Origin of the sequence: Photorhabdus viridis (genome assembly GCF_040256935.1) — a bacterium.
Lineage (GTDB): Bacteria > Pseudomonadota > Gammaproteobacteria > Enterobacterales > Enterobacteriaceae > Photorhabdus > Photorhabdus viridis.
The window spans coordinates 1-57,671 of sequence record NZ_JBEJZY010000028.1 but is presented as its reverse complement, the minus strand read 5'-3'; the positions used below and the strand labels follow the sequence as shown (position 1 = coordinate 57,671).

At 43.2% G+C, this 57,671-nt stretch carries 50 protein-coding genes and 2 pseudogenes (1 of these 52 running past the window's edge); 10 read left to right on the top strand and 42 right to left on the bottom strand.

Annotated elements, in window-relative coordinates; all coding sequences use genetic code 11:
- The 4 genes from cysK to crr all read left to right on the top strand — a co-directional run.
- Positions 1–912, top strand: the 3' portion of a protein-coding gene (cysK, locus tag ABR397_RS13525; RefSeq protein ID WP_350306199.1) for a cysteine synthase A. The gene continues 42 nt to the left of window position 1, outside the view; only the last 912 of its 954 coding nucleotides appear in the window; its start codon lies beyond the left edge, outside the window; the stop codon is at positions 910–912.
- 614 nt (positions 913–1,526) lie between these two features.
- A complete protein-coding gene (gene ptsH, locus ABR397_RS13520) occupies positions 1,527–1,784 on the top strand; it encodes a phosphocarrier protein Hpr (RefSeq protein ID WP_350306198.1) in 258 nt (85 codons plus the stop codon).
- Positions 1,785–1,971: 187 nt separating this feature from the next.
- Positions 1,972–3,699, top strand: a complete 1,728-nt coding sequence (gene ptsI, locus ABR397_RS13515; RefSeq protein WP_350306197.1) for a phosphoenolpyruvate-protein phosphotransferase PtsI — start codon at positions 1,972–1,974, stop codon at positions 3,697–3,699.
- Positions 3,700–3,747: 48 nt separating this feature from the next.
- Entirely contained in the window at positions 3,748–4,257 is a 510-nt protein-coding gene (crr, locus tag ABR397_RS13510) for a PTS glucose transporter subunit IIA (RefSeq protein ID WP_350306196.1), read from the top strand.
- Positions 4,258–4,492: 235 nt separating this feature from the next.
- On the opposite strand, the gene cysM is transcribed toward crr, so the two are convergent.
- The 6 genes from cysM to ABR397_RS13480 form a co-directional block, all read right to left on the bottom strand.
- On the bottom strand, positions 4,493–5,374 hold the full coding sequence (gene cysM, locus ABR397_RS13505) for a cysteine synthase CysM (RefSeq protein WP_350306195.1): 882 nt from the start codon (positions 5,372–5,374) through the stop codon (positions 4,493–4,495).
- 153 nt (positions 5,375–5,527) lie between these two features.
- Positions 5,528–6,613 (bottom strand): sulfate/thiosulfate ABC transporter ATP-binding protein CysA, encoded by a 1,086-nt coding sequence (gene cysA / locus ABR397_RS13500; RefSeq protein ID WP_350306194.1) that lies wholly within the window; start codon positions 6,611–6,613, stop codon positions 5,528–5,530.
- Positions 6,614–6,627: 14 nt separating this feature from the next.
- Positions 6,628–7,473: a sulfate/thiosulfate ABC transporter permease CysW gene (gene cysW / locus ABR397_RS13495; protein WP_350306193.1), complete on the bottom strand. Its 846-nt coding sequence runs from the start codon at positions 7,471–7,473 to the stop codon at positions 6,628–6,630.
- The gene (cysT, locus tag ABR397_RS13490) at positions 7,473–8,306 is read right to left on the bottom strand and encodes a sulfate/thiosulfate ABC transporter permease CysT (RefSeq protein WP_350306192.1); all 834 of its coding nucleotides are present in this window, start codon (positions 8,304–8,306) and stop codon (positions 7,473–7,475) included. The genes cysW and cysT overlap by 1 nt, the downstream gene beginning before the upstream one ends.
- Positions 8,306–9,328 carry a sulfate ABC transporter substrate-binding protein gene (locus tag ABR397_RS13485; RefSeq protein WP_350306191.1) on the bottom strand — a complete coding sequence of 341 codons (1,023 nt, stop codon included), beginning with the start codon at positions 9,326–9,328 and terminating at the stop codon, positions 8,306–8,308. Before ABR397_RS13485 ends, cysT begins: the two co-directional genes overlap by 1 nt.
- 247 nt (positions 9,329–9,575) lie before the next feature.
- Positions 9,576–10,184 carry an RpoE-regulated lipoprotein gene (locus ABR397_RS13480; protein WP_350306190.1) on the bottom strand — a complete coding sequence of 203 codons (609 nt, stop codon included), beginning with the start codon at positions 10,182–10,184 and terminating at the stop codon, positions 9,576–9,578.
- Positions 10,185–10,356: 172 nt separating this feature from the next.
- Between ABR397_RS13480 and ABR397_RS13475 the strand changes: the two genes are divergently transcribed.
- Positions 10,357–10,773 carry a YgiW/YdeI family stress tolerance OB fold protein gene (locus tag ABR397_RS13475; RefSeq protein ID WP_350306189.1) on the top strand — a complete coding sequence of 139 codons (417 nt, stop codon included), beginning with the start codon at positions 10,357–10,359 and terminating at the stop codon, positions 10,771–10,773.
- Between the two features lie 41 nt (positions 10,774–10,814).
- Here the strand turns inward: ABR397_RS13475 and ABR397_RS13470 are convergent, their stop codons facing one another.
- Positions 10,815–11,246 (bottom strand): GNAT family acetyltransferase, encoded by a 432-nt coding sequence (locus ABR397_RS13470; RefSeq protein WP_350306206.1) that lies wholly within the window; start codon positions 11,244–11,246, stop codon positions 10,815–10,817.
- Positions 11,247–11,383: 137 nt separating this feature from the next.
- Here ABR397_RS13470 and hemF point away from each other — a divergent pair, with 137 nt between their 5' ends.
- The 3 genes from hemF to ABR397_RS13455 all read left to right on the top strand — a co-directional run bounded on the left by hemF (position 11,384) and on the right by ABR397_RS13455 (position 14,138).
- Positions 11,384–12,292, top strand: coding sequence for an oxygen-dependent coproporphyrinogen oxidase (gene hemF, locus ABR397_RS13465; RefSeq protein WP_350306188.1), 909 nt, complete (start codon positions 11,384–11,386; stop codon positions 12,290–12,292).
- A 232-nt stretch (positions 12,293–12,524) separates the two neighbouring features.
- Positions 12,525–13,631, top strand: a complete 1,107-nt coding sequence (prtS, locus tag ABR397_RS13460) for a metalloprotease PrtS (protein WP_350306187.1) — start codon at positions 12,525–12,527, stop codon at positions 13,629–13,631.
- 189 nt (positions 13,632–13,820) lie between these two features.
- The gene (locus tag ABR397_RS13455) at positions 13,821–14,138 is read left to right on the top strand and encodes a protealysin inhibitor emfourin (RefSeq protein WP_350306186.1); all 318 of its coding nucleotides are present in this window, start codon (positions 13,821–13,823) and stop codon (positions 14,136–14,138) included.
- A 27-nt stretch (positions 14,139–14,165) separates the two neighbouring features.
- On the opposite strand, the gene der is transcribed toward ABR397_RS13455, so the two are convergent.
- The 27 genes and pseudogenes from der to trmJ all read right to left on the bottom strand — a co-directional run bounded on the left by der (position 14,166) and on the right by trmJ (position 46,500).
- On the bottom strand, positions 14,166–15,650 hold the full coding sequence (gene der / locus ABR397_RS13450; RefSeq protein ID WP_350306185.1) for a ribosome biogenesis GTPase Der: 1,485 nt from the start codon (positions 15,648–15,650) through the stop codon (positions 14,166–14,168).
- Between the two features lie 162 nt (positions 15,651–15,812).
- Positions 15,813–16,985, bottom strand: coding sequence for an outer membrane protein assembly factor BamB (bamB, locus tag ABR397_RS13445; RefSeq protein ID WP_350306184.1), 1,173 nt, complete (start codon positions 16,983–16,985; stop codon positions 15,813–15,815).
- Between the two features lie 13 nt (positions 16,986–16,998).
- A complete protein-coding gene (locus ABR397_RS13440) occupies positions 16,999–17,619 on the bottom strand; it encodes a YfgM family protein (protein ID WP_350306183.1) in 621 nt (206 codons plus the stop codon).
- An 11-nt stretch (positions 17,620–17,630) separates the two neighbouring features.
- On the bottom strand, positions 17,631–18,908 hold the full coding sequence (gene hisS / locus ABR397_RS13435) for a histidine--tRNA ligase (protein WP_350306182.1): 1,278 nt from the start codon (positions 18,906–18,908) through the stop codon (positions 17,631–17,633).
- Between the two features lie 120 nt (positions 18,909–19,028).
- Positions 19,029–20,150, bottom strand: coding sequence for a flavodoxin-dependent (E)-4-hydroxy-3-methylbut-2-enyl-diphosphate synthase (gene ispG, locus ABR397_RS13430; RefSeq protein WP_350306181.1), 1,122 nt, complete (start codon positions 20,148–20,150; stop codon positions 19,029–19,031).
- A gap of 71 nt (positions 20,151–20,221) precedes the next feature.
- Complete coding sequence (gene rodZ, locus ABR397_RS13425; RefSeq protein ID WP_350306180.1) at positions 20,222–21,226, bottom strand: cytoskeleton protein RodZ; 1,005 nt, start codon at positions 21,224–21,226, stop codon at positions 20,222–20,224.
- Between the two features lie 121 nt (positions 21,227–21,347).
- Positions 21,348–21,761 carry a tetratricopeptide repeat protein gene (locus ABR397_RS13420; RefSeq protein ID WP_350306179.1) on the bottom strand — a complete coding sequence of 138 codons (414 nt, stop codon included), beginning with the start codon at positions 21,759–21,761 and terminating at the stop codon, positions 21,348–21,350.
- A gap of 75 nt (positions 21,762–21,836) precedes the next feature.
- Complete coding sequence (locus ABR397_RS13415; protein ID WP_350306178.1) at positions 21,837–23,015, bottom strand: bifunctional tRNA (adenosine(37)-C2)-methyltransferase TrmG/ribosomal RNA large subunit methyltransferase RlmN; 1,179 nt, start codon at positions 23,013–23,015, stop codon at positions 21,837–21,839.
- Positions 23,016–23,196: 181 nt separating this feature from the next.
- Positions 23,197–23,625, bottom strand: coding sequence for a nucleoside-diphosphate kinase (gene ndk / locus ABR397_RS13410; RefSeq protein ID WP_046973573.1), 429 nt, complete (start codon positions 23,623–23,625; stop codon positions 23,197–23,199).
- A 221-nt stretch (positions 23,626–23,846) separates the two neighbouring features.
- A complete protein-coding gene (gene pbpC / locus ABR397_RS13405; protein ID WP_350306177.1) occupies positions 23,847–26,168 on the bottom strand; it encodes a peptidoglycan glycosyltransferase PbpC in 2,322 nt (773 codons plus the stop codon).
- A 57-nt stretch (positions 26,169–26,225) separates the two neighbouring features.
- Positions 26,226–31,256, bottom strand: a complete 5,031-nt coding sequence (locus ABR397_RS13400) for an alpha-2-macroglobulin family protein (protein WP_350306176.1) — start codon at positions 31,254–31,256, stop codon at positions 26,226–26,228.
- A gap of 957 nt (positions 31,257–32,213) precedes the next feature.
- Positions 32,214–33,014: an MBL fold metallo-hydrolase gene (locus ABR397_RS13395; RefSeq protein WP_350306175.1), complete on the bottom strand. Its 801-nt coding sequence runs from the start codon at positions 33,012–33,014 to the stop codon at positions 32,214–32,216.
- Between the two features lie 389 nt (positions 33,015–33,403).
- Entirely contained in the window at positions 33,404–34,030 is a 627-nt protein-coding gene (locus ABR397_RS13390) for a LysE family translocator (RefSeq protein WP_350306174.1), read from the bottom strand.
- Between the two features lies 1 nt (position 34,031).
- A complete protein-coding gene (locus tag ABR397_RS13385) occupies positions 34,032–35,279 on the bottom strand; it encodes a hypothetical protein (RefSeq protein ID WP_350306173.1) in 1,248 nt (415 codons plus the stop codon).
- Positions 35,257–36,537, bottom strand: a complete 1,281-nt coding sequence (locus ABR397_RS13380; RefSeq protein WP_350306172.1) for an FAD/NAD(P)-binding protein — start codon at positions 36,535–36,537, stop codon at positions 35,257–35,259. Before ABR397_RS13380 ends, ABR397_RS13385 begins: the two co-directional genes overlap by 23 nt.
- A gap of 17 nt (positions 36,538–36,554) precedes the next feature.
- A complete protein-coding gene (locus ABR397_RS13375) occupies positions 36,555–37,466 on the bottom strand; it encodes a PLP-dependent cysteine synthase family protein (RefSeq protein ID WP_350306171.1) in 912 nt (303 codons plus the stop codon).
- A 708-nt stretch (positions 37,467–38,174) separates the two neighbouring features.
- Positions 38,175–38,567: pseudogene (locus ABR397_RS13370) on the bottom strand (enhanced serine sensitivity protein SseB C-terminal domain-containing protein); the annotation flags it as partial.
- 66 nt (positions 38,568–38,633) lie between these two features.
- Complete coding sequence (gene pepB, locus ABR397_RS13365) at positions 38,634–39,929, bottom strand: aminopeptidase PepB (protein ID WP_350306170.1); 1,296 nt, start codon at positions 39,927–39,929, stop codon at positions 38,634–38,636.
- 183 nt (positions 39,930–40,112) lie between these two features.
- The gene (gene iscX / locus ABR397_RS13360; RefSeq protein ID WP_350306169.1) at positions 40,113–40,313 is read right to left on the bottom strand and encodes a Fe-S cluster assembly protein IscX; all 201 of its coding nucleotides are present in this window, start codon (positions 40,311–40,313) and stop codon (positions 40,113–40,115) included.
- Positions 40,314–40,330: 17 nt separating this feature from the next.
- The gene (fdx, locus tag ABR397_RS13355) at positions 40,331–40,666 is read right to left on the bottom strand and encodes an ISC system 2Fe-2S type ferredoxin (RefSeq protein WP_350306168.1); all 336 of its coding nucleotides are present in this window, start codon (positions 40,664–40,666) and stop codon (positions 40,331–40,333) included.
- Positions 40,667–40,668: 2 nt separating this feature from the next.
- Positions 40,669–42,519: a Fe-S protein assembly chaperone HscA gene (gene hscA, locus ABR397_RS13350; protein WP_350306167.1), complete on the bottom strand. Its 1,851-nt coding sequence runs from the start codon at positions 42,517–42,519 to the stop codon at positions 40,669–40,671.
- Between the two features lie 11 nt (positions 42,520–42,530).
- Positions 42,531–43,052 carry a co-chaperone HscB gene (hscB, locus tag ABR397_RS13345; RefSeq protein WP_350306166.1) on the bottom strand — a complete coding sequence of 174 codons (522 nt, stop codon included), beginning with the start codon at positions 43,050–43,052 and terminating at the stop codon, positions 42,531–42,533.
- A gap of 37 nt (positions 43,053–43,089) precedes the next feature.
- Positions 43,090–43,413, bottom strand: a complete 324-nt coding sequence (gene iscA, locus ABR397_RS13340) for an iron-sulfur cluster assembly protein IscA (protein ID WP_350306165.1) — start codon at positions 43,411–43,413, stop codon at positions 43,090–43,092.
- A 103-nt stretch (positions 43,414–43,516) separates the two neighbouring features.
- Complete coding sequence (iscU, locus tag ABR397_RS13335; RefSeq protein ID WP_350306164.1) at positions 43,517–43,903, bottom strand: Fe-S cluster assembly scaffold IscU; 387 nt, start codon at positions 43,901–43,903, stop codon at positions 43,517–43,519.
- Positions 43,904–43,930: 27 nt separating this feature from the next.
- Entirely contained in the window at positions 43,931–45,145 is a 1,215-nt protein-coding gene (locus ABR397_RS13330; protein WP_350306163.1) for an IscS subfamily cysteine desulfurase, read from the bottom strand.
- A 49-nt stretch (positions 45,146–45,194) separates the two neighbouring features.
- The gene (iscR, locus tag ABR397_RS13325) at positions 45,195–45,689 is read right to left on the bottom strand and encodes a Fe-S cluster assembly transcriptional regulator IscR (protein ID WP_021323908.1); all 495 of its coding nucleotides are present in this window, start codon (positions 45,687–45,689) and stop codon (positions 45,195–45,197) included.
- An 85-nt stretch (positions 45,690–45,774) separates the two neighbouring features.
- On the bottom strand, positions 45,775–46,500 hold the full coding sequence (trmJ, locus tag ABR397_RS13320; protein ID WP_350306162.1) for a tRNA (cytosine(32)/uridine(32)-2'-O)-methyltransferase TrmJ: 726 nt from the start codon (positions 46,498–46,500) through the stop codon (positions 45,775–45,777).
- Between the two features lie 125 nt (positions 46,501–46,625).
- Between trmJ and suhB the strand changes: the two genes are divergently transcribed.
- On the top strand, positions 46,626–47,429 hold the full coding sequence (suhB, locus tag ABR397_RS13315) for an inositol-1-monophosphatase (RefSeq protein ID WP_350306161.1): 804 nt from the start codon (positions 46,626–46,628) through the stop codon (positions 47,427–47,429).
- A 138-nt stretch (positions 47,430–47,567) separates the two neighbouring features.
- On the opposite strand, the gene treC is transcribed toward suhB, so the two are convergent.
- The 5 genes from treC to glyA form a co-directional block, all read right to left on the bottom strand.
- A complete protein-coding gene (gene treC, locus ABR397_RS13310; RefSeq protein ID WP_350306160.1) occupies positions 47,568–49,229 on the bottom strand; it encodes an alpha,alpha-phosphotrehalase in 1,662 nt (553 codons plus the stop codon).
- Between the two features lie 86 nt (positions 49,230–49,315).
- A complete protein-coding gene (treB, locus tag ABR397_RS13305) occupies positions 49,316–50,737 on the bottom strand; it encodes a PTS trehalose transporter subunit IIBC (protein WP_350306159.1) in 1,422 nt (473 codons plus the stop codon).
- Between the two features lie 145 nt (positions 50,738–50,882).
- Positions 50,883–51,830 (bottom strand): trehalose operon repressor TreR, encoded by a 948-nt coding sequence (treR, locus tag ABR397_RS13300; protein ID WP_350306158.1) that lies wholly within the window; start codon positions 51,828–51,830, stop codon positions 50,883–50,885.
- A 76-nt stretch (positions 51,831–51,906) separates the two neighbouring features.
- Positions 51,907–53,052: a 3-phenylpropionate MFS transporter gene (locus tag ABR397_RS13295; RefSeq protein ID WP_350306157.1), complete on the bottom strand. Its 1,146-nt coding sequence runs from the start codon at positions 53,050–53,052 to the stop codon at positions 51,907–51,909.
- Positions 53,053–53,204: 152 nt separating this feature from the next.
- A complete protein-coding gene (glyA, locus tag ABR397_RS13290) occupies positions 53,205–54,458 on the bottom strand; it encodes a serine hydroxymethyltransferase (RefSeq protein WP_350306156.1) in 1,254 nt (417 codons plus the stop codon).
- Positions 54,459–54,820: 362 nt separating this feature from the next.
- Here glyA and hmpA point away from each other — a divergent pair.
- Positions 54,821–56,014 (top strand): annotated as a pseudogene (gene hmpA, locus ABR397_RS13285) (NO-inducible flavohemoprotein); the annotation flags it as partial.
- A gap of 66 nt (positions 56,015–56,080) precedes the next feature.
- Here the strand turns inward: hmpA and ABR397_RS13280 are convergent.
- The 3 genes from ABR397_RS13280 to ABR397_RS13270 all read right to left on the bottom strand — a co-directional run.
- Complete coding sequence (locus tag ABR397_RS13280; RefSeq protein ID WP_350306155.1) at positions 56,081–56,347, bottom strand: PAAR domain-containing protein; 267 nt, start codon at positions 56,345–56,347, stop codon at positions 56,081–56,083.
- Between the two features lie 45 nt (positions 56,348–56,392).
- Positions 56,393–57,115: a hypothetical protein gene (locus ABR397_RS13275; RefSeq protein WP_350306154.1), complete on the bottom strand. Its 723-nt coding sequence runs from the start codon at positions 57,113–57,115 to the stop codon at positions 56,393–56,395.
- Between the two features lie 12 nt (positions 57,116–57,127).
- On the bottom strand, positions 57,128–57,671 hold a 544-nt coding region (locus ABR397_RS13270), incomplete at its 5' end, for a Tox-REase-5 domain-containing protein (protein WP_350306153.1).

The window sequence follows — 57,671 nt, the reverse complement described above, 5'->3', positions numbered from 1 at the left end:
ACCCCGTTAATTCGCTTAAAACACTTTGGCAATGGACGTATTCTAGCAAAAGTAGAGTCTCGTAACCCAAGCTTTAGTGTAAAATGCCGCATTGGTTCTAACATGATTTGGGATGCTGAAAAACGCGGTATCCTACAGCCAGGAAAAGAGTTGGTAGAGCCAACCAGTGGTAATACCGGGATTGCGCTTGCTTACGTTGCCGCATCCCGTGGCTATAAATTAACGCTGACTATGCCAGAAACGATGAGTATTGAGCGTCGCAAACTACTGAAAGCGCTGGGGGCAAATCTCGTGCTAACTGAAGGCGCTAAAGGTATGAAAGGAGCCATTGAGAAAGCCAATGAAATTCAGGCCAGTGACCCCGATCGCTATATTATCCTGCAACAGTTCAGCAATCCGGCAAACCCGGAAATCCACGAAAAAACCACTGGTCCGGAAATCTGGGAAGATACCGATGGTGAAGTAGACGCATTTGTTACCGGCGTAGGTACTGGCGGTACACTAACAGGCGTTGCCCGTTACCTGAAAAATACCAAAGGTAAAAACATCACTGTGGTTGCAGTAGAGCCCGAAGACTCACCGGTAATCAGCCAGACTCTGGCCGGTGAAGAAGTGAAGCCCGGCCCACACAAGATTCAAGGCATTGGCGCTGGTTTTATTCCAAATAACCTTGATCTGCAACTGGTTGATCGCGTATTCAAAATCAGTAATGACGAGGCAATTAAAACCGCTCGTGAAATCATGATGAAAGAAGGCATTTTAGCGGGTATCTCCTCCGGCGCTGCCGTTGCAGCCGCAGTGAAACTTTCTCAGGAACCGGAGTATAAAGATAAAAATATTGTCGTCATTCTGGCTTCATCAGGTGAACGCTATCTGAGCAGCGCATTGTTTACTGACTTATCTGATGAATAAAAGTATTTAAGTAAGTTACCTAGTTTTATTGATAAAAAAGCACCTAAATGGTGCTTTTTCTGTGTAGTAGATCAAACTTTTACACTTTACCAGATGATTTCTTACAACGGGTTTAGTATTTAACCAATAATAATTATTTCGATGCTCGAAATTAATTAACAGAAGTAGTAGTTTCAGTTAAGTAGTCCTGTAATCTACCTTTACTTCAAACTATCAATCAGAAGCATCGGAAGGAATAATTTTTTTGATAATCGATAAAATATTTTATTACATTATCAATCTTATAGCCTATCCCAGTAGGCTCAATTGGTACGGGCCGTTCTTGTGAATGACGTTCTTGTGAAAGAATGGTGAACACGAGCAGCACGTATAGCCCGGAGCGTACGCATAGTAACGTATAGTACGTAAGGAGTGATTTGTTTCTCTCCTCTTTCGGGCAAAACTAAAGGGCGCTCAAAAGCTATTTATCGCTTTTGTCGAAATATTGCCGGGCTCGCACTTTAGGCATAAAATCGCTCTACTGGGATAGGCAATTAATGAATACTCAAGTTAAGATTTGTTTATTACAATTTTTTAACTTACATAGCAAAAATCTAAGTTATTGAGGAAACGTCATGTTCCAGCAAGAAGTCACTATTACTGCGCCAAATGGCCTACACACCCGTCCCGCTGCACAGTTTGTTAAAGAAGCAAAAAGTTTCTCTTCCGACATTACACTGACTTCCGGTGGCAAAACGGCCAGTGCGAAGAGCTTGTTTAAGCTACAAACTTTAGGGCTAACTCAAGGCACTGTTGTGACCATCTCTGCTGAAGGCGAAGATGAGCAAAAAGCGATTGAGCGTCTGGTTAAATTGATAGCAGAACTGGAATAACCTTCCGTTGACCACAACGCCAGTCAAGATTCAGAGACTGTGAATAATAAACTGATATTCACTTAGCCGTTTCTTATCCCTGGATAAAGTCTTATCCGGGGATGTCAGTTTAAATGCATTCCCTAAAACAGCAAACCATCTGTAGGCTGGCTCTTTAAAGAATACTTATTAGTAGTTAGGTAACATCATGATTTCAGGCATATTAGTATCACCAGGCATCGCTTTCGGTAAGGCATTATTACTGAAAGAAGACCCAATTATTATCAATCAAAAAAAAATCAGTCAAGAACAAGTTGAACAAGAAATTTCCCATTTCAAGCAAGGTCGTGAAAAAGCCTCATCTCAGTTAGAAATAATCAAAAATATAGCGGCAAAAAACCTCGGCGAAGAAAAAGCGGAAATCTTCGAAGGGCATATCATGCTGTTGGAAGATGAAGAACTTGAACAAGAAATTATTTCGTTAATTAAAAACGATTTCAAAGCTGCGGATGCCGCAGTTTATTCCGTGATTGAGACTCAGGCCCAAGCCCTCGAAGAATTGGATGATGAATACCTGAAAGAGCGTGCTACAGACGTGCGTGATATCGGTAAACGCTTGCTGAAAAACATTCTGGGTATGTCCATTATCGATCTGGGTTCAATTTCAGAAGAGGTTATTCTGATCGCCAACGATTTGACCCCATCTGAAACTGCGCAACTCAATCTGGACAAAGTTCTTGGTTTCATTACTGATTTAGGCGGCCGTACTTCCCATACCTCAATCATGGCCCGTTCTCTTGAACTTCCAGCGATAGTCGGTACCACCAATTCGACAGCAGCAATCCAAAACGGTGATTACCTGATCTTGGACGCGGTAAATAACCATATTCATATCAATCCATCTGATACAAAAATTGAACAGCTAAAAAAAACCAAAAACGAATATCTGGCAGAAAAAGCTGAACTTGCGAAACTAAAAGATCTGCCTGCAATGACTCTTGATGGTCACCAGGTTGAAGTCTGTGCCAACATCGGTACCGTCCGTGATGTTACTGGTGCTGAACGCAATGGTGCCGAGGGTATCGGTTTATACCGTACAGAATTTCTATTTATGGATCGTGATACACTGCCAACAGAGGAAGAGCAATTCCAAGCTTATAAAGCCGTTGCCGAAGCAATGGGTAGCCAAGCGGTTATTATACGTACTATGGATATCGGCGGTGATAAAAATCTGCCCTATATGAATCTACCGAAAGAAGAGAATCCATTCCTTGGTTGGCGTGCAATTCGTATTTGCCTTGATCGAAAAGAGATCTTACATTCTCAGTTACGTGCTATTTTACGTGCATCTGCTTTCGGTAAATTACGTATTATGTTTCCAATGATTATTTCTGTAGAGGAAGTACTACAACTGAAAGCAGAACTTGAATTGCTGAAAGAACAACTTCGTGAAGAAGGTAAAAAATTCGATGAAGCAATTGAAGTAGGTGTGATGATAGAAACACCAGCTTCAGCAGTCATTGCTCGTCACCTGGCAAAAGAAGTTGATTTTTTCAGTATTGGGACAAACGATCTAACTCAGTATACTCTTGCTGTAGACCGTGGTAACGAATTGATTTCTCATCTTTATAACCCGATGCTACCAGCAGTGTTGAGCCTGATTAAGCAAACCATTGACGCTTCACACGCTGAAGGTAAATGGACGGGGATGTGTGGCGAGCTTGCAGGTGATGAACGTGCTACACTGTTGCTATTAGGTATGGGGCTGGATGAGTTTAGTATGAGTGCGATTTCTATTCCCGGCATCAAGAAAATCATTCGTAATACGCGTTATGAAGATGCAAAAGCGCTGGCTGAGCAAGCCCTTTCTCAGTCTACCGCTCAGGGAGTGATGGAGTTGGTTGATACATTTATCAAAGAAAAAACACTTTGCTAACAATATCGGTTAAAACGCGGTCCAGTATAAACAATTAGGAGAAGATTCATGGGTCTGTTTGATAAACTGAAATCCCTGGTTTCAGATGATAAAAAAAACAGCGGCACTATTGAAATTATCGCACCCTTATCTGGTGAGATTGTCAATATTGAAGATGTTCCAGATGTTGTTTTCGCCGAAAAAATTGTTGGCGATGGTATCGCTATAAAACCTACCGGCAGTAAGATAGTTGCACCAGTTGATGGGACGATCGGTAAAATATTTGAAACCAACCATGCGTTTTCTATCGAATCGGACAGCGGTATTGAGCTATTTGTCCACTTTGGTATTGATACGGTTGAGCTTAAAGGAGAAGGCTTTAAGCGCATTGCTGAAGAAGGTCAGCGTGTACAGAAAGGTGATTTAGTTTTGGAGTTTGATCTTCAATTCCTTGAAGAAAGAGCGAAATCAATACTGACGCCTGTTGTTATTTCCAACATGGATGAAATTAAAGAATTGTCCAAACTGAATGGCTCTGTCATTGTTGGTGAAACGCCTATTATGCGTATTAAAAAGTAGCAATATTTTAACTACCACAATACCTTTTTGTATTAAAAAACAGCCGACAACAACGGCTGTTTTTTATTTTATTCCGGTATTCGATTTACATCACCTTTACATTCAGAAACTGGATCGTGTGAGCAGAACTTACCGCTACTTAGCTCTACTCAATCTAAATGACTGCTTTTGATATCTGCCAACACGACATAACCAAGTCTCTCTTAACGATACTGGCAAGCATTTGATAATCAGATTAATTAAATACTCCAGTAGAAAGATATCTGTCACCCCGATCACAGATAATTGCAACAATGACAGAACCCGGATTCTGTGCCGCAACTCTTAATGCACCGGCAACAGCGCCACCGGAACTAACCCCACAAAAAATCCCCTCTTTGTGAGCTAACAAACGCATAGTCTCTTCAGCTTCTTCCTGCTTGATATCCAACACTTGATCCACCAGTTCCTTGCGAAAAATGCCGGGCAGATAAGCTGGCGACCAACGTCGAATACCTGGGATATGGCTGTTCTCAGCTGGCTGTAAACCAACAACCTGAACACTGTTATCCTGGCTTTTTAAATAGCGGCTAACACCAGTAATTGTCCCCGTGGTTCCCATACTGGAAACAAAATGCGTAATGCGTCCTCGTGTTTGCTGCCAAATTTCCGGCCCGGTAGTAGTAAAGTGAGCTAAGGGGTTATCCGGGTTATTGAATTGATCAAGAACTTTACCTTCACCATTACGCTCCATTTGCTGAGCTAAATCACGCGCGCCTTCCATGCCCACATTTCTACTCACCAAAATAAGCTCCGCACCATAAGCGCGCATAGAAGCCTGACGTTCAAGGCTCATATTATCAGGCATTAGTAATTTAAGGTGATAACCTTTTACTGCTGCAATCATTGCCAATGCAATACCTGTATTTCCGCTGGTGGCTTCAATCAATACGTCACCCGGAAAAATTTCACCCCGCAATTCAGCCTGCTGAATCATTGACAGCGCTGTCCTGTCTTTTATTGAACCAGCCGGATTATTACCTTCAAGTTTTACCCATATTTCCACACCCAGCTTATCGGTCATTCGTTGTAGTTTTACCAGCGGGGTGTTGCCTATAAAATGTTCCAAGCTTGCCACAGCTATTACCTATTTTTATTTAATAGAACAGCGAAATAACCATATTCAGAAATATATCGCAAGACTTTAAATAAAAAATGCCCATCTCCAGACGGTAAGAAGATGAGCAAATGGTACCAACCAAAATTTTAAATCATTGTCAGGCGGTCTGAGCTAAACTAAGGGTTTGCAAAGGGTTTGCAGTTGTTTATCACCCGCATATAAACGGGCTTCAGTACCACCAATAAAATAACAGCTGCCTCTTACTGGTACTGACGTTTCATCGAACCAAACAATAGCAACCGGCTCCTGATGCCAGCCCAGAGGCTGGACGGAAAGCTGCCAGAAATGCCCACGAGGACTAACCTCAGTCACCTGTACAGGCAGTGGACTCGATGGTGTAGGTTGCGAATTAATCATGACTTCCCACGGTCGCAGGAATACATCAACATTCCCCTGATGAATTGGTGTCACCTTAAGAGGCAGATGTTGCCCGCCAATCAAAAGCTGAGATCCTTTAATCTCACCACGAAGATGGTTAACCTCACCAAGGAATTCCATCACAAAACGGCTGGCCGGATAACGCCATACCTCTTGTGGCGTGCCTACCTGTTCAATACTCCCCTGGCTCATAACAACAACCCGATCAGCCACTTCCATCGCTTCTTCCTGATCATGAGTCACAAAGACACTAGTAAATTTCAATTCTTCATGAAGTCTGCGTAACCAACGGCGTAGTTCCATCCTTACCTGAGCATCCAGTGCACCAAATGGCTCATCCAGTAACAGAATTTGTGGTTCAACAGCCAATGCCCTCGCCAGCGCTACCCGCTGTTTTTGTCCACCCGAAAGCTGTGACGGATAGCGTTCAGCAAGATGAGTCAATTGCACCATTTCCAGTAATTCCATAACCTTACGACGGATAGCCGCCGTATCAGGACGCTTACGCCGTGGCAATACGGTCAATCCGAAAGCAACGTTATCGAATACGGTCATATGCCGGAATAATGCATAATGCTGAAAGACAAATCCAACCTGACGATCTTTGGCATGCATACGACTCACATCCTGACCGTGGAAGCTCAGCTTCCCCGCAGTCTGTTGTTCCAGACCAGCAATAATCCTTAACAAGGTTGTTTTACCGGAGCCTGACGGGCCAAGCAAAGCGACCATTTCTCCAGAAAAAATATTCAGAGTGATATCGCTCAGAACCTGAGTCCGACCAAAATATTTACTGATATTATTAACTTCAATACTCATATTGTGCTCCTACCTTAACTATGCTGGCGACTTAACCGCCACTGCAAAGCACTTTTAACAACCAATGTGATCATTGCCATCAACGCCAGTAATGCGGCCGCAGTAAATGCTCCTACGGTATTGTAATCTTGATGCAATAATTCAACCTGCAACGGCAATGTATAAGTTTCACCACGAATCGCACCGGATACCACCGACACAGCGCCAAATTCACCAATTGCCCGGGCATTGGTCAAAACCACACCATATAATAACGCCCAACGGATATTGGGTAATGTCACCCGCCAAAACATTTTCCAACCAGATGCCCCCAACAATATTGCCGCTTCATCTTCCTGGCTTCCCTGACTAAGCATCATCGGCACCAACTCCCGGACAACAAACGGGCAAGTCACAAACACCGTGACCAACACCATGCCCGGCCAGGAAAACATTAATTGAATGTCATAAGGTTCCAGCAAACTTCCTGCCCAGCCATTCGAACCATAAAACAGCAGATAGAGCAAACCCGCCACTACCGGCGACACAGCAAACGGGATATCGATTAACGTCAGCAAACATTGCCGTCCCGGAAACTGAAAACGTGTCACCAACCAGGCAATCATCACGCCAAAAATCAGGTTTACCGGAACGGTGATCAACGCAATCAATACCGTTAACCAGATAGCATGCAGCATGTCAGTATCTAAAAGATTCTGAGCAACCACCCCAATTCCTTTAGAAAAGGCGGTCATAAATATCCATACAATTGGGATCACTAACAACAAGACTGAAAACAGGACTCCTGTTGTGATAAGCCCCCATTTCCCCCAATTGACAGGCGGTCGTTGTGCAATAGAAAATTGAGACAGTTCAGCCATTAATGCCCTCCAATCCGCTTACCAAAGCGGCTTTGCAGAGTATTAATGCTAAACAGTAATATCAGGGATACCGCTAATATGACCGATGCAATGGCACTGGCAGCTGGGTAATCAAACTCTTGCAAGCGAATGAAAATCATCAGTGATACCACTTCTGTCTGCCATGCGATGTTACCTGCAATAAAAATCACGGCGCCAAATTCTCCCAGGCTGCGGGTAAAAGAGAGTGCAGCACCAGCAATTAAAGCCGGGGATAATTCAGGCATGATTACACGCCAGAAAGTTTGCCAACGGCTAGCGCCTAATGTCTGAGCCGCTTCTTCATACTCCGGCCCCAACTCTTCAAGTACCGGCTGAATAGTTCTCACCACAAATGGCAGACTGGTAAACGCCATTGCCACCGCAATGCCCAGCCAGGTATTCACCACTTTCACATCAAAGTGCCCAAGAAGTGAACCATACCAACCTGTAGCAGAGAACAGCGTCGCCAGTGTCAACCCGGCTACCGCAGTAGGCAACGCAAAAGGGAGATCCATCAAGCCATCCAGTAAGCTACGGCCAGGGAAACGATAGCGGGTTAAGACCCATGCCATCAGCATACCAAACACCGCATTGAACAAACTGGCAACCGCTGCCGCCAGTAATGTCACTTTGTAAGCCGCCACTACCTGAGGATTAGCAATAACCCGCCAATACTGTTCCCAGGTCATACTGGAAAGCTGCACAACCAATGCGCTCAGGGGCAATAATAAAATCAAGCAGGTATAGAACAAGCTGCTACCTAAACTCAGCCCAAAACCAGGCAATACTCGCTTACTGGATCCCGCAAACATTACTTATGCCCTTCCGCCAGTAATTGATCCAGTGTGCCATCTGTATTGAAGTGGGTTTTCATCACTTGTGACCAACCACCAAACTGATCTTCCAGTCGGAACAATTTAGTCTCTGGGAAACGTGCTTTCTGCTGATCCATCACTTTTTTATCGCTAACGCGATAATTAAAGCCAGTGATGATCTGCTGTGCCTGTGGGCTATAGAGATAATTCAGATAAGCTTTCGCCGCCTCCTCAGTGCCGTTTCTCACAATATTCTTATCAACCCAAGCAACAGGGAATTCCGCCAGAATATTTATTGGTGGGACAATTACTTCATATTTGTCGTTACCATATTGTTTACGGATATTGTTTACTTCAGATTCGAAACTTATCAGCACATCACCCAAACCACGTTCAATAAATGAAGTCGTTGCACCGCGACCGCCGGTATCAAACACGGCGACATTTTTCAGGAAACGTTTTATCCATTCGCGGGTTTTACCCTGATCTCCGCCATTTTCCTGTTGAATAGCTCCCCACGCAGCCAGATAAGTGTAACGGCCATTACCGGAAGTTTTAGGGTTTGGGAAGACTGATTTGACATCTTTACGTACTAAGTCATGCCAGTTACGGATATTTTTGGGATTACCTTTACGTACCAGAAATGCCATTGTGGAATAGTAAGGTGAACTGCTATTTGGCAGACGGCTCTGCCAATCAGTGGCTATCAGATCACCACGATCATGCAAAATTTGCACATCTGTCACCTGATTGTAAGTCACTACATCAGCCCGCAATCCCTGAAGAATGGCCAGTGCTTGTTTGGATGAGCCAGCGTGGGATTGTTTGATTATCAATTTGTCCTGTGGATGCTGCTCATTCCACTGTTTTTCAAATTCAGGATTAAGGGTAGAAAATAGCTCACGCGCAACGTCATAAGAGCTGTTTAACAACTCTACAGCAAAGGCATTACTGCTGCCCAATAAAGTTACTGCTACTAGTCCGTTTAGTATTTTATTGTTTACTGAATACTTTTTCATTTCTCACCTTATTCCGTTATTTCATCAAATAACGCTCCGGTGACTAATGTATCCAGTTTATTTATAACAGGGTAGATAACTATCACTGTTTAATATACCAAATTGCAATTAGAAAGTATGAAACGCAATAAGCTAACAGGAATAGTAAGGCTTTTACTTGAAAAATGCGGACCTGCTACGGCTCCGCAAAAAACACATCAAATTCACTAAACTGACTCAGTTTGTACTTTCACTCAGAAACGGCTTTTCACCGCTTCCAAACGATACGTTCCACTTTCCAGTTTTTCAAAGCATCATCAGAAGGCATCAAACCTTCCGGACCATTCCAGTTGCCTGTAAACAGATAACTGACATTCTTGCTCTGCGGAGATACGCAGATAATTGACCTCTTTTCTGATTCACTCACCGTATTTCGGCAAGCATCAAATGCCCGGTTATAAAGCGCCGAGAATGGTATACCGATCTTTGTCCCCCAGACGGTTTCAATATCTTTATCCAACACATCAATACGGCTGACTTTTCCACCTGCCTGACCAAAAAGTTCTATTTTCAGTTGATCACCCTCCATCGCTTGAAATACCGTCACCAACTGACCATTTTTCGTTTCCATGCCGCTGCGTAAGTGGTACTTCCCATCTAACCCTTTATCTATCGCGTCCTTATTCATTGCTGTCAGACTATTTATTTCCCCAACTCCTTGAGCTGAGATTTTTAACGAGCCGCCAAACCAGCTGAAAGGCGACAAACTCGACCATGAAAAACCAGATGAGCCCGCACAACCAACCAGTAACAACGAACAACCTATTGTGGCAAAACGTAATCCTGACAAGATGTTAGCTAAAGAAAACTCCTGCATAACTGGCTCCTTTTGATTAAATACAGAAATGAATACTGAGACATCACACCACGATTGTTAGTTTCAAAGAACAGTTTAAATTATTAACAATGAGTGAATATCACATTGATTAAATATCGCTTGCCGGTATACTGCTTTTCTAAAAATGAGTCACCATAATAAGGTCAATATGATGAAAAAAACATTTGCAACCGTCGCCCTGATTGCTTTATTCAGTGCACCATTAACAGCTCAAACCTCACATATGCAATCTGGTGGTTTTTCTGGTCCAAATTCTACCCAACCCCAAACCCAGACAGCACCACAAGGTGGTTTTATCGATAACAATGTAAGAATTTCGACCACTGCACAAGTTAAAAGTATGTGGGATGACAGTTGGGTCGTGCTGGAGGGAAATATCGAATCCCGTATCCGTGGTGATCACTTCATATTCCGTGATAATACAGGAGTTATTGAAGTCGAAATTGATTATAAATACTGGAATGGTCAAACAATAACACCTCAGGATAAAGTCCGCATTGAGGGTGAAGTCGATAAAGAGTGGAGTTCTGTGACAGTTGATGTGAAAAAAGTCACTAAATTGAATTAATGATTTGTGGCTGAATGGAGTTCATTCAGCCACATCTCTACTCAATATTCCTGATCGATAATCAGACGCTTACTGAAAATAACGCTCTCTTGATAGCAATCTTCGTATTCCAACTTTTCGCACATATAAAGAGTGGCATCGTTATCCTCAGGCACAATAAAAATTATTTTTGGACAGCCTCGAGCAATCAGCTTCTTTTCCAATCGGGAAATTAATGCATTCGCAATTCCCCGTCCCCGGAATTCAGGGTGAACACCCAAATAATAAGCCGAACCACAGTGACCGTCATAACCCCCCATAACAGTCCCAACCACTTCACCCGCCACTTCCGCGACTAAAAACAGGTCAGGTTCATGGGTAAGCTTACGCTCAATATCCATTTCAGGATCAACACCAGGATTAAGTAAATCGCAGCGTTCCCATAAGGTGATCACTGCTTCAAAATCATCTTGTCGAAATACCCGAATTTCCATTCCTAACCAACCTGTTTTTATTGAAATAACCATTTCACATTATCTTCGCTTTAGCACCGGAATCAATACGAAAATGTGTTCTCTATCACCAATAGGTATAATATGGCAATCACTACATTATTAATGAGCAAAGAGTCATGAACACACCAAACATCAATCAAATTAAATCTTTTTTCCTTTCATTACAGAATGAAATTTGCCAGCAACTGGAACAGGCAGATGGCAAAGGGAAATTTATTGAGCAATGCTGGCAACGGGAAGATGGCGGTGGTGGTCGCAGCCGAATTATGAAAGAAGGCGCTATATTCGAACAAGCCGGCGCTAATTTTTCCCATGTATCAGGAACCATGCTTCCCTCATCAGCAACAGCCCATCGTCCTGAATTGGCCGGCCGTAATTATCAGGCCATGGGTGTCTCTCTGGTTATTCATCCTTTAAATCCCTATATCCCAACCAGCCATGCTAACGTCCGATTTTTTATTGCGGAAAAAGAAGGTGAAGCGCCAGTATGGTGGTTCGGTGGAGGTTTTGATTTAACACCTTATTATGGTTTTGAGGAAGATGCTATTCACTGGCACACTACCGCCAAAAATATATGTCAACCATATGGAGAAGATATCTATCCAAAATACAAAAAATGGTGTGATGAGTATTTTTATATTAAACATCGTAATGAAGCTCGTGGAATTGGTGGCTTATTTTTTGATGATTTAAATACGCCTGATTTTGAACATTGTTTTCACTTTACTCAGGATATAGGTAAAGGTTTTATTTCTGCTTATCTACCTATTGTGGAAAAAAGGAAGAACATATTATGGAGTGAACATGAACGACAATTTCAATTATATCGTCGTGGTCGTTATGTTGAATTTAACCTAGTTTGGGACAGGGGAACCCTATTTGGATTACAAAGTGGCGGACGAACAGAATCTATCTTAATGTCCATGCCACCATTAGTACGTTGGGAATATGACTATCACCCTGAACCAGGATCTGCGGAAGCTGCTTTATATATTGACTTTCTACCAGTAAAAAACTGGATATGATTTTTTATCATGTTAGGAATATTATAAACAATTATTCCTAACTATTTATATTTTTAATACGGCCAATACAGAAATCCCTCACATAAAATATATAACAATTTATTAACAATCCTTTAACATAAAAGAAGCAGGTTGGCCCTGATGACTATCAGATGGAAACGTGTTTAATATGAAAATGTACTTAAAGAGTACCTCTAATTAATAACTAATAATTTATTCCAGGAGATATTTTATGCAAATGCAAAACAATAACTACAAAGGTTTAATACCACCATACATTCTTCAAAATATTTACAAGAATAACAGTGAAAGTGAAAAAGATAACGTATTAATGACATTAAATCATACCCAGAGTTTAATGTTGGACAGTGTTATTAAAACATCAGACTCTATTGATAATACTGATAATGAAGTTGTCAGCGACACTCTACATCGTAGTATTTATGATGCAAAAAATGAAACTAGATTACCCGGAACTTTAGTACGAGATGAAGGTGATCCAGATAATGGCGACGTAGCCGTTGATAATGCATATAAATATCTGGAAGCAACTTACAATTTCTACAAAGAAGTTTTTAACCGCAATTCATTAGATGATAAAGGAATGAAATTGATTGCCACCGTGCATTACGGCAAAGAATACATGAATGCGTATTGGGGCAGAGGACAAATGGTGTTTGGTGACGGTGACGGTAAGGTTTTCAATAACTTCACCACATCTATCGATGTAATCGGCCATGAATTATCTCATGGTGTTATCGAAAAAACAGCAGATTTGATCTATTTCTTCCAGTCCGGCGCATTAAATGAATCAATTGCCGATGTCTTTGGCTCTCTGGTAAGGCAACATTATCTAAAACAGAAAGCTGATGAAGCAAGCTGGATTGTAGGGGAAGAATTACTGGCCAAAGGTATTAAAGGCGTAGGGATTCGTTCAATGAAAGAACCCGGCAAGGCATATGATGATCCGCTTCTTGGTAAAGATCCTCAGCCTGGTCATATGGATGATTTTAAAGACTATCCTATTTATAGAGATAATGGTGGTGTTCATGTTAACTCAGGTATTCCTAATAAAGCCTTTTATAATCTCGCGATAAAATTAGGCGGATATGCTTGGGAAAAAGCAGGAAAGATATGGTACAACACACTGCTGGATAAAGATCTTGCACGCGATACTAATTTCTTATCCTTTGCCAAGTTAACAGTTAAACATGCTCTTGCTTTATTTGATGAGGATGTTGAAAAAGCCACTATAGACAGCTGGAAAGAAGTGGGCATTAAAGTGGATGAAGAAGATAAAGGCAAAGATAAAGGCAAAGACGAAGGAAAAGATAAGTGAGAAACTAAAGTCTAATCTGTAAATATATCGCTGGTTTAATACCAGCGATATTCTATTATTTGTAACACCTAACCTGACAGCTCCTATTAATAAAGAAAGATAGCTAATTAAAGGTACTAAAATTGTTAACGCCTAATTTTACGCTATACTGTAGAAACGTAAAAAATAACTGTGCAAAACTGGTATATCATGAATAATAAAATCATCGAACTCACAACTGATAGTAAAATCACGATCTCCCTGCAAGGAGGATTTGCTGCTACACCGGGTCTTAGCCAAGATAAGACAGTGAATTTAAAATCATTGTCTCCCCACCAGAAACAACTATTTGTTCAGGCTATAGAACAGAATTTTTCTGATTCTATGCCGCTATCACCATATCCTGATCAACATTATTATCTGCTCTGTATCATCACGGGAAATGAAGAATATCACTTCATATTTCCAGAATTAGATGCGCCAGAAATAATTACTCAAATATGGGATACCAGCAAAAAGGGTGGTTAATCACCACCCCCTTTCTTTGATTAGAAACTAACGCTTTTTCAGATGAGCCATCAGACGCTTACGTTTACGCATCTGATTCGGCGTCAAAGTATTACGTTTATCAGCAAAGGGGTTTGCCCCTTCTTTAAACTGAATCCGAATGGGTGTCCCCATCACTTTCAAGGACCGACGGAAATAGTTCATCAGATAACGCTTATAAGCATCAGGCAAATTAGCTACCTGATTACCGTGGATCACAACGATTGGTGGATTATAGCCACCAGCATGGGCATATTTCATTTTTACCCTGCGCCCACGGATCATCGGCGGTTGGTGATCTTCTTCAGCCATACGCATGATACGGGTTAACAGTGCAGTATTCACCCGGCGAGTCGCGCAGTCATAAGCCTCAAGAATCGAGTCAAACAAATTACCCACACCACTGCCATGTAAAGCGGAGATAAAATGCACTCTGGCAAAGTCAACAAAGCCAAGACGATAATCAAGCATTTCTTTCACTTGCTCTTTATCTTCCTGCGACATGCCATCCCATTTATTGACCGCAATAACCAATGAGCGCCCGCTATTAAGAATAAAACCCAACAACGACAAATCCTGATCGGAAATGCCTTCACGGGCATCGATCACCAGTAATACAACGTTAGCATCTTCAATCGCCTGAAGGGTTTTGATGACTGAGAATTTTTCAACCGTCTCAGTAACCTTACCTCGCTTACGCACACCCGCGGTATCAATCAGGATATATTCGCGACCATCACGCTCCATAGGAATATAAATACTGTCACGGGTAGTACCCGGCATATCATAAACCACAACCCTTTCTTCACCTAAGATACGGTTCGTCAAGGTAGATTTACCGACGTTTGGCCGGCCGACAATGGCTAATTTTAATGGCAGAGTTAATGGATCAAAATCATCTTCTTCCTCTTCCGACATTTCCACTTCATTCTGTTCCAGCTCGGCCCAATAGGCTGCGTTGGCTTCTTCCTCTGTCAGCTCAACCTCTTCTTCCTCTCCTTTACCGGAAAAAGGCAGCAATGCCCGTTCGATAAGTTGGGTGACACCACGACCATGAGAAGCGGCGATGGAGTATATATCACCCAATCCAAGCGAATAAAATTCAGCTACAGATGTATCAATATCAATACCATCAGTTTTATTCGCCACCAAAAAAGTGGCTTTTTCACGGCTGCGCAGGTGTTTTGCTATAGCGTGGTCTGCCGGCATCAACCCGGCACGGGCATCTACCATAAACAGAACAATATCGGCTTCTTCAATTGCCATCAAAGATTGTGCCGCCATATGGGTTTCAACACCATCTTCGGTACCATCAATACCACCAGTATCAATGATGATAAATTCCTGTCCTTCGACTTCGGCCCGACCATATTTGCGATCGCGGGTCAGACCTGGAAAATCCGCTACTAGCGCATCTCTTGTACGGGTTAAACGGTTAAATAACGTGGACTTACCCACATTTGGGCGCCCTACCAGAGCGACGACAGGTGTCATTTGTTGATGCCTCATGACTAAATTTTAAATCAGTATTTTGCTGCTCATCGTTAGCCGCAACAAAACACTAAAAAGACGAAACGGCCCCTGTTCTTTTCAGGAGCCGTGGGATTATAACAACTCTTTATTCTCTATTTCCGATAAACAGACAGTAAGAAATACTCAACGGGTAAACAGATAAACCGTACCGTCTTTCGCCTGTACCATCAGCTTATCACTGGCAACCACTGGACGGCTCATTAAGCCGGAGCTATCAACTTTATGTTGAGCGACAAACTTACCATCATCCATATTCAGCCAGTGCAAATAGCCTTCGCTATCACCAACAACCAGATAGCCATTATACATTTCAGGCGCCGTCAAGTTGCGGTGTTGTAATTTTGTCTGAGTCCACAACGTCACACCATCACTTTGACGCAGGCTCATAACCCGATCGTTTTGATCAACAATGTAAATACGATCACCGGAAACAACCATCTCGTTCACTGAACCCAAATCACGTTTCCAGAGAATCTGACCTGAACGCATATCAAGCGCCACCAGATTACCGTTATAGGCTATCGCATATATCACGCCTTCAGAAATAACCGGCGTTGTATCAACATCACTAAGACGACCGATTTCTGTCGAGCTAGTTACCTGAGAAATACGTTGTTGCCAAATCAGTTGCCCCTGAGAAATCAGCACTGCGTTGACACGACCATTATCCCCCCCCACGATCGCGGCGCCGTAAGCCACAGCCGGAGCTGATTCACCACGCAACGATAATGATGGGGTATCCATATTAACGGACCACTGTACTTTGCCATCTGACTCATTCAATGCCTGCAACATGCCGTTGCTGGTATGAATCAACACCAAGCCATCACTCACCACCGGACGCGACAACGCTTCTCCGGCAACTTCAGATTCCCAAGTAATCTGGCCGTCTTCGGTATTCAGCGCGATGACTTTGGCACGTTCAGTGCCAACATATAAATGATTCCCAGCAACGGTCAAACCGCCAGAAAGCAACGCAGGGATACGGGAAGAGAGAAAACCCGCTTTTTCAGCCAAATTTACCGACCACGCCTCTTTGCCGCTATCAATGTCCAGCGCCTTAACGATGCCATGACGATCAGCAACATAGACAACAGAACCCTGCCAGGTTGGTGTCAAATGAGAGTAATAACGACCAACACCATCACCTACAGATTTATCCCACACAACACTTGGGCTAAATTGATTCTCAACCTGTGGCAACGGTGACATAGTTACTGTGTCCTGCTCACTTGAACAACCTACTAACAGAACAGAAGCAACCAGACCAACCAAGAGTGTTTTACGCAGCTGCATTGAAAGGATCCCCTTAGCTGGATAAATTATTCAATTTAAGATTTAACATCGATTTAATCGCCTGCGGTGAATCTGATCCCAGACCTTTGGTATAAGCTGCACGGGCACCCGCAATATCACCTTTTTTCAACAGCGCATCGCCGCGGATATCCTCTGCTACGGCAACCCAGCCGGAACCTTTCACCTGTTCCAGTGTTTTCAATGCGGCATCCGCTTTATCTTCCGCCAATTGAACCCTGGCTAAACGAATATTAGACAGAGCCTGCAAATCTTCATTTTTTGTCTGACTGGCCGCCGCAGATAAAAATTGATCCGCTTTAGCTAGCTCATTCTTTTCAACAGCCAATTGAGCCAAATGCATATGAGCCATCACGCCATAACTATTGTTAGTTTCAGCAGCAAACTTCTCAGCGGTGGCATGACTCTCTTTTGCACCGGAAATTAATCCACGATTTACCTGTTCAAAAGCTTCCGCACTGCCCTGCAATTGATTTGTCTGATGAGATTGCCAATAACGCCAACCAATCAGCGCGCCAGCGCCCAGCACCAGCCCGAAAACCAACGCTTTGCCATTATTGGCAAAAAAGCGGCGGATCGCGTCAACTTGTTCGTTTTCATTGGTATAGACTTCCACGGAGTCTCTCCTTAACCTAACAATTCAGCCAAACGAGCTGCAATTTCGCTTTGCGGCAACGTTTGTTGTTCGCCTGTACGTAAATCTTTAATCGCTGCCTGACCAGAACGGACTTCATCTTCACCCAAAATCAGCGCAATTTTAGCGCCTTGTTTATCCGCACGCCCCAATTGCTTCTTAAAGTTCCCTCCCCCGTGGTTAGTCACCAGACGCAATTGCGGCAAGACATCACGTATCTGTTCAGCCAGAATCAACGCTGCCTGCTGACTGCCTTCGCCGAAAGAAGCAAGATAAACCTCCGCCACTGATAGCTCCGCCACAAATGCTGGGTTCATTTCCTGCACCAACAGAACCAGACGTTCCATTCCCATAGCAAAACCCACAGCAGGAGCAGGACGACCACCCAGTTGTTCAACCAGCCCATCGTACCGACCACCGGCACAGACAGTCCCCTGAGCCCCCAAAGCCGTTGTCACCCATTCAAATACCGTGCGGTTATAGTAATCCAGACCACGAACCAGACGCTGGTTAATCCGGTATTTGATACCAGCCGCATCAAGAAGCGCACGCAAACCGTCAAAATGTTCCTTTGATTCGGCATCAAGATAATCAAACAGTTCCGGCGCATCATTAAGAAGTTGCTGAACTTCCGGGTTTTTTGAATCCAGAACACGCAATGGATTGCTGTACATACGACGTTTGCAATCTTCATCCAGCTTATCTTTATGCTGCTCAAGGAAAGCAACCAGCGCTTCGCGGTAACTGGCCCGCGCTGCCAATGAACCAATCGAGTTCAGTTCAAGCGTCACATGTTCAGAAATACCGAGCTCGCGCCACCAGCGGGCAGTCAATAAAATAAGTTCAGCATCAACATCAGGCCCTTGAAGACCAAAGACTTCAGCCCCTAACTGGTAGAATTGACGATAGCGGCCTTTTTGTGGACGCTCATAACGGAACATAGGCCCGAAATACCATACGCGCTGTTCCTGATTGTACAGCAGACCATGTTCAATACCTGCACGCACACAGCCTGCGGTATTTTCAGGACGCAGGGTCAAACTTTCACCATTGCGATCATCAAAGGTGTACATTTCCTTTTCGACCACATCAGTCACTTCCCCAATAGCCCGTTTGAATAACGGGGTCTGCTCTACAATCGGCGTGCGGATCTCGCTATAACCATAACCCGCCAACACGCGTTTCAAAGTGCTTTCAATATGCTGCCAAATAGCAGTATCTGCCGGCAAGTAGTCGTTCATGCCACGAATAGCTTGGATATTTTTTGCCACGTCTTATCTCTGTTAATAATTCAAAAATGATGTTGATTATAGAAGCGAATACGGACGAGCTTCAATTAGCAAACTAAAACAACACTAGCTCATCACAACGGTGAACCAGTGTCAGGTATATTATTTATCCAGTTGACTTATGTCGATGCGCTTATTTTCATCCAACATTGATGCCTTAGCGCGGATCTTAGCCTCAAGCTGATCAATCATATCAGCATTATCGAGACGCTCTTTCTGACGCACTCCATCCTCATAAAAACCACTTTTTGTTCTGGCGCCAGTGACACCCAAAGTGGAAACTTCCGCCTCACCCGGTCCGTTAACCACACAACCAATGATTGAAACATCCATCGGAGTGAGTAAATCTTCCAAGCGTTGTTCCAACGCATTAACGGTGCCGATAACATCAAATTCCTGACGAGAACAGGTTGGACAGGCGATAAAGTTAATACCTCGGGAGCGAATGCGTAATGATTTCAGAATATCAAAACCCACTTTAACTTCTTCAACCGGATCGGCAGCCAAAGAAATACGCAGGGTATCACCGATACCTTCCGACAAAAGAATACCCAAGCCAATCGCTGATTTTACCGAACCTGCACGAGCGCCGCCGGCTTCTGTGATACCAAGATGTAATGGCTGATCAATCTCCCGGGCCAATAAACGGTAAGCACCAACCGCCAGAAAGACATCTGACGCTTTTACGCTGATTTTAAACTGGTCGAAATTAAGTCTTTCAAGAATATTCACATGGCGCATAGCAGACTCCAACAGTGCTTCTGGAGTTGGCTCACCATATTTTTCCTGAATGTCCTTTTCCAGTGATCCGCCATTCACACCAATACGGATTGGAATATTTTTGTCGCGGGCAGCCGCCACAACCTCACCGATACGCGCCTCATTACCGATATTACCAGGATTAATACGCAGACAATCGACACCATACTCTGCAACTTTAAGTGCGATACGGTAATCAAAATGAATATCTGCAACCAAAGGAACATTAGCCTGTTGCTTAATCAATTTAAACGCTTCTGCCGCATCCATCGTTGGTATTGATACACGGACAATATCAACCCCGACACGCTCAAGCGATTTAATTTGTTGAACAGTGGCTTCCACATCTGTAGTACGTGTGTTTGTCATTGACTGCACCGAAATTGGCGCACCATCCCCGACTGGCACATTCCCTACATAAATACGCGTAGATTTGCGTCTTTTTATCGGCGATTCATTATGCATACTGGTATTTCTCCCATACTTCCATGTGCTTACTTATAACATGACAACGATGCCATAACTGCTAAAGGCATTTATTGTGTTCCTGGTACTTTAAGACGCGCAATACGATGCTCTTTAATAAAGCGGCTTAAATCGACAACTTGCCCCCGGAACTGTACATCCACTACAGCAGGGGCGCCGATAGTTAACTTATAAGGCAATGAACCGGAGAGATTCAGACTGTCACCCTTCTTTTTAGTTCCACTAAACAACATCTTTCCATTCGCATCAACAACCTGTAACCAACAGGATGCTTTGAAATTCATCACCAGTTTATTACTGTCAGCCACTGCTGTTGAGCCATTTTCAGACACATCCGGTAGTGGAGCTGTACTCGGGTTAACGGGTAACGGAACAGTCTGTGGATGAATTTCAGGTGCTTCCACAGCCGGATGTTGAGCTGATGCTCCAGGCAGAACAGTTTCCCCACTATTATTCACATTATCTGTATTCGCCTTATTCGCCTTCGCCGAATTTTCGGTTGAAGCAGCAGATAATGGCTGTTCACTGGCCGGCAACTGTGTCGCCTGATCGTTGCTCCCGGTGGCTAGATCCATCACATGGGCTTTCTTCTGCGCAACCTGCGTCGCAGACTGATCAGCCATCGAAATCAATTCTTTCTGTTGAGCTGTGTGGTTTTGCCACCACCATGCTCCCGTCAGACTAATCACGACCAGAATAATTAGCCATGTAATCCACATCAACCAACTTTCACGTTTTCTACGTTTCTTACCCAATGAAAAACTCTGCATTGGTGAAACCTTCGCGGTTTTTGCCGGAGTATGCTTATCCAGAATCGCCAGAATTTCCGCCTCTGGAATTTGTACCAATTTAGCATAAGAACGAACATAACCACGCAGGAAAGTGGGCACCATACTGGCCGGTATATTGTCCTCTTCAATATCACGGATAGTGGAAAGTTTCAGACACAGACGATCAGCCACCGTCTGTTGAGTTAGCCCGTGCTGTTCACGAGCCTGACGCAGGAGCTGACCTGCTGTCAAATGAGCTTGTTCTGGAGTCGTTTCAGTATTCATTAGCAAGAAGACGCGGTACTGTCCAAGTTGTGAAAAACTTCGCGCTGGCTCTTTGCTATAATCCTTACATTATACAACGGCCTGCGCGGCGAAATAGATTTGCTATTTTACTAGCGGCAAATCACTGATAACAAATACGCCTGTCAGCATTATTCCCGGTTAACAGAATTTTGGCTTCTTCATACTGCCCCTGCTCACAGAGAAAAACACTGTAATGATACAATACCGTATCATTTCCTGGCGCATACTGCATCGCCATTTTGTAACGCTGACGGGCAGCTTCCGGCTGGCCGGAATATTGCTCATACAGCGCCATACCTAATTGAGCCTGATAATGGTCTGGCTGCGCCAGTAATACCTTATCAAAGTGGTATCTGGCGGCCGGTAAATAACCTTCAGCCAGATAGGCCATTCCCAGTTGAATCCGGGTTTCTACCGCAACTTTTCGCTGTTTATTTCCGTTTGCCGGTTGATTGGAACACCCTGCCAATAATACGGCAGTAATAACCATTCCCGATAACGATTTCCTTATCATTCCATCCCCACTTAATTTAAGGATACGCAATTGTCGCAATAATTTCAGTTACTGTATGATAAGACATAGCAACATTCAGACTGTTCTTACCTGAATAGGTTCACCTGCCTGACGTTTTTTCAGTGTCCGTTTTGTACGATCAATCACATCGCCCGCAAGCTGACCACATGCGGCATCAATATCATCACCGCGGGTCTTACGGACAATAGTTGTGAAACCATATCCCATCAGCACCTTGGAAAAACGGTCGATCCGACTGTTGGAACTGCGGCCATATGGCGCGCCCGGAAACGGATTCCACGGGATCAGGTTGATCTTACTGGGTGTGTCTTTCAGGCATTCAGCCAATTGATGCGCCTGCTCCACACTGTCGTTAATATGATCAAGCATGACATATTCTACGGTCACACGCCCTTGGTTCGCATTAGATTTAGTCAAATAGCGGCGCACCCCCGCAAGGAACTGCTCAATATTATATTTGCGGTTGATAGGAACGATATCATCACGCACATCATCTGTCGGCGCATGCAGGGAAATCGCCAAAGCGACATCAATCATATCACCAAGTTTATCCAGCGCAGGCACCACACCGGATGTGGATAGCGTCACACGGCGCTTAGACAAACCGAAACCAAAATCATCCATCATGATTTCCATTGCAGGAACCACGTTATTCAGGTTGAGCAGAGGTTCACCCATTCCCATCATAACCACGTTGGTAATCGGGCGGCGACCACTGGATTTCAGTGAGCCAATAATTTTCGCCGCACGCCAAACCTGACCAATAATTTCAGAAACCCGTAAATTACGGTTAAACCCTTGTTGAGCGGTAGAACAGAATTTACATTCCAGTGCACAGCCTACCTGAGAAGAGACGCACAACGTAGCACGATCATCTTCCGGAATATAAACCGTTTCAACTTGCTGATCGCCAACAGTGATAGCCCATTTAATCGTGCCATCAGCTGAACGTTGTTCCTCTGCTACCTCGGGCGCGCGGATCTCAGCAACTTGCTGCAATTTCGCCCGCAGGGTTTTGTTAATATCCGTCATCTGCTCAAAATCGTCATAGCAGTAATGATACATCCATTTCATCACCTGATCGGCACGGAAGGGTTTTTCCCCCATATCGGTGAAGAATTGACGCATTTGTTTGCGATTCAGATCAAGCAGGTTAATTTTCCCGCCTTTTTTTTCTGGGGTTTCAGACACGACAGAAGCAGCAAATTGTGCCGCAGTATTTGGTTGGGACATTTTTTATATCGCCTCGTTGTTACACTTTCGGCTCTGCGTTGATGAATTCAACGCACGAAGTTTCAATTCGGGTATCACTATCAGTTTAGCCTAGTGACAAATAATAAGCGCCCCGTTGAGTTAACAACGGGGCGCGGCATTGTACAAACTTTAATGCGATGATGCTACGGGTAACGACAAATCAATTACGTGGGCAAATTTCATCTTCTGTGAAGAAATACGCAATTTCACGGTTTGCAGATTCAACAGCATCAGAGCCGTGAACCGCGTTTTCAGTAAAACTGTCTGCGTAATCAGCACGCAAAGTACCCGCTAATGCGTTATCAGGATTGGTTGCACCCATCAAGTCACGGTGACGTTGTACTGCATTCTCGCCTTCCAATACCTGAACCACGATTGGACCAGAAGTCATAAATTCCACCAGACCATCAAAGAAAGGGCGGCCTTTGTGCTCTGCATAAAAGCCTTCAGCCTGTTCACGGGTCAGGTGAAGCATTTTGGCGGCAATAATTTTAAACCCGGCGCTTTCAAAACGGGCATAAATAGACCCGATGGCATTTTTCTTCACTGCGTTAGGTTTAATAATCGAAAAAGTACGTTCAACCGTCATGGATAACCTCTTGGTTCTTTTTTCAGCAACTGATGATTTTAATTTTTTATCCCGATAAGTTAACCGGTTAATACTTATCCCGCAACCCTAGCGGGGATAAAAGAGGCGTTGATTATAGGGGCCCAAATAGCGGTTGCCTACAGAAAACATAACATTCCATTAAATTTTTCTTAGCGAAAATTACCATTTTTTCGTACAAATCACACTTTTATCTGAATCATTTACTTCAAGGTAAAATTGACAGAATCTACCTGTCCCCCCAAATCCAAAACACTCAGCTGATATTTCCCCGGTTGAGTCAATGTTTGTACAAGCCCTTGATTATTTTCTGTGGTCAGAATCTGTTCTCCATTGAGAAACCACCATTGTCGCCCACCACTACCGCCTTGTGTTGTAATACGTAAATCAAGGCTGCCAAGACCAGGAAGTCGTTTCAATACATCTCCGTTATGAATGCCGACGATCAACAGCGGCGCTTCATCTGATTTCAGCGGTGGACACTGAGGGTTAACTGATGGCAAACGCTGCGCCCGCCGCTCTTCCGCCGGTAACCATGATTCCAGGCTAATCGGCCATAAAGCAATATTTTTTGATTGCGCATCAGGGCAATCAGGCGCAACACGCAAACCCTGTTTATCCAGCCATACCTGTTCATTGATGCCAGAAATACCTTCTTGCCCCACAGAAGGCAACGTAGGCGGAATGGTGTTATCCAGAATCCAGCTCAGACGACGCTGGCGGCAATTACTGTCTCCCTTTGGCAGACTCTGACCTCCCGGCCAACAAATGATTGCCTGACTCACACTTGCCGGACGTGGATCAGAGGGGATTCGTTGAGCGCCATTTCGCATATTTGCCAGCAACAGGTTATTGACCTGATTCATTATCGGAACCGCCGTGGCATAACCGAACTGTCCGGTAACCGGCGTTCCATCCGGCCTGCCAACCCAGACACCGATGGTATAGCGGGCATTTAAGCCGATAGCCCAAGCATCGCGGTAGCCATAACTAGTACCCGTTTTCCAAGCCAGCGGCACTTGCGCCGGCAATATATCATCAGGTTGCGGGAGACCTTCTCCAGCCATAATTCGTCTGATTATCCACGCGGCGCCAGGGGAAAACAGTTGTCTGTCACGCAATTTCTGTTGCGGTGTAAATCTCAGGGGGGAAACCTTCCCCTGACGGGCAAACGCGGAGTAAGCCGCCACCAACTGATCCATCCGGGTTGCCGTTCCACCAAGAATCAATGATAAATTAGGCTCACTGCCGGGAGGAAAACGCAATACTGTTCCCACATTACGCATATTGGCGGTAAACCGCTTGGCGCCATATGCTTCGAGCAGTTGCACTGCGGGTAAATTCAAGGAACGAACCAATGCCTCACTGACACTAACCGGCCCATTAAAGCCACTATCAAAATTTCCCGGACGGTAATAATCAAAACGGCGAGGCACATCCTGTAACAATGATTCCCCATGAATCAACCCATCATCTAATGCCATTGCGTACAAAAAAGGCTTCAACGTTGATCCTGGCGAACGCCACGAATTTATCATGTCCACATGACCAAAACGGCTGTTATCCTGAAAATCCAGCGAGCCAATATAAGCTTTCACCGCCATATCGGTATGATCAACCACCAACACCCCAACAGAAGTTTTCTCCGGTAACTGGTACTTCCAATTCACCGCCATATCCTCAAGCTGGCGCTGTAATCCTGCATCAATGGTTGTTTTAATGATTTCCTGGCGATGACCTTTAGCCACTCTTCTGGCAAGAAGCGGGGCAAGTTGTGGCGCCTGTCGGGGAGCCAGCCATAGCATCTCTTGCCGAATATCAGCCACTTTATCTTCTGACCAAATTTTATACTGCGCCAACCGTTGCATAACCTTGTCACGGGCGGCTTGTGCCCGTTCAGGGTAACGATCCGGTCTCAAACGGCTGGGCGCCTGCGGCAAAATAGCTAGCAAAGCAGCTTCGCCCGCAGAGAGTTCAGATGGCGGTTTGCCCAGATAAGCCCAACTCGCCGCGCCAACACCTTGTAATGTGCCGCCAAACGGCGCACGATTGAGATACATTTCAAGAATTTCATCTTTGGAATAGTGCCATTCAAGCTGTAAAGTACGCCAAATCTGTTTCAACTTCCCGCCCAAAGTACGTGAATGCGGATCAATCAACCGCGCCACCTGCATTGAAAGCGTACTGCCGCCGGATAGAATTTTACCCGCCCGAATATCCTGCCATGCAGCCCTGACGAGCGAAAACGGGTTAATCCCCGGATGCTTATAGAACCAGCGATCTTCATACGTCAGCAATGCCTGAATATATTCCGGCGACACTTGTTCCAACCTCACCGGGTAGCGCCAAACCCCTTCATCATCGGCAAAACGCCAAAGCGGAGTCCCATCTTCACCTACGACAATACGCGCCATTTTGACTTCACGCAGTGGCAAAGGCCAAATTTTATCTGCCAGCCATAAACCAGCCGGGATCAGAAACAGCAACAGTACAATCAGCCAAATAAGGTGATGCCTTTTTTTCATGCAAGAATACCTGACGAGCAATCAGCCCTTACGCCGGAGCATAAGGGCTGACAGAGTTTAGCGGACAACTTCCAGTTTTTCAGGTGCAGAGCCTACCGCACGCCAGTAGGGCACGTACATAGATTCAACCTGAGGTGCGGGAATAGCGTAGACACCCGGCGTCACAGCACGGGCCAGATAGAGCAATGTCACTGGCTGAGTGGAATCAACCGCGACTGCCGCCACATACCGGTCATCACGATATTCAGTATGACGAATAGTCGCCTGTTGCATATCACCAATCAGCTCCTGGAGATTTGCGGCGCTGTCACTCAAACTGGCACTGCTGTTAACCAGATTCTGATTTTCTACTTCCAGACCAGCAGGCAGTAAATCAACAATCAGCGCATCCGGCACTGATTTATCTGAGCTGACTACCAGCTTCACGACCACCATTTCGCCACTTCTCAGACGGTCAATAGAAACGGGATTACCCTGCATATCCAGATAACTACGCTGAATTTTCAACACATTAGAGTAGGGTTTCGGCGAATGCAGCGGGTAACCTACGACATTCAGGCGAGAATAGAGTGTGCTGCCGCCACGGTTACTGATATCAACACCTTGCAGAATCTGTTCCGCATTCATCATCTGATTCAATGACTTGTCACGACTTAACGGTGGAACCTGCTGATTAACCACCGCCTCCCACGGTTGTTCTGACGTATCGATAAAGAAACGCCCGGCCAGATAGAGTGAATTACTCTCTTGAGTTGAAAAATAGTCACGGGATGTCAACTCATCAGACAAAGCCAGTAATTTCTCATCACGATCTTTTGGCAACATATTGTTTTCAGTCAACAACGCGACAATTAATGCATTGTCGCGGATGGAACTGCCATAATCTCCCAATCCAACATCATCGTTACGGTTTTTATTGATCCCCAAGCGGACAGCTTCATCCGCTCTGGTGTTATCACCCATAAGCTTCAATGCAACCCCCAGTTGTACCAACGACAAACCATTTCCTGCCTGAGAACGACGCTCATAAACTTGTCTTAACGCACCCAACGGCGCTTTCTGCTGGATGGCAAGCACCAGACCGGCATAAGCTTGAGTCGAAAACCGCATGGCTTCCTGATTCTGGCTGTAGCGATAGTTAATGACATTCTTATCCTGTAAATAACGCAGCAAACGGTTATTGGCGGAATTCAGCGCTTCCTTGGGTACGCTATAACCTCGCTGGCTCGCACGGAACAAGAAATCTGTAACATAAGCCGTCAGCCAGTACTCTTCATCACCGGTTCGGTCCCACAAGGCAAAACCCCCATCATGACGCTGCATACTCAGCAAGTGAATAATACCCTCATCAATACTGGCCCGGCGTTTGCTGTCACTGTCCGTTTTGATACCCAGTTTTTTCAGCTCCGCTTCATTTGAATAGAGTGACGGGTAAAGTCCGCTGATAGTCTGCTCAAGACAGCCATACGGATAGGCGTACAGTTCACGAATATAACGTGAAATCTGTAACGGCGGACGACTGGTCAGTAACAACTGACCTTCGAGCGTTGCCGGCGCTAAACCCGATATAGCATCTAACGGCAACTGCCAATTTTCTCCCTGGTGGATAACCTCAGCAAACAGCCTGGTTTCTGCCGGCTGTGCCGGACGCACGCCAATCTTCCAGCTATTTTGATACTGTTTCAGCGCTTCACCGGGCAGATTCAGGCCATTAATCGTCAGGGAAACTTCGCCCTGACCAAAGCCATGGTCAGCCATGACAGGAATTTCCACCGTTGTACGTTGACCTTTTTCCAAGGTTATTGCCTTGCTGGCCGCATCCTCTAATTTAATCAGCCCATTAGCCGTAAAGTTTAAAGTCAAGTTTTGCGTCTGTTCGGTTAAGTTGGTCAGATCCAACGACAACAATGAATGATCCCCCCCCGCCATAAAGCGAGGTAACGCCATCTGTGTAATGACCGGTGCGGCAATGACAATTTTACTTTCACCATGACCGAACTCATCTTTACTCCACGCCTGAGCCATCAGCCTCAGTTCACCATTGAAGTCAGGAATTGGCAGAACAATCTCCCCTTCCCCCTTTTCATCCAATGTCACAGGCTGCGCCTGTTCAGCAATAATCTGCACTTCAGTTAATGGTTTTCTACCACCGCGGGCAGGGGCATCTTCATCACTAGAACCCCCAAAACGCAGATTTGCCAGACGACCTTCACCTTCAATCAACTGACCATACACATCATATTGATCGATGCTATAGCGTTTACGGCCAAAGAAAGCCTCATAGGGATCCGGGGTTTTGAAATTAGTGACATTGAGTACGCCAGTATCTACCGCAGAGAGCAGCACATTAACCTGTTCAGGCAATTTCTGCCCTTGCTGTGGTGTAACCTTGACTTTAACTGTCAGGTTCTGATTCGGGCGCATTTTTTCCGGCGCGGATAACGTCAGATCCAATTTACGGTTTTCATCCGCTAACGGCAGATGCAACACACCAATTGCACGTTTTGGCGTCGCCTGACGGGATTTATCTCCCGGACGAATGACTACCGCAGTCAGATAAAGGTCATGACGGCGCCACTCTTTATTAACCGGAACTTCCACATCCAGACCTTGTGCCGGTACATCAATCTCCTGCCACCAGAGCGGCCCTTCACTGGACTCCACCAACAGGTAGCCTTTACCTGCCTGTGGTGCGGCTATATGCAGTTTTACTTTCTCACCCACTCGATAAGCCGGCTTATCCAGAGACAGTTTTACCTGATCAGGACGGACAGCACCGGTGCCACCGGTATTATCTTGCCATGAGTAACCTGCCCAGAAATTAACACTGGTAACCAGTTGATTCTCCGGATTGACAACTTCAATACGGTATGAACCCCAATCAACCGGGAAACTGACCTTTGCGGTACCCTCCTGCGCAATCTGGATATGTTCATCCGCCATCACCAAATCTTTCTGATCATAGCCTGACTGCCAGCCTTCACCATCCGACCAGCGCCAATAGTAATCATGACGTTCATAAATCAAACGGGCGGTCAGATCTTTCGCGGCATATTTTTTGCCATTGGCATCTGCATAAACCAGCTCAAATTCAGCCAATGAATTTTCATCCACATTGTAGCGGCTCTGGTCACGACCGGTATGATAGTCATAAACCGCTTTCTGATTGAACAACGGACGAATACCAACCAGTTTCTCCGCCGGCCAAACCGCTTGTTCAACCCGACGTGTCACCGGGTGGCCGCCAGATTCAAGCAGACTGGCCTGAACAATCACTTTTACCGGCGAAGAGACTGAACTCCAGTTGTCCGCGCTGACATTCAATGCGGCTTCACCACCACTGTTCAGCGTCAAATCGAACTCATCCAATGTACGACTGAGATTTTCTTCAGTGGCGGCGCCAAACTGATAACCCGGCAATTTGGCGACCGCATCACGGTTTGGGCGCAGGAATAACTGCCCTTGCAAGCGATTATCCGCCGCGGGCGCGCCATACAGGTAACGGCCTTTGATGGCGAAATCGACACTGTGGTTTTTCATCACCGGTTGCGCCTCACTGCTAATTTCCAGCGCCATACGCTCCGGCATAAAATCTTCTACATTGAACTTGTAATAACGGGGCTTGTTATCGCCCAGATCAAAACGTAACGACCAGAGCCCGGTAGCCGCCGACTGAGGAATCGTGTAGCGATACTGATACAACCCGTTTTCAGGTTGCCAGACAAAACTACGGAGAACCTGACCATCGGTTTTTAATACATCAACTTTGACCGGCTGGCTTTTAATTGTACGGCCGTCACCATCACGCAATAGCCCATTCACAACCAGCGTCTCACCGGGGCGATAGAGATCACGAGGCCCGAAAACAAAAAACAGCTTGCTGTATCCTTGTGGACCGGCGATATCAAACTCAGACAGATCCAGCGCTGGTGATACTAAATCAATCATACTGGTTTGGTTGTCACGGGTAGCGAGCAATAATTTAGCTTTCGCATTTTTCTCCAGACTGGCGTGTCCATCAGCGTCTGTCATTGCTTTTGATAATAACTGCCCTTTCTCATCCAACAGACGGACTTCCACCCCTTTCAGGCTGTCGCCTTGTTCCAGAGATTGGGTAAACACATCCATCTTATCCAGATAGCTGTGCACGGAGACACCGATATCACTTAGCGTGAACATTGTCGCCGGGTTGGCATAAATGTATTTACCCGCTTGCTGCATCACCGCCATATAAACACCGTCTTTCTGCAACGCTTTAATGTTATTTAATGGCAACAGTAACTTTTCGCGGGTATTCAGTGTTGGATTCAGATCGAAACGGCCGGTATAAACCAACTCCGCATCTTTAAGTATTTCTTCAGATTCCCAAGAACTCATGCTGTTGCGATATTGCCACTGTGCAATAAAAGAAGGTAATGCCGTCTCTTTTATCCTAAAAAAGTTAACATCAATACTGTTCACATTGAGTGCTAACACTGGCAAACCTTCGGCTACTTTACTTGGCAGCAAGGAGCCCTTGCTGGCAAAACCAACAGACGGAGAAATCGTCTCGGTTGTCAGGGTTTTCTCATACGCGGTTTCAAGCTGACGCTCATTGATGCCTTTAACGCCTTTATCTACGGTCAGTTGCAGTTTACGGGATGGCGGCAGATGACGCAGGCGAAGCTCCATCATGTTATCTGACAACTCCCACGCTCCATCAAGCTTGCCCTGTTTTATATCCACCAAACGGACATTTTGAGCAAAATTCTGATTTGGATCTAAAGGAACAGAAAATGTCACCACCATCGCGCTGGCGCCATCGAGTTGAACTTCTGAGGCATCCAGAATAGTCACCTCTTTACCGGCATAACGTTTTGCCAGTTCAGCCAGTGATGTCGCATCTTTCTGTTTTACTGATTTTGGTGAAGTATTTGACTGTTGAGGTGCTTTTGCGCTTTGAATTTCTGTGGACTGCGATTGAGCTGCTTTATTATTATCAGTGCTGTCAGACTGATCACAACCAGCAAGCATCAGCAAAGAAGCTAACATCACAGCAAAATAATGCTTTTTTCTTTCCGGCCACCGCCAGAATTGACTTTGATTCATGACTATAACCCCTGCCTTATCCCAACCAACCGGTAGTAGGATTTAATAAATAATTTTATAAATCAACATATTAAATTTAAATCAAGAAAATATAAGCAACTGAATACCACCTCTACTCGATATACTATGAGACAACATACAGATCATTAAGCCCATATAATAACGCCTTATTTCGACAAATTAAATATCATAAAGGCGATAAATAAGTCTGAATTCATTGATTCAATCTCTGATTAAGAACTCTATATGTCTTATAAAAAATTTGCATGCTGTTTCCCTAAGTTATTGGATATAATCCTTTATTAAATTATTTTCTCCGATAATTTACAGATTATTAACTTAAATAATTAAAACCGCAAGAAATATTAAAATTGTTATAATAATACAATTTCACCCAATGCATAACAAACTATTTCCCTATATTAATCATTAAATTAAAAAACACATTAAAAGTTAACTCGAGATTATAAGAAATAAAAACAAAAAGAAAAAAATCATCATTACATTGACAACGGCATCAATAAATAACTTATATTAATCAATTGGTTATTCATAATGTCAAATGAAAAACAAGAAATTAAATATAAGCACCATTGCCAGCAGCAATATAAAGACATTTATAAAAATCATCAAAAAATAATCCAGACATAACCCCCTATAATATATATGAAAATCATCAACAATAACCACAATTAATATATACCAATATGACCACAATTAACGAAAAAAAAGAACCCAGCAACATAAAAAATATATAAATACGTTTATAACATAAAACTTAAAATACATTGATATATGATGCCACTTTCTTACCAAAAGTGGCAATAATTACTCACGTTAAACTCCCATTATTTAAATTATTTTTTATAAAATATAAATAAACTCTGCAATAAAAATATTAACCAATCGTTACTATAAACCCAATGAAAATCCATTTTCTGCATACTTTTCACCATGTTACTCCACTAATAACACCTGACCTGTTTTCAGTTGCTTAACATTTGGCAACCAGAGCCTTCCCCAGCTACCGGTACAATGACATCCATAGACTTCTTTTATATTTTCTTTTACAAAAAACTCTCTGATCTTCAATAACTCTGTCGGTAATGCTCTCTTTAAATGCAAACCACCTATCACCGCGCATACTTTATCCACACCGGTAATCATTTTAGCGTGATTAATTATTTCACAAATACCCGAATGACCACAGCCAATAATAATCACAAGCCCATTATCACTTTTCCAAATTAATGCACTGTCATCAAGTATATAATCATTAGCCCAAGAGCGCCTTCTGACTAAACCACAGGCTTTCCGATGATTACTGGCTATTTCACCTGAAAAAACAAATCGTTCGCTTATCTTCATATGCGATTTTGTCAAACGAAAAAAGACTTTCTTTTTAATTCTTTTACTAATTTTACCCGATGTTTTTTTAAATCTTAAAACAAGATTTTTAAACATAACACCATAATACTTCTCATTTAACGCATCGGGATGACATATTAATTTAGCATTATGGGGAAAATAATTAACACCACCTATATGGTCAGAATGACCATGGGAGATAACAATCCTGGATATATCATCAACAGATATTCCCATCCTGTTCGCATTCTCGAGATAGCTGCCATCCGGGCCGGTATCAAAAATTATCTTCTCTTCACCATCCTCAAGTAAAAGACTCAAACCCGGTTTAGCTATCAAATATGAGTCAGATGTTCTATTTTCAAGAAGTACAGTTATTTTTAATGACATGGCATATCCATTAGTTTTGTTGAAGTAATGTATCTATTAAACGATACGGGTAACAATAGCATTGATTCACGTCAATAAAATAATGAAAGGCCGTTATATCGTCACATTCTTATAAGCAGATCACAAATTATCGCTACTCTGCCACAAGTTAATTCTTCAACATGAAATGATTATCTCCCCATTATATTTATTATCTTGCAATATTAACATGTGATTATTATATCTTGCTGTGCAACATATATTTACAGGTAGAAACAAGCATATTGTTTAAAACATAAAACTCTGAGAAAAATCATAAAAATAATTTAATAAAATAAACTAACACAACATTTATCAATATAAATAAATTTAATCATATTTTATCCAGAGTTCAGGTTAATTATCAAAATTTACATTAAGTTCAGCGCAGAATAATAGATTTTCATAGCCATGAAAAATATAATCAGCGAAGACAGTTTATTAACCAAGTGAATTTTAATCAGTAAGTAATCACGAATTTTCTGATAATTTATAATCATAACTATCCCTCCGTACCACAAGAAACTGATTATGAAAGCCATTGAGATCATAATCACTGAAATACTTATATTAGTATCCTGTGGTATGCTAACTGACACAGCGCTACTAATGAGTAAAATTGCTTTAGGATTATAGAGTTGCAATATAAATCCAGACTTAAATGTGCAGTCTCGCTTATCAGATAATGTGTTCAATTCAATATCGCTCATTGGTTTTATTCGAAATAATCGATAAGCTAAATAAATCAGGTATGTTCCTCCTAATATATAGAAAGCAGACAGTATTGCAGGTTCTTTCAAAACAAAAGTAAGCCCGCCTAACGCCAAAGTTGTGAATAATGAATTGGCCGTTGCAATACCGACTACACTCATCATTGCTACAGATTTTGAATACGTAACCGCATTTTTCATCGTGACCAAGAAACCTGGTCCAGGGCTAGCAATACCTACTAATAATATAGTACAGAAACTAATAATAAATCCTTGTTCACTACTCATGTTACCCCACTAAATATTCAACATCTTTTTCATCATCGACACGGAAACTAATATGAGACAGCCGCTCCAATGCTGTTTTTTTTCTAAAACAAAATGAAATTTTATTAATCGATTGACTAATATCGATGAAACCTCCTACACCATAGAACTTACCACCGAGATGGGACACATTCACATTGCCACCCTTGTCAATTTCCCCGATACCCAGTACAGCATGATCAATGTCTCCGTTCCATATACTTTTAAACATAGCTGCTTGAGAAAAAACTTTTCTGCCATTTTTGCATATACCAAATCCCTCGCCATCGTAGATAATTTCTCCTTCAACACCGGATTCAATATACGCCGTAAACGTTTTGTCTTCCTCCCTACGCTTTATATGATTAATTGCTGGAACTGGAAGGCCAATACCCACAATCAATTTTTCACCATTGCTAATCCTGTCCGCTAACTGATATGAAATGCTCTCCGACACCAGGCATGTTCGCGATAGATTTCCACAATAGTGATGATACCTGTTTGGCAAATAAGAGATACCATGCAACGATGAAGGTGCAATAAAGACCTCATCAAATAAATTCCTATAGCAAAAACTACTGTAATGTTTAATCACTTTATCCGGTAGCTGGATAGCGATTCTCGCTTTCCTCAACCGAGCCGATTTTATGCATTGTTCTATATCAAGATCTATAGGCTCGGTCTCTAAAACAATGTTTCCATCCGGCGTAAATCCTGATCCTCTTAATAAAACCAAATCACTATCTGGCAGTGTATAGCATAGTTGTTCACCTGATGACTCCACTATAGATAGCTTTTCTGCTGAGTAATCATTATTAATCAGTGAGCCGTTGTTATCTGGGTCAATAAAAGTATTTTTACCTATGGTGGTCAGCAATTTCCTCTGTTCGCCAGAAAGCAAACAACTCGCCACTCCTTGCGGTATATTGTGTACCTCGACACTATTTTCGCCTAGCGCCGGGTTAATATGATTAACAGTTCCGAAAAAACCGCCAACAACCCAATCCACATGGTGACCAAGAAGCAGTGAGTTAAAACCACCATGCCAACCATTACCTGGTAGTGATGCTCCAATGAATCCAAATTTTTCATTGTATCGACCATTCCAACTCGCATTACAAATCAAATTAATTAAATATTCGGGGGAAATTACGCTACCAAAAGAGATAATATCTATGGTTGAAACCCCTTTTAAAAGCCTCTTAAATCTAGCAATATCTGACAAGTTCATGAGTCCGTCCTTCTTTTGAGGCAATCAAAGCATCGACTATCAGTTTTGCATCTCTAACGGTAAGCGAAGTTGCTTCTGTGAAGAAACGTGATCCATTTGTCATTGGACCAAGTACATAAATGTTTCTTTTATCATTGACTTTGCAATTTCTATCAACGTCAACTCCACTAATGGAATGCATCGGTAAACGACTCATTTGAATAATTTCCAAATCCATTACTGGATTGAATGCTAAAATTGAATTTTTACTAACAGTGGTAGAACCATAGATTCGAGATGAAATAGACAATTGCCCATCATCAATTAATGTCACTAATTTACGGGCATTCACTAATGGAAACATCGCTCTGGTTTCAATAAACCGATGTCTAATATTATGAAAAAGAATTTGATCATCCAGACTCAATACTTGGTAGAAATCAAGATAATTCATTGTTCCATTATATAATTTTTCTTGCCAAACAGGTGTATAAGCTGAACAATATTCGACTTCATCTTTTAACGCACAAAGAGGATTAAACAATATATTTTTCTCAATATCTTTCGTGATCAAAGATTTGAACCGCTGTATTATACTATTAAAGGAAGGAATAGTTGAATTGTAGTCATCAAAAATCGATGCACCACCCGCCTTGAATTGCCCCCTTACTCTGGGAAATCGACCAGATAGTGAATAGCATTGCATCTTCAGATCTGGCCTATACGTATAAATATAAAGTAAAATGTCAATAGACGTCAGACCTGAACCGTATACATCAATTATGCCACCGTATGGTAAACTTGCTATTCTATCAAATAAGTGATCATTTAAAATATCTTTTCCAAAACCGATACTTAGTACACTCGCATCAATTTTAAAACAGACGCCATTGCATATGATATTACCCTCTTTATCTAAATAATCTACTTTTCCGTAAGTATGTACAACAACACCTGCTTTCTTTAATTGATCGATTAAGTTATATTTCACATCTTGTAGATAAGCGCCATAAATTCTCCTCGGCAGATAATCATTATCACAATAATTGTATTCCTTAGCAGTCAACCAATCAGTTATACCTACCACATCATTAAATTGAGTGAGAGAATCTAATCGAGTATTCATTATGAAAACTTCCGGAACATCTTTATATGCAAATCCAACTTGGTTATGATCTTTTGAGAATATCAGAATGGAACTAAGCTGACATTTATATTGTAATAAATGTTTAAGTATTGAAATGCAACCTGCCCCACTACCTATAATTCCTATATTCATAATTATAATAACTCCATTTAGATCCCCACCGAAAGGTATCTTTCTGTTTGACTAGCAGCTATTGTGAGTATTTTCTTTCCTTTATTTTCTTCCCTATTCGCCAATTCAATAGCACAATGCAAAGAAGCACCAGACGAAATACCTATTAACAATCCTTCACTTCCTATAATCTTTCTAGTAGTTTGGAAAGCAGAGTTTTCATCGATAATATATACTTCATCAATAATATTCCGGTCCACAGTATTAGCGATTATTCCAGGGCCAATTCCCAATATGCCATGGTTAGAGTTGATCTCATTTAAAGGAGTCATCTGGCTTAAAACAGCAGCACTTTTAGGTTCAATTGCAACAATATATGTATCCGATCGATATTTTTTAAGAGTATTCCCTATACCATTACAATGTCCACCAGTCCCAATACCTGCGATAAATATATCTGGAGTACCATTAAAAAAATTGATAATTTCATTGCCAGTTTGATAATGTGCTTGAGGATTATTAATATTATTCCCTTGGTCAACAAGAAAATAGTTAACCTTTTTTGAGAGCATTTGTGCTTTTTTTACTGCTCCAGCATAGTTTTCACCACTTGGCGTGAGGATAATTTTTGCTCCTAATAGAGTTAATAACTTTTTACGCTCTTCAGAAACATATTCTGGCATTACAATAATAAGCTTTAGTCCCATAGATGCACATATCCCGGCAAGAGAGATACCAGTATTACCCGTTGTCGCCTCAACAATCGTAGTTTGTGAATCTATCTGACCATTTTTTATAGCTGATTCAAGCATTGACTTGGCTGCTCTATCTTTAATAGAACCCCAAGGATTAAGAAATTCTAATTTCACATAAATATCTGCATACAAATCTTTTGAGATCTTCTCCAACTTTATAATTGGTGTATTTCCAACTACATCATGTAATAACATTCCCCACCCCTTTAGATCTAACTTATATAGATTACTAAAACGTACATTTTAGAATAACAAGCCTCTTATCTCATTGATATTGATTAAAAACAATTAAAAAAATGATATAATCACATAATTTTAAAATGTGGAATTATATAGTTTTAATCTGTATCTATTAGTTAGTGTAACTTATACGTTCTTAGCCGCCTCTTCAAATAAAATTTAGATCATTTAATGTATAACAAACATTAAATAATTCTCTAAGGAAAAATTAACAAAAACACTAATAAGATCACAAAAAATCAAGCACCACGCGTATGAACTCCTTATTCTGTTGTATCTATTCGGGTTAAAATAACACTTATAAGATAATTATTATAAAAAACCTATTTTTCAAACAAAATATAATAAGAATAGGTAAGTTATCATTCAAAAAAGAAGTGTTTTTTGACTGGCAGAGTTGTTACGGTAATATGGAAAGAATGAAAATCAATATCGCGTTTAAAGATGATGACTAAAACCGGTCCCAGCCTTGTGAACTGCCCCAAGAAGTTAGCCAGTTCAGATCACACGGTCATCAAGGTCTGAGCTCTTTAACTTTACTGAACTCAAACCTTTTAATTTCTGCTTGACTTAGATGATTATTGTCGTAATAGATATACTGTTCCAACTCTACCGACAAATATTCAATACACTCAAATTTCTTTAACTAATACAACTAAATGGTCACTTATTCATTACCGGAATATTCCCCCGCAACCAACTGCCTAATTTACGCTGGTAAAACGGCTGTGTATGCTGAATCAAATAATGGCTGATACCACGTTCCTTTTCATCAACCAGGCAGAAGTCAATCGGTTCTTCTTCAGAGGTGTATTCGCAGGCAATACCGCCAGCTTCCTGAATTAGCTGTTCAATCTCATCCTCCGTGCCATTCATTTCCAGCCCAATTAATAAATTGGGTTTTTCATCCACATTTTTATCATGGGCTTGAATGATAAAAGCACGGCGAATAGGTTTACGCTGACTAAATAAACTGACCAAAGCTTCAATGAGTTGCGAAGGATATTCTTCCGGCTGGCTAAGTGTTATCGCGCTGCCACTTGGCACATCAACTTCAACCGAAACTAATTCATTTAATGAACTCATAAAAATCTCCAATCAGTTTTTTTATATAAAATGGATTTATTTCGCTTTCGCCAACAACAAATTAGCAATCGAGCGAACCCCATAACCTGTTGCGCCAGCCGACCAATGTTCTACCGCAGATTTACGGTAAGTCGCAGAGCAGTCAATGTGAACCCAGCCTTTTTGGTATTCTTCCACAAAGTGAGACAGAAAAGCCGCCGCAGTACTGGCACCGGCAGTATGTGATGGAGCCGCAACATTATTCAGATCAGCAAAATTTGATGGCAGTTGGCTACGATGGAATTCAGCCAATGGCAGGCGCCAGAACAATTCATTCTCAGATTCAGAAGCAGCGAGCAGATCCGCCGCCAGTTTATCATCAAAGCTGAATATAGAATGATAGTCATTACCCACAGCCATTTTCGCTGCGCCAGTCAGGGTCGCCGCATCAATGATTAACTTCGCTTTCTCTCTGCTGGCATCAATTAAGCCATCAGCCAGCACTAAACGACCTTCGGCATCCGTGTTCATGACTTCAACAGATTTACCATTACGGTAACGGATAATATCACCCAGTTTAAAGGCATTACCACTGACCATGTTATCCGCAATACAGAGGAGCAGTTTAACGCGCTGTTTCAGGCCACGGCTGATTGCCAAGGCCAGCGCACCTGTTAACGTTGCCGCTCCACCCATATCCGATTTCATGGAGTCCATAAAAGAAGATTGTTTCAGGCTGTAACCACCGGTGTCAAATGTGATGCCTTTACCCACCAAACAGGAAAATACTGGCGCGCGTGGGTTGTCAGTCGGGTTATAATCCAGCGCCAACAATATCGGATCACGGGAAGAGCCACGACCAACAGTATGGATACCAGCATAACCCTGTTCACGTAAATCTTCGCCTTTGGTAATGCGATAATTTACTGCTTCACCAGCAATGCTACACATCAAGTCAATAGCACGCTTCGCCAATTGTTCCGGCCCAAGCTCTTCCGCTGACATATTGATAGTGTCACGCACCCAATCAATAATTTTAATTCTGCTTTCCAATTCTTGTTTTTCAGCCGCCGGCAATTGAGGCCATTCAATAGAACGGCTGCCTTTTGGCGCACGGAAGCCTTGCCAGAATGCCCAACTTTTTTCTAAATCCCAGCCTTCGCCAACCAGAGCTACATGACGAATTCCCTGACCATCAATTTTACGCCCGGCACGTTGAACCGCACCCAATTTGCCTTTACCCGTCAGATGAATCGTCATCCCTTGCTCACTCGAACTAATCAGCGCTTTTTCACCCCAGCATGCTGCTGCTGGCTCATAAGACAGTGTTATTGGCATGATTTGTTTAGTCATTCTTTTCTCACCTCTTATTATTCACCGCTTGATGGCAGCCAGGATTCTATTCAGACTTCCACCCATATAATTATTCGTCTGCCAGATATTAACCCTATAAAAAAACTGGCTAAAGCCAGTTTTTCATTAAAGCTCAGACTACCTTAAAACCGTGACAGATAAATAACAAATTAATGCTATTTGTTACTCAAATTCATCCAGCCAGACCAAAAGAATCGCTTCCAGAACTTTTTCATTAGATTTTTCAGGCACATCATCAAAATCATCCAGATCACAAATCCATTGGTGCATATCAGTAAAGCGAACTGTTTTTGGATCCAAATCAGGAAATTTGTCAAACAGCGCTTCACCGATTTCACGGCTATCAGACCATTTCAGGCTCATTGATATTCTCCTGCCAATCAGTGCTCACGGGCATGGTTAATGGTGTATTTTGGAATTTCGACAACCAAGTCTTCGTCCGAGACTCTGGCCTGACAACTGAGACGACTTTCCGGTTCGAGCCCCCAAGCTTTATCCAGCATGTCGTCTTCCAGTTCAGAACTCTCATCCAGTGAATCGAAACCTTCACGAACGATACAGTGGCAAGTGGTGCAAGCACAGGATTTTTCACAAGCATGCTCAATCTCAATCCCATTGCGCAATGCAACATTCAGAATGGATTCCCCTTCTTTGGCTTCCAAAACTGCGCCATCAGGGCAAAGATCGTTATGAGGTAAAAATATAATTTTCGGCATAATTAAATCTCGTCCACAGAATGGCCCGCCAACGCCCGACGAACAGATGAATCCATCCGGCGTGCAGCGAATTCCTGCGTTTGCTTATCCAGTTGTTTAATTGCGTTCTCAATCACTTCAGGATCACTCCCCTGAACGCTTTTTATAAGTGTTTCTACAGCGGTATCAATCGCCGCGTGTTCTTGTTCATTCAGTAGATCAGCATCTTTTTCTAACGCACTGGTGACACTTTCCAGTACCCGTGCCGCTTCTACTTTTTGTTCCGCCAGTTTGCGCGCATTGATATCTTCCTGAGCATTCGCCATAGAATCTTTTATCATGCGGGCGATTTCTTCATCAGATAAACCATAGGACGGTTTCACCTGAATAGAAGCTTCTACACCCGTGGATTTTTCCAACGCGCTCACGCTCAACAAGCCATCAGCATCCACCTGGAACGTGACCCGGATATGAGCGCCACCCGCCGGTAACGGAGGAATGCCACGCAGGGTAAAACGGGCCAGTGAACGGCAATCGCTCACCAATTCCCTTTCCCCTTGTACCACATGCATACTCATCGCACTCTGGCCGTCTTTGAAGGTCGTGAACTCCTGCGCTCTCGCAACCGGAATGGTTGTATTGCGTGGAATCACTTTTTCAACCAGCCCCCCCATCGTTTCCAGCCCAAGTGACAGCGGAATAACATCCAACAGCAACATGTCGCTATCCGGTTTGTTACCCACCAAAATATCCGCCTGAATTGATGCGCCGACAGCGACAACTTTATCAGGATCAATGGAAGTCAGTGGTTCACGGGCAAAAAATTCACCAACCCTATGACGAACCAACGGTACACGAGTTGAGCCGCCCACCATAACCACTTGTAAAACTTCGTCCGCAGAGACTTCAGCATCTTTCAACGCCCGGCGGCTTGCCAGCAAAGTTCGTTTTACCAATGGTGTAATCAGTGCTTCAAATTCGAGACGGGTGATTTTTCCCTGCCAACCAGCAATGTTTATCTCTGCAACCTCAGCATCACTCAAAGCGATTTTCACTTGAGCGGCAACGTCCAATAGCTGGCGTTGCAAACGATGGTCGTCACGATTGCTGATACCCGCCTGTTCACGGATCCAGTCAGCCAGCATCAAATCGAAATCGTCCCCACCAAGCGCAGTATCACCGCCGGTTGCCAGTACTTCAAAGACACCTCGGCTTAACCGGAGAATAGAAACGTCAAAGGTACCGCCACCTAAATCATAAACCGCGATAACCCCTTCCTGACCAGAATCCAACCCATAGGCAATTGCAGCAGCGGTGGGTTCATTAAGCAGGCGCAGAACATGTAACCCGGCTAAACGCGCCGCGTCTTTTGTTCCCTGACGCTGAGCGTCATCAAAGTAGGCCGGAACGGTGATCACTACTCCATCAAGCTTACCATCCAGTGTTTCTTCTGCACGCTGTGCCAGCAATTTAAGAATTTCAGAAGAAACCTGAATAGAATCGACCAAACCCGTCGCCGTATTGATTAACGGAAGACCATTTTCACTCGCCTGAAATTGATAAGGAAGATTTGGGTAACGTTGCTGAATATCAGCCAGAGAACGCCCCATCATGCGCTTCACAGAACTGATGGTATTAACCGGATCGTGCGCCGCCTGTTGGCGGGCCAACCAGCCAATTTCAATACCATTCTCATGGTAGTGGACAACGGAAGGAAGCAGGTAACGGTTTTCGCTATCCATCAGTGTTTCCGCGTGCCCACTGCGAACAGTGGCAACTAATGAATGCGTCGTGCCTAAATCAATACCGGCAGCTAAACGACGTTGATGTGGTACAGCGGATAAACCCGGCTCGCTGATTTGTAATAAAGCCATATACGCTTTCCTTAAAAGTCGTCCAGTAAACGTTCTTCCAATTGTTCAACCTGCTGTTGCAATTTATCCAGAAAACGCAATTTACGAACGGAATCGGCTGCCTGTTCCCACTGCTGATCATTCAATTGTTGTTCCATTTGCTGACTGCGGGTTTTAATCATCCCGTTCAGACGTTCAGCGAAATCAGCCAGTGCCGCTTCTGCATTCGCTTTACTTTCAATAAATTCCAACTCTTCCCGCAGCATGAGCTGTTCCATCAGGAAAGTATGGTCATTCATGGTGTGCTGCTCATTGGCTAAATCAAAACTATGCAGAGAAAGCATATATTCAGCACGTTTCAGTGGATGTTTGAGCGTCTGATAGCCGTCATTGATAGTCGCTGCTTGCTGCAACGCCAGCGTTTTTTCACGCTCCGGCTGATTAGCAAAACGATCAGGATGAAACTGACGCTGCAATTCCTGATAGCAGTGCGTCAGTTGTTCACGGTCAATAGCATAACGAGCCGGCAGCCCGAATAAAGTGAAATAGTCCATAATCTAAACTTACTCTGGATTTGGCCGAAAAACGGAATTAAACGTTAAAACTTTCTCCACAACCACATTCGCTGGAAACATTCGGGTTGTTGAATTTAAAGCCTTCATTAAGGCCCTCTTTAACAAAATCCAGTTCGGTACCGTCGAGATAGACCATGCTCTTGCCGTCTATAATAACTTTGACGCCCTTCTCTTCAAACACGGTGTCGTCTTCGTTAATCGCATCGGCAAATTCAAGCAGATATGCCATACCTGAGCAGCCTGATGTTCTGACCCCAAGACGTAAGCCGACGCCTTTTCCACGGTGGCCCAGGAATGACGAAACGCGTTGTGCAGCACTTTCTGTAAGGGAAATTGACATACAACAACCTCACTTTTTAAAACCAGCAAAGGCGGACACTGGTTGGTATATAACAGCCAGCATCCACCAAATTTGTTTTCTATTTTCTTATTATCAAGGGCAATTACTTGCCCTGGCGCTTACTTTTGTAATCCGCAATGGCCGCTTTAATGGCATCTTCTGCCAGAATAGAGCAGTGAATCTTCACTGGCGGCAGTTCTAACTCATTTGCAATTTCAGTATTTTTGATCGATTCCGCCTGCTCCAGAGATTTGCCCTTCATCCATTCAGTGACTAAAGAGCTGGAAGCGATTGCAGAACCGCAACCGTAAGTTTTGAAACGCGCATCTTCAATAATGCCTTCATTATTGACTTTGATTTGCAGTTTCATGACGTCACCACACGCAGGGGCACCGACCATGCCGCTGCCAACCATTGGATCTTCATTATCGAAAGAACCGACGTTACGTGGATTTTCATAGTGATCAATTACTTTTTCGCTGTAAGCCATGATGTTATTACTCCTGAAACCGTCTGATTAGTGATGAGACCATTCGATACTGTTGAGATCCACACCTTGTTTGAACATTTCCCACAGTGGAGAGAGTTCACGCAGGCGGCCAATAGATTTGTGAATCAGTTCAATGGCGTAGTCGATCTCTTCTTCCGTGGTAAAGCGCCCTAAAGAGAAACGGATAGAACTGTGAGCCAGTTCGTCATTCATACCCAGCGCACGCAATACGTAGGAGGGTTCCAGGCTGGCAGAAGTACATGCAGAACCAGAGGAAACCGCCAGATCTTTTAACGACATCATCAGTGATTCGCCTTCAACATAGTTGAAGCTGACATTCAGAATGTGTGGTGCGCCATGTTCCAAGTCGCCATTAAGGAAGACTTCTTCGATATCTTTGATACCCTGCCACAGACGTAAACGCAGGCCACGCAGACGCTGAGATTCATTTTCCATTTCCTGCTTGGCAATACGGTAAGCTTCACCCATACCGACAATCTGGTGAACAGGCAAAGTACCGGAACGCATACCACGCTCATGACCGCCGCCATGCTGTTGAGCTTCAATACGAATGCGTGGTTTGCGGCGAACATACAACGCGCCAATCCCCATCGGCCCATAAATTTTATGCGCAGAGAAAGACATCAGATCGACTTTCAGTTTGGTTAGGTCGATAGGTAATTTACCTACGCTCTGAGTCGCATCAACATGGAAAATGATACCGCGGCTACGGCACATTTCGCCGATTGCAGCGATATCCTGCACCACACCAATTTCATTGTTAACATGCATGATAGAAATCAGAATGGTGTCATCACGCACCGCAGCTTCCAGATCGTTTAAATCAATCAGTCCATTGCTCTGAGGCGCGAGATAAGTGACTTCAAATCCTTCACGCTCTAACTGACGGCAAGTATCCAGAACCGCTTTATGTTCGGTTTTGCTGGTGATGATATGCTTGCCCTTTTTCTGATAAAAATTAGCAGCACCTTTAATAGCGAGATTGTCAGATTCCGTTGCACCAGAAGTGCAAACAATCTCACGGGGATCGGCACCCACTAAATCAGCAATCTGATTACGGGCAACATCAACCGCTTCTTCAGCCTGCCAGCCAAAACGGTGAGAACGGGAAGCCGGGTTACCAAATACCCCGTCCATGGTCAAATAATGCATCATCTTTTCAGCCACACGCGGATCAACTGGCGTCGTTGCTGAGTAATCTAAATAAATTGGTAATTTCATTGCTCGCATGCTCCCTACTTCTAATACTTCAATTCATCACAAGTTCTGCTTATGCGCGCAGATTAACATTAATTGTCTCTTGTGCTCTGCCGTGAGGTGCGCGGCGCTTATCGTTATCCTGGCGGTCAGCAACGTCTAATACTTCCTGGTTATTAACTAATTCTTCTAAACTGATGCTACTCAGGAAACCGGTAATACGGTCACTTAAATCGCGCCATAAAGTATGAGTCAGACAGCGATCACCGCCCTGACACCCTTCTCTGCCCTGGCAACGCGTCGCGTCTACCGATTCATCAACAGCGAAAATAACTTCGGAGACGACAATTTCCCCGGCATCTCTGCCCAGTAAATAACCGCCACCCGGACCACGGACACTTGAAACCAGACCATTTTTGCGCAAGCGAGAGAATAACTGCTCAAGATAAGAGAGGGAAATACCCTGACGTTCAGAGATGTCGGCTAGCGGTACTGGACCTTCCTGTGAGTGTAACGCCACATCAAGCATGGCAGTTACTGCATAACGCCCTTTAGATGTCAATCTCATAAATGATTACCCCGTGGTGAAATATGATGAAATTGTGTCATTCCTGAGTGTTTTAGTCAACTATTTAACCGAGTAATTTACTCAACTATTTTTTCGCCCATTTTTCAATGGAGGTCAGGATACCACGCAGAATATTCAGCTCCTGCGTTTCAGGCCGGGCGCGGGTAAAAAGCCGTCTTAACTTATTCATTATTTGACCAGGATGGGCTTTCCTAATGAAACCAGCATCATATAACACACGTTCAAGGTGATGATAAAAGCGTTCCATATCATCAATTAATGGATATTCGGTCTCATCTGTTTTCTGCTCGGGTTTATCCTGACGCGCCAAATATGCCATACGAATTTCATAACTGACAAGCTGGACAGCCATAGCCAGATTTAACGAACTGTATTCCGGGTTAGTCGGGATATTCAGATGATAATGACACTTTTGCAATTCTTCATTCGTCAGCCCTACACGCTCACGTCCGAAGATAATTGCTACCGGCGCATGTTGAGCTTCCTGCACACTACGCTCGCCACATTCACGGGGTTCGACCATCGGCCATGAGAGGGTTCTTGAACGGGCGCTAGTGCCAATCACCAGCTCACAGCCGGCCAGAGCTTTATCCAGACTATCAACAATAGTCGCATTACCAATAACATCGCTGGCGCCAGCAGAAAGCGCAATCGCATGGGAATCTGGCTGAACCAGTGGATTAACCAGATAAAGGTTTGTTAATCCCATAGTTTTCATTGCCCGGGCGGTTGAACCCATATTCCCGGTGTGGGAAGTTTCAACCAGGATAATGCGGATATTTTCTAACATGACAACTTCTGGATTAGTTATAAGAGCCAAATATCTTAACACAGCGTTAGTCATTTTTCCGAACTACTGCTATACTGCGCGCCGATTAATTATCCGTTCTTTAACATCCTGGTGGAAGATATCCCATGCATCCGATGCTGACCATCGCCATACGTGCGGCGCGTAAAGCCGGCAACCTGATTGCCAAAAATTATGAAACTCCCGATGCGGTTGAAGCTAGCCAAAAAGGCAGTAACGACTTTGTCACCAACATTGACAAAGCCGCGGAAGCGCTCATTATCGACGTTATCCGTAAATCTTATCCTAAACACTCAATCATTACTGAAGAGGGTGGCGAACTGCCAGGCGAAGATGATGATATTCAATGGGTAATCGATCCACTGGATGGCACAACTAACTTTATTAAACGTCTCCCCCACTTCGCCGTTTCTATTGCAGTACGTATCAAAGGCCGTACTGAAGTTGCTGTTGTTTATGATCCAATGCGTAATGAGCTTTTCACCTCAGTCCGTGGTCAGGGCGCTCAGTTGAATGGTTACCGCCTGCGTGGCACCAATGCCCGCGATCTGGATGGCACTGTTCTGGCGACAGGTTTCCCATTCAAAGCAAAACAACATTCCACTGTTTTTATTAATACTTTGGGCAAATTGTTTGTTCGTTGTGCTGATTTCCGCCGTACCGGTTCGGCAGCGCTGGATCTGGCTTATGTTGCGGCAGGCCGGGTTGATGGTTACTTTGAAATTGGTCTGAAACCGTGGGATTTTATGGGTGGCGAACTGTTAGTGCGTGAATCGGGCGGCATCATTACTGATTTCGTTGGCGGCCATAATTACATTCATTCCGGTAATCTTGTTGCGGGTAATCCACGCGTTGTTAAAGATATTCTGGCCGAAATGCGTGATGAGTTATCAGAGTCATTGAAGCGTTAACTTAAATTAATACTTAAACTGGAATTGCATGGCGATAACAGGCAGGCTGTAACAATGCGGTCTATCCTCCGTCCGGCACTTCCATCTGGCAACAAAAAAGTTACCAATGAACTTTCTTGTTGCCATTTTAAACCTGAATTATTTTGCTAACCAATAAACCGCTTCATAAGGTTGTAACTGTCTATTTTTTGCAGGTAGCTGATGTTCAGGATAATTCCCCATTAATTTAACCCACGAGCAATGGGATAAAGAATCATCCAGCGACCATTCCTGCACTTCCGCACTGAGATTGGCGATAACCAGCAACATTTGGTCTTCCCAACGGCGAACATAACACCAAAGCGAAGGGTGAGATGGCAACAAATCTTCATAGCTGCCATAGGTCAATACCGGATATTCCTTACGCAGTTTTATTAAGCACGCATAACAATGGAAAACGGAATCCTCATCTTTGATAGCATCTTGAGCGTTCACTTCCTGGTAATCACTATTCAGCGCTATCCAAGGTTCTCCCTGAGTAAATCCAGCATTGGAAGTCGCATCCCATTGTATCGGCGTTCGCCCATTATCACGAGATTTTTTCGCTAAGATCGATAAGATTTTTTCCTTATCATTACCTTGCTCAATCTTCTCCCGGTAAATATTTAAACTCTCTATGTCCCGATAATCTTCAATTTGAGAAAAATCAGGGTTAGTCATCCCCAATTCTTCCCCTTGATAGATGTAAGGAGTTCCTTGCATACCATGCAACACCATTGCCAACATTTTAGCAGATGGAACCCGCAATGCTCCTTCACCACCAAAACGCGAAACAATCCGCGGTTGATCGTGATTACACCAGAACAGCGCATTCCACGCCCGTTGATGCATGCCTTGCTGCCACTTAGCAAAAATTTTCTTCAATTCAATAAAATCGGGCGGTGCTGTAACCCATTTTTCGCCATTGGGGTAATCGACTTTCAAGTGATGAAAAGCAAAAACCATCGATAGCTCTCCACCATCTAACGAGGAATAGCGCTGGCAATTTTCCAGGGAAGTAGAAGACATCTCCCCGACAGTCATCACCCCCGCAGGCTGAAATGCCTCTCTGTTTATTTCCTGCAAAAACTCATGAATACGCGGACCATCGGTATAGAATTGACGCCCATCTCCCTGCGTTGCTTCAGGAAAATCCTGCTGCTTAGAAACCAAATTGATAACATCCAGACGGAACCCATCAACGCCAAGGTCAGCCCAAAATTCACAAATCTTTTTAAGTTCAGCCCGTACGGGTTCATGCTCCCAGTTGAGATCTGCCTGCTCAGCGGCAAACAGGTGTAAATAATACTGTTTGCTTTCCTCATGCCACTCCCAAGCATTGCCGCCAAATTTTGACACCCAATTATTAGGCGGAGTCTCCGGTACCCCATCCCGCCAGATGTAATATTGCCGGTAAGGACTATTAATATCCTGTGCTTGTCTGAACCAGGGATGTTGAGTAGAGGTATGGTTGAAAACAATATCCACAATCACACGAATATCACGCTGATGTGCTTCATCAACCATACGCTTAAAATCATCCATTGAGCCGTAAGCCGGATCAATCGCACAATAATCAGCAACATCATAACCATTATCTACCTGTGGCGAGCAGTAAAAAGGCGTCACCCAGATAGCATCCACACCCAGTTTTTTCAGATAATCCAGTCGGTAAGTAATGCCATTAAGATCGCCTGTTCCGCTACCGGTAGTATCCTGGAAACTCTTAGGATATATCTGATAGATAACACCTTGTAACCACCACGGAATAATTTTGTCCATCGAAAACGCCTTATCAATATATTTCTGAATTGAATAACCTAAATGGTTACTTTTATATCTGTTACTCAGATGAAGATTTAACAGAATTATTCAACAGCTAACATACCGCTCATATTCTTCTTTCGATAAACAACCGTAGTCAGTATCAACGGAACAATAACAGCTACAAGCATAGCTAATGCGTAGATTGCCCAAAATTGCGGTTTGATCGAAAGGATACCGGGCAAGCCACCAACACCAATACCGTTTGCCAACACACCACTTAACCCACAAATCAACCCGGCTAAACCTGAACCAACCATGGCGCAGAGCATAGGGAATCGATATTTGATGTTAATACCATACATTGCCGGCTCAGTGACGCCTAAATAGGCGGAAATAGCGGCGGGTACAGACAATTCACGCTCATTACGCTTTTTGCTGACCAATATAATGCCGACGACCGCTGAACCCTGAGCAATATTGGATAATGCAATAATCGGCCAGATCGGTGTACCACCGATACTTTGAACCATCTGCATATCAATAGCTAATGTAGTTTGATGTATACCCGTGATAACCAAAGGCGCATAAAAGAATCCGAATAAAGCCGCACCGACAGGCGCAAAACTTCCCGTCATCAGCGCCTTAACAACCCAAGCAACTCCGTCACCAATTAACCGGCCAAACGGCCCAATAAGGCTATGTGCTAAAAAGGTTGCTAATATTAACGAAACTACCGGAACAACCACCAAATAAAGATAACTAGGAACCACCTTCTTTAATTGAATTTCAATCCACCCCAACGTAATACCCGCCAAAAGCGACGGAATAACCTGAGCCTGATAACCCACTTTTCCAATCGTGAACAGGCCAAAATTCCATATATCAGGGATCTGTTGCCCTAATTGATAAGCATTCATAAGTTGCGGAGATACTAGGGTTATTCCCAATATAATTCCTAATATCGGGGTTCCACCCATTGTTCTGACCGCAGACCAACAAATACCCACCGGCAGATAGAAGAATATCGCCTCTCCTAACAGCCATAAAAAATCATATATTGTTTTCCAGACAGGATATATTTGAGCTAAAGTTTTACCGTCACTAAGAGGAATATCACCAATAATATTACGAAAGCCCAAAATTAAACCGCCACTAATTAATGCCGGCAGGAGAGGAAAAAAGATTTCTGCAAATTGAGAAATGACACGTTCTTGCCATTTCATATTCTTTTTCTCAGCCTGTTTTATCTCTTTTTTACTTAATTCAGTTTTATCAAGATAGCTATTTAAAACCTGATAATAATCACCAACATTCGTACCTATCACAACCTGGAACTGTCCTGCATTGGTAAAGCAACCTTTAACCATTGGCAGATTTTTTATTTCATCCGGTTGAGCTATAGTCGGTTCAACCAAAGAAAATCTCAACCGGGTAATACAATGCGTTACACTGGCTATATTTTCACAACCACCGATTAATGTAATTAGTTTTTCTATATCTTTATAATTTATTTTATTTTTCATAATAGCCAGTCATCATAAGTTAGTATCAGTTACTATGCCATGCTTAGTAAGATAATTTCATCCTAATATCATTTAGTTATGCTTGTCATGGGAACGTTCCCAAAAATGCGTCAACGATCACATTGAATCAACAATATTCTTATTTTTAAGCCAACTTACTCGAAATGATTACTTGCTGTTTAGGGTATTTTTGATTTATTTGAGCTATTAATTGACCAGCGGCATATTTACCAGCTTCACCATAACCCAAATCCACAGAAAGCGTATCAGGGTATAAAAAGTTCAGCAAAGGAGTACTACCAATGCTGCCTATTTGTATATCTTCCCGGTTATTTTGTTGTAAATACTTATATGCGCCTAATGCCAGGCTATCGGTTGCACAAATTAAGGCCGTCGTTTCCTCTCTTAGTACCTTGGCGACATGCTGAAAGCCACTCTGATAGTTTAAATCACATTGAACGGAAAGCGGGTGTAACGCCTTCTGTTCACAACAATTCAGATAGGATTGATGACGACGAAAACCTGTCGTGGCATCACAATCTCGTACACCAAGAAAACTGATCTCTCTGTGACCTTGCTGATAAAGTTCATCCATTAATAGACGAACAGCACCAACATCGTCATAGCATACAGAAGAAAAATCAGTATATTCGCGCGCAAATACCACTATTTTGTCACGCCAAGGCAAAAGGGATTCTTCCGGCAATCCGGTGAAACCAAACAAAATAACACCATCGGCATGACGTAATGCCAACTGACGCAGATGTTCCTGTAAAAGCTGGGGATCAAAATTACTTTCCATGATAATGGGGTCATAACCATGCTGATAAAACAGCGGCAACATCGTACTTATTGATAAATTTTCCGAAAAAGATCCCAACCGTGACACAATTAAAGCAATAATTTTATCGCTTTTCACTCGCATCGCTCTCGCTGATTTAGAGGGAATAAAGTTATTTTGATGAATAATCGCTTCAACTCTTTCACGTACTTGTGGACTGACGCTACTTTCGTTGTTTAATACCCGTGAGACGGTTGATTTACTGACATTAGCCAGACGTGCAATATCTTTTATTGTTAATTTATTCGACATGATATCTCATAAAAACATTATTATTAGAAGTATCCAGTTTCTTACAAAAATATCATAAGAAACTGAATTCACGTTGTTAATAATGATGAGCTTTAACCTGTGGTCGCAGGAAAATAGCAGGAAAAGCAACTAAGGCCATTATCCAGAAAATGCCGCTGTGCAGATAATCATACATAAATCCTGCAACTACCGTCATAACAGCGATACCGCCCCCCATTGCCAGTGCAGAATAAGCCGCCTGCAAACGAACAATTTCCCCTTCCTTTCTCGCGCTGATAAACCGCATGGCTGCCAAATGGCAGACAGTGAACGTACCACAATGTAAGATTTGAATGATAATCAACACCGGTAATGCCGTGAATGTGCCCATCAATCCCCAACGGACAACGCCACATATACCGGAAAGCAACAGAAGATTACGGGCATTCCAGCGCCGGAATAATTTATTACTCAGCGTAAAAATAATAACCTCAGCCACTACCCCCAACGACCAAAGATAACCAACTACTGAAGCGGAATAACCTACTTTTTCCCAGTAAATCGCGCTGAAGCTGTAATATCCCGCGTGAGCGCCCTGCAATAAAGCCACGCATAGCAGGAACCGGCATACTGATTTTTCAGACAATAACTGTTTAAATGACACAACATCAACTTTAGCTGACTTGGCTTCACCAACAGGCATGATGGAGGGTTTAAGCAATGTCGCCAACAACGTTGACAAAACACTGAACAGTATGGTTATCAGAATAGCCTGATGTCCCCAGACAGAGATCAATTCCCCGGTCAGCGCCGAGCTGATAATAAAGGCAATGGAACCCCAGACGCGTATTTTGCCATAATCAAAGGAAAATTGTTTTTGCCATGTTCCCGCCAATGCATCACTTAATGGCATCATTGGCGAAAAAAACAGGTTAAAACCAATCATAATGAACATCAGCCATGCCCAATGATTTCCCAATGTAAACCCGATAATAGAAATCAGGGTCAGCAATGCTAATACACGCAACGCGAAAATAAGTTTTGCGGGATTTTTAACGGTAGGCGTGATTAATAAACTCCCCAGGAAACGGGAAACCAAGCCCGCACCCAATAAAATCCCCATCATATCGGGTTTTATTCCCTCACCCTGGAGCCAGACTGCCCAGAAAGGCAAAAATATCCCGTAAGAAAAGAAATACGTGAAATAATCTAACGCCAGCCAACGTGTCGACTGAATAACCATTAATCCTCCCTGGTTAAAAGTGCAAAAAACCCGCTCAAAACCAACCTGATTAGCTTAAGAAATTAAGATATCAAGGGCAATTGCTAAATATCTCGCTTAAGCAAACCATGCCAGCCGGAGCAGGTTTTGTAATAACTTATTGAAATTATAATTTATGCGTAAACCGGATATTTTGCGCAAATAGCCAGAACTTTTTGTTTAATCGCTTCAATGATCGTTTCATCATTGATGTTGTCCAATATATCGCACATCCAGCCAGCCAATTCACGGGCTTCTGCATGTTTGAAACCACGGCGGGTAATCGCCGGCGTACCAACACGCACACCTGAAGTCACAAATGGGCTCTTCGGATCATTAGGTACACTGTTTTTATTTACCGTAATATTGGCACGGCCCAGTGCAGCATCGGCATCTTTACCGGTGATGTTTTTGTCAACCAGATCCAGCAGGAACAGATGGTTCTCAGTACCACCTGAAACCACTTTGTAGCCACGTTTCAGGAAGACTTCAACCATTGCTTTAGCGTTATCAGCAACCTGATGTTGATATGCTTTGAATTCCGGCTCCATTGCTTCTTTCAGTGCAACCGCTTTACCGGCAATAACATGCATCAGAGGTCCACCCTGACAACCTGGGAATACAGAAGAATTCAGTTTCTTATACAGCTCTTCGTCACCACCTTTCGCCAGGATCAAACCACCTCGTGGACCCGCCAATGTTTTATGCGTGGTAGTCGTCACGATGTGAGCATGAGGAACCGGGTTAGGATAAACGCCTGCGGCGATCAGGCCGGCGACGTGCGCCATATCAACGAACAAATAAGCACCAATGCTGTCTGCAATTTCACGCATTTTGGCCCAATCAACAACGCCAGAGTAAGCAGAAAAACCACCGATAATCATTTTTGGTTGGTGTTTTTGAGCTTGTGCCGCGATATCGTCATAATCAATTTTACCACTTTCATCAATACCGTAAGGTACGATGTTATATAACTTACCAGAGAAGTTAACTGGAGAGCCATGAGTCAAATGGCCGCCATGTGCCAAATTCATCCCCAACACAGTATCACCCGGTTGCAGCAAAGCCATATAAACCGCCGCATTCGCCTGAGAACCCGAATGTGGCTGAACGTTGGCATAATCAGCACCGAATAACGCTTTAGCACGATCAATCGCCAGTTGCTCAACAACGTCTACATATTCACAACCGCCGTAGTAGCGTTTACCCGGATAACCTTCAGCATATTTGTTAGTGAGCTGGGAGCCTTGCGCCTGCATGACTCTTGGACTGGTATAGTTTTCAGAGGCAATCAACTCGATATGTTCTTCCTGACGAACAACTTCTTGTTCCATCGCCTGCCATAGTTCGGGATCATAACTAGCAATATTCATTTCACGCTTTAACATTGGGTTCTCCAGACTCAGCTAACTTCTCTTCAAACAACACCCCAAAGGGTAGAATGGCACACAGTGTAAACCCTTTTCACTGAATGAGATAGTCTTGACAAAATATTTTACGCAAACGATTGCACATCAATTACAGCAAGGCATCGGTTCTCTTACAGCACAATGAAAACTTCCTGTATTTTCCCTTATTATCGGAATTTGTGACCTTGGTCGGCCCCTGCCTTGGTGTAAATATCTCCTAGGAATATCTTTTCACCATAAAAACCACATTTTATATTTACAAGATCCTAAAAAAATTATAAGTTGCATTTAAAATACATGTTATAACTTTCATTATCACTTGAAAGAAATTCAGGAGCTTCACCATGCTGGATAGTCAAATCACTGCAACTATCAAATCCACTATTCCACTGCTTTCCGCCACTGGCCCGAAACTAACCGCCCATTTCTATGAGCGGATGTTCAAACATAATCCTGAGCTGAAAGATATTTTTAACATGAGCAATCAACTTAATGGCGATCAACGTGAAGCCCTGTTCAATGCTATCTGCGCCTATGCAGCCAATATTGATAATTTGGCAGTACTGCTACCGGCAGTTGAAAAAATCGCGCATAAACACGCCAGCCTGAATATTCAACCAAAGCATTATCAGATTGTTGGAACTCACTTACTGGCAACGTTAGACGAAATGTTCCAGCCGGGAAATGAAGTGCTGGATGCCTGGGGCAAAGCGTACGGTGTGCTAGCTGATGTTTTTATCAATCGTGAAGAGCAGATTTATCATCATGACGAATCAGTCGATGGCGGTTGGCGTGGTATACGCCCATTCCGTATCAACCGGAAACAGGTAAAAAGTGATGTGATTTGCAGCTTTGAATTTGTGCCACAGGATGGCGGGAAAGTGATGGATTATAAACCCGGTCAGTATCTGAGCATTTATCTGGAAGATGACAGCTTTGATAACCGCGAAATTCGCCAGTATTCATTGACAGCAGCCCCAAACGGTTCCAGCTACCGAATTGCTATCAAACGTGAGCCGCAAGGAACAGTTTCCAACCATATGCACGATAAGATGCAAGAAGGCGATACTGTCTGGCTGGCCGCTCCACGTGGGGATTTCTTCCTTGATATTAAACCAGAGACACCGGTTACTCTGATTTCTGCCGGTGTCGGCCTGACACCCATGATGAGTATGCTGCATCACCTCCACCAGCAAAATCACAACAGTCAGATTAACTGGTTACATGCGGCAGAACACGGCGGTCATCATGCGTTTACCAATGAAGTGACCACTATTGCGCAGGCAATGCCAAATCTTAGCAGCACCATCTGGTATCGAGAACCAAGAGATGAAGACCAGCAAGGCGTCCATTATCAACACAAAGGTTTTATGGATATGGCGGTGCTGAATGACGCGCTGAAAACGGCAGGAATGCATTTCTACTTCTGTGGCCCGGTTCCCTTTATGCAATATGTAGCAAAACAACTATTAGATATGGGAATTGAGAAGCAATATATTCACTATGAATGCTTCGGTCCGCATAAAGTGATTTAAACTTTTCAGTTTAATGGAGTTTGTTTATCATGGAGCCCGTCCCATTGGATGTCAGCTCCATTGATATCAAAAATCATGGGTAAATTTACGCTGACTGGCAATTAATTTTGCCCCACAAGCGGTTTGCATTCCTTCAAGCGCAATCAATTTTCCTTTATATCTTAAAGAGTCAGCCCCCTGAACAATAGGAAAAACCCCTTTGCATTGAGGGCACTCCACCAAATCTTCTTTACCTGCTATAGGAATACCATTGTAAGTATAATCATCAATAGCGGTAATCACCTTACCGCCATGATCTGTTGAATTACCCAGCAGAATAACTGCTTTTGACATTAACATTCTCCACCGTTTTTCGATTGGTAAATAACATCATCCCCATCATACTTCTGTAATTAATGGCAATAATCCCAGGTTCACCAACTGTATTTCTACATCATTGGATTTATCAATATCGTCCTGATTTTTTCCATCAAAAATGCCTTTTTTGGTGATAATCAAGGTACCGATTTGTTGATCATGTTGATAAACGGGAAGTACCTCCTCCGCCATAGGCAAATAAGATTTATCAATAATGCGGGGCTGGTAAAGCATCCAGCCGACACTGAGGCGGTCAGGGAAAACCTGTCTACCTTTTAAGGTATAGCCGTTAGTTTCCACTTGAATATAAGGAAAGTCACGGCTGGTAGCCAAATGTTTAACCAAATCTATTAATCGGAATACATTCAGTTGACTGCTGCCAATTTTTAAATTGAGTTCTAGCCGAACCCAATTAGGATGTCCCGACTTTGATTTTTCATAAATAATGCCACAAGATAATTCATCTTTTTGACCATCCCACATCCCATTGATAAGTGAGGGGAAATTTTTCCTATACTCTTTTTCAAAGTCCCTTATTGCAACGCTTGTAGGCCCTTTTTCATCAAATACAACGTGTTTCAGGGCCTCTTTGAGAGAATAACCTGTCAAATACCAAGTCTTCTTTTGCCCAAAAAAGATATCAATTTGCCGCGTGACACGAAATAAATCCATTAATACCGAATCTACAGTAATAACTTCCTGCTGTTCATAACGTACATTAATTTTTAAACGAATAATTGCCATTTAAACCTCTAATTAAGCTGTCGCCGCCAAATTGGCACAAGGTGTATAGTGAACACTGATATTTTCATATTCACTAAACAATATTTTAAAATAGTCAGAACTGACAGGCTGTAAAAAATGCCATTCAACATGAGGAGTCCCCTCCAGTACATCACAGACCGTTTGATGTCTTTTTGCTTGATTTCGCGCAGAAATCTGGCCTTTCCACCAAATTTTTGGTTCACCTTCACTATCAAAAAACTGGTCATACCGCGCTTTGGCCTCCAGAAATAAGCAATACGCTGGTCGCCAGCCATCAAAGGTCACTTTCAGGCACTGAAATTCCTGGATCATCTGCATGCTGGGATCATATTTCGTTTGGGCAATAAATCGCTGATAGTTAATTGTGATGGCGCTCCAGCGGCTCACCTTGCGATATTTTTCACTCGTCACTGGAATAGCCAGACAAGCCTTGCACTCTTTTTTACTCTCCGTTTTTTCACACTCTTCCGCCTTAGACTGGGCCTTCGCCTGAACCGCACTGGTATCAACTGATCCTTCCCCTAAATCATCATCC

Coding starts and splice junctions, on each gene's coding strand:
- ptsH (WP_350306198.1), top strand. CDS start 1,527: ATGTTCCAGCAAGAAGTCACTATTACTGCGCCAAATGGCCTACACACC.
- ptsI (WP_350306197.1), top strand. CDS start 1,972: ATGATTTCAGGCATATTAGTATCACCAGGCATCGCTTTCGGTAAGGCA.
- crr (WP_350306196.1), top strand. CDS start 3,748: ATGGGTCTGTTTGATAAACTGAAATCCCTGGTTTCAGATGATAAAAAA.
- cysA (WP_350306194.1), bottom strand. CDS start 6,613: ATGAGTATTGAAGTTAATAATATCAGTAAATATTTTGGTCGGACTCAG.
- cysW (WP_350306193.1), bottom strand. CDS start 7,473: ATGGCTGAACTGTCTCAATTTTCTATTGCACAACGACCGCCTGTCAAT.
- cysT (WP_350306192.1), bottom strand. CDS start 8,306: ATGTTTGCGGGATCCAGTAAGCGAGTATTGCCTGGTTTTGGGCTGAGT.
- ABR397_RS13485 (WP_350306191.1), bottom strand. CDS start 9,328: ATGAAAAAGTATTCAGTAAACAATAAAATACTAAACGGACTAGTAGCA.
- ABR397_RS13480 (WP_350306190.1), bottom strand. CDS start 10,184: ATGCAGGAGTTTTCTTTAGCTAACATCTTGTCAGGATTACGTTTTGCC.
- ABR397_RS13475 (WP_350306189.1), top strand. CDS start 10,357: ATGAAAAAAACATTTGCAACCGTCGCCCTGATTGCTTTATTCAGTGCA.
- ABR397_RS13470 (WP_350306206.1), bottom strand. CDS start 11,246: ATGGAAATTCGGGTATTTCGACAAGATGATTTTGAAGCAGTGATCACC.
- hemF (WP_350306188.1), top strand. CDS start 11,384: ATGAACACACCAAACATCAATCAAATTAAATCTTTTTTCCTTTCATTA.
- prtS (WP_350306187.1), top strand. CDS start 12,525: ATGCAAATGCAAAACAATAACTACAAAGGTTTAATACCACCATACATT.
- ABR397_RS13455 (WP_350306186.1), top strand. CDS start 13,821: ATGAATAATAAAATCATCGAACTCACAACTGATAGTAAAATCACGATC.
- der (WP_350306185.1), bottom strand. CDS start 15,650: ATGACACCTGTCGTCGCTCTGGTAGGGCGCCCAAATGTGGGTAAGTCC.
- bamB (WP_350306184.1), bottom strand. CDS start 16,985: ATGCAGCTGCGTAAAACACTCTTGGTTGGTCTGGTTGCTTCTGTTCTG.
- ispG (WP_350306181.1), bottom strand. CDS start 20,150: ATGCATAATGAATCGCCGATAAAAAGACGCAAATCTACGCGTATTTAT.
- rodZ (WP_350306180.1), bottom strand. CDS start 21,226: ATGAATACTGAAACGACTCCAGAACAAGCTCATTTGACAGCAGGTCAG.
- ABR397_RS13420 (WP_350306179.1), bottom strand. CDS start 21,761: ATGATAAGGAAATCGTTATCGGGAATGGTTATTACTGCCGTATTATTG.
- ABR397_RS13415 (WP_350306178.1), bottom strand. CDS start 23,015: ATGTCCCAACCAAATACTGCGGCACAATTTGCTGCTTCTGTCGTGTCT.
- ndk (WP_046973573.1), bottom strand. CDS start 23,625: ATGACGGTTGAACGTACTTTTTCGATTATTAAACCTAACGCAGTGAAG.
- pbpC (WP_350306177.1), bottom strand. CDS start 26,168: ATGAAAAAAAGGCATCACCTTATTTGGCTGATTGTACTGTTGCTGTTT.
- ABR397_RS13400 (WP_350306176.1), bottom strand. CDS start 31,256: ATGAATCAAAGTCAATTCTGGCGGTGGCCGGAAAGAAAAAAGCATTAT.
- ABR397_RS13395 (WP_350306175.1), bottom strand. CDS start 33,014: ATGTCATTAAAAATAACTGTACTTCTTGAAAATAGAACATCTGACTCA.
- ABR397_RS13390 (WP_350306174.1), bottom strand. CDS start 34,030: ATGAGTAGTGAACAAGGATTTATTATTAGTTTCTGTACTATATTATTA.
- ABR397_RS13385 (WP_350306173.1), bottom strand. CDS start 35,279: ATGAACTTGTCAGATATTGCTAGATTTAAGAGGCTTTTAAAAGGGGTT.
- ABR397_RS13380 (WP_350306172.1), bottom strand. CDS start 36,537: ATGAATATAGGAATTATAGGTAGTGGGGCAGGTTGCATTTCAATACTT.
- ABR397_RS13375 (WP_350306171.1), bottom strand. CDS start 37,466: ATGTTATTACATGATGTAGTTGGAAATACACCAATTATAAAGTTGGAG.
- pepB (WP_350306170.1), bottom strand. CDS start 39,929: ATGACTAAACAAATCATGCCAATAACACTGTCTTATGAGCCAGCAGCA.
- iscX (WP_350306169.1), bottom strand. CDS start 40,313: ATGAGCCTGAAATGGTCTGATAGCCGTGAAATCGGTGAAGCGCTGTTT.
- fdx (WP_350306168.1), bottom strand. CDS start 40,666: ATGCCGAAAATTATATTTTTACCTCATAACGATCTTTGCCCTGATGGC.
- hscA (WP_350306167.1), bottom strand. CDS start 42,519: ATGGCTTTATTACAAATCAGCGAGCCGGGTTTATCCGCTGTACCACAT.
- hscB (WP_350306166.1), bottom strand. CDS start 43,052: ATGGACTATTTCACTTTATTCGGGCTGCCGGCTCGTTATGCTATTGAC.
- iscA (WP_350306165.1), bottom strand. CDS start 43,413: ATGTCAATTTCCCTTACAGAAAGTGCTGCACAACGCGTTTCGTCATTC.
- iscU (WP_350306164.1), bottom strand. CDS start 43,903: ATGGCTTACAGCGAAAAAGTAATTGATCACTATGAAAATCCACGTAAC.
- ABR397_RS13330 (WP_350306163.1), bottom strand. CDS start 45,145: ATGAAATTACCAATTTATTTAGATTACTCAGCAACGACGCCAGTTGAT.
- iscR (WP_021323908.1), bottom strand. CDS start 45,689: ATGAGATTGACATCTAAAGGGCGTTATGCAGTAACTGCCATGCTTGAT.
- trmJ (WP_350306162.1), bottom strand. CDS start 46,500: ATGTTAGAAAATATCCGCATTATCCTGGTTGAAACTTCCCACACCGGG.
- suhB (WP_350306161.1), top strand. CDS start 46,626: ATGCATCCGATGCTGACCATCGCCATACGTGCGGCGCGTAAAGCCGGC.
- treC (WP_350306160.1), bottom strand. CDS start 49,229: ATGGACAAAATTATTCCGTGGTGGTTACAAGGTGTTATCTATCAGATA.
- treB (WP_350306159.1), bottom strand. CDS start 50,737: ATGAAAAATAAAATAAATTATAAAGATATAGAAAAACTAATTACATTA.
- treR (WP_350306158.1), bottom strand. CDS start 51,830: ATGTCGAATAAATTAACAATAAAAGATATTGCACGTCTGGCTAATGTC.
- ABR397_RS13295 (WP_350306157.1), bottom strand. CDS start 53,052: ATGGTTATTCAGTCGACACGTTGGCTGGCGTTAGATTATTTCACGTAT.
- glyA (WP_350306156.1), bottom strand. CDS start 54,458: ATGTTAAAGCGTGAAATGAATATTGCTAGTTATGATCCCGAACTATGG.
- ABR397_RS13280 (WP_350306155.1), bottom strand. CDS start 56,347: ATGTCAAAAGCAGTTATTCTGCTGGGTAATTCAACAGATCATGGCGGT.
- ABR397_RS13275 (WP_350306154.1), bottom strand. CDS start 57,115: ATGGCAATTATTCGTTTAAAAATTAATGTACGTTATGAACAGCAGGAA.